Source organism: Bradyrhizobium sp. UFLA01-814 (assembly GCF_046718885.1).
In the GTDB taxonomy this organism is placed as follows: Bacteria; Pseudomonadota; Alphaproteobacteria; order Rhizobiales; family Xanthobacteraceae; genus Bradyrhizobium; species Bradyrhizobium elkanii.
In genome coordinates, this window is the sequence record NZ_JAQOSR010000041.1 from 1 (window position 1) to 55,390 (window position 55,390).

The 55,390-nt window shown below is 64.1% G+C and carries 58 protein-coding genes, 1 tRNA gene and 1 pseudogene; 51 read left to right on the forward strand and 9 right to left on the reverse strand.

What is annotated here, in order from left to right; translation table 11 throughout:
• Positions 1 to 399: pseudogene (locus PMN64_RS14800) on the forward strand (EamA/RhaT family transporter); the annotation flags it as partial.
• A gap of 113 nt (positions 400 to 512) precedes the next feature.
• Here the strand turns inward: PMN64_RS14800 and argE are convergent.
• Both argE and PMN64_RS14810 read right to left on the reverse strand, forming a co-directional pair.
• Positions 513 to 1,682 carry an acetylornithine deacetylase gene (argE, locus tag PMN64_RS14805; protein WP_411781187.1) on the reverse strand — a complete coding sequence of 390 codons (1,170 nt, stop codon included), beginning with the start codon at positions 1,680 to 1,682 and terminating at the stop codon, positions 513 to 515.
• A gap of 419 nt (positions 1,683 to 2,101) precedes the next feature.
• Complete coding sequence (locus PMN64_RS14810; protein ID WP_038380474.1) at positions 2,102 to 2,887, reverse strand: SDR family NAD(P)-dependent oxidoreductase; 786 nt, start codon at positions 2,885 to 2,887, stop codon at positions 2,102 to 2,104.
• Between the two features lie 139 nt (positions 2,888 to 3,026).
• Here PMN64_RS14810 and PMN64_RS14815 point away from each other — a divergent pair, with 139 nt between their 5' ends.
• Positions 3,027 to 3,734, forward strand: coding sequence for a histidine phosphatase family protein (locus PMN64_RS14815; protein WP_028339334.1), 708 nt, complete (start codon positions 3,027 to 3,029; stop codon positions 3,732 to 3,734).
• A 117-nt stretch (positions 3,735 to 3,851) separates the two neighbouring features.
• Positions 3,852 to 4,619 carry an SDR family NAD(P)-dependent oxidoreductase gene (locus PMN64_RS14820; RefSeq protein WP_026192903.1) on the forward strand — a complete coding sequence of 256 codons (768 nt, stop codon included), beginning with the start codon at positions 3,852 to 3,854 and terminating at the stop codon, positions 4,617 to 4,619.
• Positions 4,620 to 4,756: 137 nt separating this feature from the next.
• Here the strand turns inward: PMN64_RS14820 and PMN64_RS14825 are convergent, their stop codons facing one another.
• Complete coding sequence (locus PMN64_RS14825) at positions 4,757 to 5,980, reverse strand: serine hydrolase domain-containing protein (protein WP_411781188.1); 1,224 nt, start codon at positions 5,978 to 5,980, stop codon at positions 4,757 to 4,759.
• Between the two features lie 169 nt (positions 5,981 to 6,149).
• On the opposite strand from PMN64_RS14825, the gene PMN64_RS14830 reads away from it, so the two are divergent.
• Positions 6,150 to 6,225 (forward strand) — tRNA-Trp (locus tag PMN64_RS14830).
• A 64-nt stretch (positions 6,226 to 6,289) separates the two neighbouring features.
• Here the strand turns inward: PMN64_RS14830 and PMN64_RS14835 are convergent.
• Positions 6,290 to 7,495 (reverse strand): ABC transporter substrate-binding protein, encoded by a 1,206-nt coding sequence (locus PMN64_RS14835; RefSeq protein ID WP_411781189.1) that lies wholly within the window; start codon positions 7,493 to 7,495, stop codon positions 6,290 to 6,292.
• Between the two features lie 184 nt (positions 7,496 to 7,679).
• Here PMN64_RS14835 and PMN64_RS14840 point away from each other — a divergent pair, with 184 nt between their 5' ends.
• Positions 7,680 to 8,444, forward strand: a complete 765-nt coding sequence (locus PMN64_RS14840; RefSeq protein WP_411781190.1) for a FadR/GntR family transcriptional regulator — start codon at positions 7,680 to 7,682, stop codon at positions 8,442 to 8,444.
• A 59-nt stretch (positions 8,445 to 8,503) separates the two neighbouring features.
• Positions 8,504 to 10,117, forward strand: a complete 1,614-nt coding sequence (locus tag PMN64_RS14845; protein ID WP_411781191.1) for an acyl-CoA synthetase — start codon at positions 8,504 to 8,506, stop codon at positions 10,115 to 10,117.
• 5 nt (positions 10,118 to 10,122) lie between these two features.
• On the opposite strand, the gene PMN64_RS14850 is transcribed toward PMN64_RS14845, so the two are convergent.
• Positions 10,123 to 11,031, reverse strand: coding sequence for a DUF3313 domain-containing protein (locus PMN64_RS14850; protein ID WP_411781192.1), 909 nt, complete (start codon positions 11,029 to 11,031; stop codon positions 10,123 to 10,125).
• Between the two features lie 204 nt (positions 11,032 to 11,235).
• On the opposite strand from PMN64_RS14850, the gene PMN64_RS14855 reads away from it, so the two are divergent.
• From PMN64_RS14855 to PMN64_RS14885, 7 genes are all read left to right on the forward strand, one after another.
• A complete protein-coding gene (locus PMN64_RS14855; RefSeq protein ID WP_225160344.1) occupies positions 11,236 to 11,982 on the forward strand; it encodes a response regulator in 747 nt (248 codons plus the stop codon).
• A 20-nt stretch (positions 11,983 to 12,002) separates the two neighbouring features.
• Positions 12,003 to 13,316, forward strand: a complete 1,314-nt coding sequence (locus PMN64_RS14860; RefSeq protein WP_411781193.1) for an ATP-binding protein — start codon at positions 12,003 to 12,005, stop codon at positions 13,314 to 13,316.
• Between the two features lie 349 nt (positions 13,317 to 13,665).
• Positions 13,666 to 13,857 carry a preprotein translocase subunit SecE gene (gene secE / locus PMN64_RS14865; protein ID WP_016840554.1) on the forward strand — a complete coding sequence of 64 codons (192 nt, stop codon included), beginning with the start codon at positions 13,666 to 13,668 and terminating at the stop codon, positions 13,855 to 13,857.
• 20 nt (positions 13,858 to 13,877) lie between these two features.
• Positions 13,878 to 14,411, forward strand: coding sequence for a transcription termination/antitermination protein NusG (gene nusG, locus PMN64_RS14870; RefSeq protein ID WP_016840553.1), 534 nt, complete (start codon positions 13,878 to 13,880; stop codon positions 14,409 to 14,411).
• 131 nt (positions 14,412 to 14,542) lie between these two features.
• Positions 14,543 to 14,971: a 50S ribosomal protein L11 gene (gene rplK, locus PMN64_RS14875; protein ID WP_028339327.1), complete on the forward strand. Its 429-nt coding sequence runs from the start codon at positions 14,543 to 14,545 to the stop codon at positions 14,969 to 14,971.
• 6 nt (positions 14,972 to 14,977) lie between these two features.
• The gene (gene rplA, locus PMN64_RS14880; RefSeq protein ID WP_018272150.1) at positions 14,978 to 15,670 is read left to right on the forward strand and encodes a 50S ribosomal protein L1; all 693 of its coding nucleotides are present in this window, start codon (positions 14,978 to 14,980) and stop codon (positions 15,668 to 15,670) included.
• Between the two features lie 154 nt (positions 15,671 to 15,824).
• Positions 15,825 to 16,781 (forward strand): 2-hydroxyacid dehydrogenase, encoded by a 957-nt coding sequence (locus PMN64_RS14885; RefSeq protein WP_411781194.1) that lies wholly within the window; start codon positions 15,825 to 15,827, stop codon positions 16,779 to 16,781.
• 8 nt (positions 16,782 to 16,789) lie between these two features.
• On the opposite strand, the gene sigJ is transcribed toward PMN64_RS14885, so the two are convergent.
• Genes sigJ through PMN64_RS14900 form a run of 3 tightly spaced genes read right to left on the reverse strand, consistent with a single transcriptional unit; the run spans position 16,790 to position 18,567 of the window.
• Complete coding sequence (sigJ, locus tag PMN64_RS14890) at positions 16,790 to 17,674, reverse strand: RNA polymerase sigma factor SigJ (RefSeq protein ID WP_411781195.1); 885 nt, start codon at positions 17,672 to 17,674, stop codon at positions 16,790 to 16,792.
• Positions 17,652 to 18,173 carry a hypothetical protein gene (locus tag PMN64_RS14895; protein ID WP_411781197.1) on the reverse strand — a complete coding sequence of 174 codons (522 nt, stop codon included), beginning with the start codon at positions 18,171 to 18,173 and terminating at the stop codon, positions 17,652 to 17,654. The genes sigJ and PMN64_RS14895 overlap by 23 nt, the downstream gene beginning before the upstream one ends.
• Positions 18,174 to 18,189: 16 nt before the next feature.
• The gene (locus PMN64_RS14900) at positions 18,190 to 18,567 is read right to left on the reverse strand and encodes a hypothetical protein (protein ID WP_411781198.1); all 378 of its coding nucleotides are present in this window, start codon (positions 18,565 to 18,567) and stop codon (positions 18,190 to 18,192) included.
• 620 nt (positions 18,568 to 19,187) lie between these two features.
• On the opposite strand from PMN64_RS14900, the gene rplJ reads away from it, so the two are divergent.
• From rplJ to PMN64_RS14930, 6 genes are all read left to right on the forward strand, one after another.
• On the forward strand, positions 19,188 to 19,706 hold the full coding sequence (gene rplJ, locus PMN64_RS14905; protein ID WP_028339323.1) for a 50S ribosomal protein L10: 519 nt from the start codon (positions 19,188 to 19,190) through the stop codon (positions 19,704 to 19,706).
• Positions 19,707 to 19,759: 53 nt separating this feature from the next.
• Positions 19,760 to 20,137 carry a 50S ribosomal protein L7/L12 gene (gene rplL, locus PMN64_RS14910; RefSeq protein ID WP_028339322.1) on the forward strand — a complete coding sequence of 126 codons (378 nt, stop codon included), beginning with the start codon at positions 19,760 to 19,762 and terminating at the stop codon, positions 20,135 to 20,137.
• A 441-nt stretch (positions 20,138 to 20,578) separates the two neighbouring features.
• Positions 20,579 to 24,697 carry a DNA-directed RNA polymerase subunit beta gene (rpoB, locus tag PMN64_RS14915; protein WP_028339321.1) on the forward strand — a complete coding sequence of 1,373 codons (4,119 nt, stop codon included), beginning with the start codon at positions 20,579 to 20,581 and terminating at the stop codon, positions 24,695 to 24,697.
• A gap of 127 nt (positions 24,698 to 24,824) precedes the next feature.
• The gene (gene rpoC / locus PMN64_RS14920; RefSeq protein WP_028339320.1) at positions 24,825 to 29,027 is read left to right on the forward strand and encodes a DNA-directed RNA polymerase subunit beta'; all 4,203 of its coding nucleotides are present in this window, start codon (positions 24,825 to 24,827) and stop codon (positions 29,025 to 29,027) included.
• 180 nt (positions 29,028 to 29,207) lie between these two features.
• Positions 29,208 to 31,268, forward strand: coding sequence for an FAD-dependent oxidoreductase (locus PMN64_RS14925; RefSeq protein WP_411781199.1), 2,061 nt, complete (start codon positions 29,208 to 29,210; stop codon positions 31,266 to 31,268).
• Between the two features lie 225 nt (positions 31,269 to 31,493).
• On the forward strand, positions 31,494 to 33,527 hold the full coding sequence (locus tag PMN64_RS14930) for an ABC transporter ATP-binding protein (protein ID WP_411781200.1): 2,034 nt from the start codon (positions 31,494 to 31,496) through the stop codon (positions 33,525 to 33,527).
• A 45-nt stretch (positions 33,528 to 33,572) separates the two neighbouring features.
• On the opposite strand, the gene PMN64_RS14935 is transcribed toward PMN64_RS14930, so the two are convergent.
• The gene (locus tag PMN64_RS14935; protein WP_411781201.1) at positions 33,573 to 34,781 is read right to left on the reverse strand and encodes an FAD-dependent oxidoreductase; all 1,209 of its coding nucleotides are present in this window, start codon (positions 34,779 to 34,781) and stop codon (positions 33,573 to 33,575) included.
• 700 nt (positions 34,782 to 35,481) lie between these two features.
• Here PMN64_RS14935 and rpsL point away from each other — a divergent pair.
• From rpsL to PMN64_RS15095, 32 genes are all read left to right on the forward strand, one after another.
• Positions 35,482 to 35,853, forward strand: a complete 372-nt coding sequence (rpsL, locus tag PMN64_RS14940; RefSeq protein ID WP_006611834.1) for a 30S ribosomal protein S12 — start codon at positions 35,482 to 35,484, stop codon at positions 35,851 to 35,853.
• A 15-nt stretch (positions 35,854 to 35,868) separates the two neighbouring features.
• Positions 35,869 to 36,339 (forward strand): 30S ribosomal protein S7, encoded by a 471-nt coding sequence (gene rpsG / locus PMN64_RS14945; RefSeq protein ID WP_021081660.1) that lies wholly within the window; start codon positions 35,869 to 35,871, stop codon positions 36,337 to 36,339.
• A 29-nt stretch (positions 36,340 to 36,368) separates the two neighbouring features.
• Positions 36,369 to 38,441: an elongation factor G gene (fusA, locus tag PMN64_RS14950; RefSeq protein ID WP_028339317.1), complete on the forward strand. Its 2,073-nt coding sequence runs from the start codon at positions 36,369 to 36,371 to the stop codon at positions 38,439 to 38,441.
• A 40-nt stretch (positions 38,442 to 38,481) separates the two neighbouring features.
• Positions 38,482 to 39,672, forward strand: coding sequence for an elongation factor Tu (gene tuf / locus PMN64_RS14955; RefSeq protein ID WP_028339316.1), 1,191 nt, complete (start codon positions 38,482 to 38,484; stop codon positions 39,670 to 39,672).
• 86 nt (positions 39,673 to 39,758) lie between these two features.
• Positions 39,759 to 40,067 (forward strand): 30S ribosomal protein S10, encoded by a 309-nt coding sequence (gene rpsJ / locus PMN64_RS14960; RefSeq protein WP_002712302.1) that lies wholly within the window; start codon positions 39,759 to 39,761, stop codon positions 40,065 to 40,067.
• Positions 40,068 to 40,121: 54 nt separating this feature from the next.
• On the forward strand, positions 40,122 to 40,841 hold the full coding sequence (gene rplC, locus PMN64_RS14965; RefSeq protein WP_028339315.1) for a 50S ribosomal protein L3: 720 nt from the start codon (positions 40,122 to 40,124) through the stop codon (positions 40,839 to 40,841).
• Position 40,842: 1 nt separating this feature from the next.
• Entirely contained in the window at positions 40,843 to 41,463 is a 621-nt protein-coding gene (gene rplD / locus PMN64_RS14970) for a 50S ribosomal protein L4 (RefSeq protein ID WP_028339314.1), read from the forward strand.
• Positions 41,460 to 41,759 carry a 50S ribosomal protein L23 gene (locus tag PMN64_RS14975; RefSeq protein WP_028339313.1) on the forward strand — a complete coding sequence of 100 codons (300 nt, stop codon included), beginning with the start codon at positions 41,460 to 41,462 and terminating at the stop codon, positions 41,757 to 41,759. Before rplD ends, PMN64_RS14975 begins: the two co-directional genes overlap by 4 nt.
• A gap of 12 nt (positions 41,760 to 41,771) precedes the next feature.
• Positions 41,772 to 42,605, forward strand: coding sequence for a 50S ribosomal protein L2 (rplB, locus tag PMN64_RS14980; protein WP_018272138.1), 834 nt, complete (start codon positions 41,772 to 41,774; stop codon positions 42,603 to 42,605).
• A 12-nt stretch (positions 42,606 to 42,617) separates the two neighbouring features.
• Complete coding sequence (gene rpsS, locus PMN64_RS14985; protein ID WP_028335459.1) at positions 42,618 to 42,896, forward strand: 30S ribosomal protein S19; 279 nt, start codon at positions 42,618 to 42,620, stop codon at positions 42,894 to 42,896.
• Positions 42,897 to 42,906: 10 nt separating this feature from the next.
• A complete protein-coding gene (gene rplV, locus PMN64_RS14990; protein ID WP_016843750.1) occupies positions 42,907 to 43,293 on the forward strand; it encodes a 50S ribosomal protein L22 in 387 nt (128 codons plus the stop codon).
• Positions 43,294 to 43,313: 20 nt separating this feature from the next.
• Entirely contained in the window at positions 43,314 to 44,015 is a 702-nt protein-coding gene (rpsC, locus tag PMN64_RS14995) for a 30S ribosomal protein S3 (protein ID WP_016843751.1), read from the forward strand.
• 30 nt (positions 44,016 to 44,045) lie between these two features.
• Positions 44,046 to 44,459, forward strand: a complete 414-nt coding sequence (gene rplP, locus PMN64_RS15000; RefSeq protein ID WP_016843752.1) for a 50S ribosomal protein L16 — start codon at positions 44,046 to 44,048, stop codon at positions 44,457 to 44,459.
• 5 nt (positions 44,460 to 44,464) lie between these two features.
• Positions 44,465 to 44,671 (forward strand): 50S ribosomal protein L29, encoded by a 207-nt coding sequence (gene rpmC, locus PMN64_RS15005; protein ID WP_016843753.1) that lies wholly within the window; start codon positions 44,465 to 44,467, stop codon positions 44,669 to 44,671.
• A gap of 10 nt (positions 44,672 to 44,681) precedes the next feature.
• Complete coding sequence (gene rpsQ / locus PMN64_RS15010; RefSeq protein WP_016843754.1) at positions 44,682 to 44,930, forward strand: 30S ribosomal protein S17; 249 nt, start codon at positions 44,682 to 44,684, stop codon at positions 44,928 to 44,930.
• A gap of 75 nt (positions 44,931 to 45,005) precedes the next feature.
• Positions 45,006 to 45,374: a 50S ribosomal protein L14 gene (rplN, locus tag PMN64_RS15015; protein ID WP_011473865.1), complete on the forward strand. Its 369-nt coding sequence runs from the start codon at positions 45,006 to 45,008 to the stop codon at positions 45,372 to 45,374.
• A complete protein-coding gene (gene rplX / locus PMN64_RS15020) occupies positions 45,374 to 45,688 on the forward strand; it encodes a 50S ribosomal protein L24 (RefSeq protein ID WP_016843755.1) in 315 nt (104 codons plus the stop codon). Before rplN ends, rplX begins: the two co-directional genes overlap by 1 nt.
• Positions 45,681 to 46,238 carry a 50S ribosomal protein L5 gene (gene rplE, locus PMN64_RS15025; protein WP_016843756.1) on the forward strand — a complete coding sequence of 186 codons (558 nt, stop codon included), beginning with the start codon at positions 45,681 to 45,683 and terminating at the stop codon, positions 46,236 to 46,238. The genes rplX and rplE overlap by 8 nt, the downstream gene beginning before the upstream one ends.
• A gap of 45 nt (positions 46,239 to 46,283) precedes the next feature.
• Positions 46,284 to 46,589 (forward strand): 30S ribosomal protein S14, encoded by a 306-nt coding sequence (rpsN, locus tag PMN64_RS15030; RefSeq protein ID WP_016843757.1) that lies wholly within the window; start codon positions 46,284 to 46,286, stop codon positions 46,587 to 46,589.
• Between the two features lie 15 nt (positions 46,590 to 46,604).
• On the forward strand, positions 46,605 to 47,003 hold the full coding sequence (rpsH, locus tag PMN64_RS15035; RefSeq protein WP_018272133.1) for a 30S ribosomal protein S8: 399 nt from the start codon (positions 46,605 to 46,607) through the stop codon (positions 47,001 to 47,003).
• 14 nt (positions 47,004 to 47,017) lie between these two features.
• Positions 47,018 to 47,551: a 50S ribosomal protein L6 gene (rplF, locus tag PMN64_RS15040; protein ID WP_028339311.1), complete on the forward strand. Its 534-nt coding sequence runs from the start codon at positions 47,018 to 47,020 to the stop codon at positions 47,549 to 47,551.
• An 11-nt stretch (positions 47,552 to 47,562) separates the two neighbouring features.
• Positions 47,563 to 47,922 (forward strand): 50S ribosomal protein L18, encoded by a 360-nt coding sequence (gene rplR, locus PMN64_RS15045; RefSeq protein ID WP_016843760.1) that lies wholly within the window; start codon positions 47,563 to 47,565, stop codon positions 47,920 to 47,922.
• A gap of 58 nt (positions 47,923 to 47,980) precedes the next feature.
• Complete coding sequence (gene rpsE, locus PMN64_RS15050) at positions 47,981 to 48,556, forward strand: 30S ribosomal protein S5 (protein ID WP_016843761.1); 576 nt, start codon at positions 47,981 to 47,983, stop codon at positions 48,554 to 48,556.
• Positions 48,557 to 48,595: 39 nt separating this feature from the next.
• Positions 48,596 to 48,787, forward strand: coding sequence for a 50S ribosomal protein L30 (rpmD, locus tag PMN64_RS15055; RefSeq protein ID WP_028335461.1), 192 nt, complete (start codon positions 48,596 to 48,598; stop codon positions 48,785 to 48,787).
• Positions 48,788 to 48,808: 21 nt separating this feature from the next.
• On the forward strand, positions 48,809 to 49,294 hold the full coding sequence (gene rplO / locus PMN64_RS15060; RefSeq protein ID WP_028339310.1) for a 50S ribosomal protein L15: 486 nt from the start codon (positions 48,809 to 48,811) through the stop codon (positions 49,292 to 49,294).
• A gap of 156 nt (positions 49,295 to 49,450) precedes the next feature.
• Positions 49,451 to 50,785, forward strand: coding sequence for a preprotein translocase subunit SecY (gene secY, locus PMN64_RS15065; RefSeq protein WP_016843764.1), 1,335 nt, complete (start codon positions 49,451 to 49,453; stop codon positions 50,783 to 50,785).
• Between the two features lie 71 nt (positions 50,786 to 50,856).
• The gene (locus PMN64_RS15070; protein WP_411781202.1) at positions 50,857 to 51,741 is read left to right on the forward strand and encodes an adenylate kinase; all 885 of its coding nucleotides are present in this window, start codon (positions 50,857 to 50,859) and stop codon (positions 51,739 to 51,741) included.
• Between the two features lie 189 nt (positions 51,742 to 51,930).
• Entirely contained in the window at positions 51,931 to 52,299 is a 369-nt protein-coding gene (gene rpsM / locus PMN64_RS15075; protein WP_028339308.1) for a 30S ribosomal protein S13, read from the forward strand.
• 115 nt (positions 52,300 to 52,414) lie between these two features.
• Positions 52,415 to 52,804, forward strand: a complete 390-nt coding sequence (gene rpsK, locus PMN64_RS15080) for a 30S ribosomal protein S11 (protein WP_006021048.1) — start codon at positions 52,415 to 52,417, stop codon at positions 52,802 to 52,804.
• Between the two features lie 119 nt (positions 52,805 to 52,923).
• The gene (locus PMN64_RS15085) at positions 52,924 to 53,955 is read left to right on the forward strand and encodes a DNA-directed RNA polymerase subunit alpha (protein ID WP_035631062.1); all 1,032 of its coding nucleotides are present in this window, start codon (positions 52,924 to 52,926) and stop codon (positions 53,953 to 53,955) included.
• 186 nt (positions 53,956 to 54,141) lie between these two features.
• The gene (rplQ, locus tag PMN64_RS15090) at positions 54,142 to 54,558 is read left to right on the forward strand and encodes a 50S ribosomal protein L17 (RefSeq protein WP_028339307.1); all 417 of its coding nucleotides are present in this window, start codon (positions 54,142 to 54,144) and stop codon (positions 54,556 to 54,558) included.
• Between the two features lie 288 nt (positions 54,559 to 54,846).
• The coding region (locus PMN64_RS15095; RefSeq protein ID WP_411781203.1) for an SDR family NAD(P)-dependent oxidoreductase at positions 54,847 to 55,390 on the forward strand (544 nt) is incomplete at its 3' end.

A 55,390-nucleotide genomic window follows, 5' to 3' on the forward strand; every position in this document is an offset into this window, starting at 1 on the left:
AAGCACTTGCCGACCGTCTTCATCACGCTGCTCACCACCGTGACCGTGACGACGGCGGGTGCTGTCGTCCTTGTCCCGCTCGGCGGCTGGCGGCCGCCGTCGGGCAATGCGCTCGGCCTGCTCGCATTCGCCGCGGTGCTGATCCTGATCGGTTATCAGTGCATCATCGTGTCGCTGCGCACAGGCGACATCTCGGCGGTGGCGCCGTTCCGCTACACCGCGCTGCCGTGGGCGATGCTGACGGGCTATCTCGCCTTCGGCCACAAGCCCGACGGTCCAATGCTCGCCGGCGCCGCGATCATCGTCGCCTCGGGCCTCTATGCCTTCTACCGCGAGCGCAAGCGCGACAAGCTCCGCCCGGCCGCGACCGGACCGGGATTGCCGCCGGACGGGCTGTGATGCATCCGTGATCCGTAGGGATGGGTGGAGCGCAGCGATAGCCATCATGGCGCCGCGGATACGAGGTGATGGGTTTCGCTTCGCTCTACCCATCCTACGCAGTCATTTGCAAATCACTTCGCGCAATGTGCGATCAGCCGCGCGACGAATGCGCCGCAGGCCTCGAGCTGCGACATCTCGACGAACTCGTCCGGCGTATGCGCCTGTGCGATCGAGCCGGGGCCGACCACGACGGAGGGCACATCCGCCATGCTGACGAACAGGCTGGCCTCGGTGCCGAAGGCGACCTTGGCGTGGTCGTTGCGGCCGGCAAATTGCTTGGCGAGCGTGACGATCGCAGCGTCGGCGGCGGTGTCGAGCGCGGGGTAGTCGAGGATTTCCTCGAAGTCGATGCCGCATTCGGGGTGCCGCTTGCGCATGTCAGGCTCGATCTCGGCCTTCGCCCAGGCGATGATCGCATCGGTCACTTCTCTCGACTCGGTGATGCCGATGCCGCGGCATTCGAATTCCACCACGCAACTGTCGGGCACGATGTTCAGCGCGGCGCCGCCATGCACGATGCTGGTGAGCAGGGTCGAGTGCGGGACATCGTAGAGGCTGCCTTGTTCGGCATCCGCGGCCAGCAACGCGGCGCGGCGGCGGATTTCGGTGATGAGGTCGGCGGCATATTCGATGGCGTTGACGCCGTCGGGCGCGATCGAGGAGTGGCGGGCGAGCCCGCGGAACGTGGCGCGCACGCCGTGCTTGCCCTTGTGCCCGATGATCACCTGCATCTGGGTCGGCTCGCCGACGAAACAGCCGAGCGGCTTGATCGGCTTGCGCGCGACCTCGCGCAGCATCGGCCGCACGCCGACGCAGCCGATCTCCTCGTCATAGGAGATGGCAAGATTGATCGGCGTCTTCAGATCGGCCGCGAGCATCTCGGGAACCATCGCGAGGCAGACGGCGACAAATCCTTTCATGTCGGTGGTGCCGCGGCCGTACAGCCGGCCATTGCGCTCGACGAGCTCGAACGGGTTGTGGCTCCAATCCTGTCCCACAACCGGCACGACATCGGTATGCCCCGACAGCACCAGCCCGGCCTTGTCCTCGGGGCCGACCGTGACCCACAACGAGGACTTCTGTCCGGTTTCGTCGACGATGCGTTGCCCCGTGAGGCCAAGCGAGGCGAGGTAGCGCTCGATGTAGTCGATCAGAGGCAGATTGCTGCGGTCGCTGACGGTGTCGAAGGCGACGAGGTCGGCCAATAGCTTGCGGATGCGGTCGGGACGTTGATTTTGCATTGCCTGTTCGTTTGCGAGGAATGACGAGTGTGCGGGCGATCCTGCCAGCCAAGTATAACAGCTGGTTGGCCTGCCGAGGCCAAGCAATATTCGGACCGTTGCCGGCGGTTATTGCACGGCACTGGCATGAGGCAGCGCAAGGTTGGGTAGAGCGCAGCGAAACCGATCGACTTTGATCGGCGCGGAAGCATGGTGGGTTTCGCTGCGCTCTCCCATCCACATATTCGGTGTCGTCCCTGCGAAGGCAGGGACCCATAACCACAAATGCTGATTGTTGAACGATGCTGCGACGACGAGTCCCGTTCTCAACACGCGCCGCGGCGTATGGGTCCCTGCTTTCGCAGGGACGACAGTTGTGAATGTGGCGCCGTTGTCGCGTCACACGGACTGGCAGGCCCAGCGAACGGAGAGCGCCCTTGCTAAATCGGCTTGCCCGTATACGGCATCGACGCCGTCAGGCCGCCGTCGACCGGGATGGCCTGGCCGTTGACGTAGGACGCTTCATCGCTCGCCAAAAACAATCCCATCGCGGCGAGTTCGTGCGGCTGGCCGGCGCGCTTGAGCGGATTGAGCTGGCCGATCTTGTCCTGGGTGCCGCGCTCCTTGGCGCGATCGAACACGGGCTTGGTCATGCCGGTCTCGATCAGGCCTGGGCACACCGCATTGATGCGCACGCCGGTGCCGGAGAGCGAGTAGGCGGTGGTCTGCACCAGGCTGATGACGCCGGCCTTGCTCGCACCATAGGGATGTCCGCTGGCACCCGACTTCAGGCCCGCGACGGAGGCGGTGCAGACGATCGAACCGGAACCTTGCTTCGTCATATGCGGGATCGAATGCTTGATCGCGAGGAACGGGCCGATCAGATTGACGCGCAGCACTTCCTGCCAATGCTCGACGGTCTGGTCGGCGAGCGGGACGAGCCCGCCGCTGACGCCGGCATTGGCCCAGATCGCATCGAGCTTGCCGTACTTCGAAACCGCCTTCTCGATGAAGGCCTTCACGTCGCTCTCCGAGCCGGCATCGGCGGTGACGGCTTCAACGGTGCCGCCGGCGTCGCGCACCAGCTTGGCGGTCTCGTTCACGCCCTCGGTGCGATCGACCGCGATCAGCTTGGCGCCTTCCCTGGTGAACAGCAGCGAGGCGGCGCGGCCGATGCCGCTGCCAGCGCCGGTGATGATGACGGATTTGCCTTCGAGGCGGCCCATGATTTTCTCCCTGTTCACATGATCCCCGACGCGTCTGCCGCGCGACGGAATTCAAACAAAATTTCAAACGTCCGAAGCACTTGAGGCGATGTGCGGCGTGACGTACAGCGAGACGGGACACTATTGAAGGGCTCATCCGATGTCCAATCCAGACAAGCCTGACGTGAAGGTGACGCGGTGGTGGTGGGTTCGCCACGCGCCGGTGCGCAGCGACGGCGGCAACATTTACGGACAAGAGGATATCGACTGCGACACCGGCGACACCGAAGTGTTCGAGGCGGTCGCCAAGATGCTGCCGCGCGATGCGGTCTGGTATTCGAGCAATCTGAAACGCACGCACAAGACCGCCGACGCGATCTGGGCTGCCGGGTTTCCAAAGCCGGACAGCATGACGCAGGAACGCGACTTCGCCGAGCAGCATCTCGGCCAATGGCAGGGCATGAACCGCGCCGCGTTTCTCGCCAGCCGTCCGCCGGGCACGGCCTGGTTCGCCGATGTCAACGAGCCCGCGCCCGGCGGCGAGAGCTACATGGATCTCTATACCCGCGTCTGCCGCACCATTGTGCGGATCACCGCCGCGGAAGCGGGCAGGAATATCATCGCCGTCGGCCATGGCGGCGTGATCAAGGCCGCGGTCGGGCTGGCGCTCGGCGGCCAGCCGGACCGCGGATTGTCCTTCGACATCGACAACGTCTCGGTGACGCGGCTCGATCACATCGCGAGCGCCGGCCTGTCGACCTGGCGGCTGCCGATGGTGAACCAACAGCCGTGGATTGCCGATCCGCGCCACGCCGCGATGCATCAGCCGTCCGGACCTGAAGTCAGGCCGGCGAGCAAGCTTGCGTGATCGTCATTCCGGGATGGTCCGAAGGACCAGACCCGGAATCTCGAGATTCCGGGTTCGACGCTGGTGCGTCGCCCCGGAATGACGCTAAGACGAACACTTAACATCAGGGAGAGAAACATGACCTTGTTCGACATGAAGGGAAAAGTCGCCGTCATCACCGGCTCGACGCGCGGCATCGGGCGCGCGATCGCCGAGCGCATGGCCGAGCACGGCGCCAAGGTCGTGATCTCCTCGCGCAAGGCCGACGTCTGCGAGCAGGTGGCGAAGGAGATCAACGACAGCTACGGCAAGGGCACCGCGGTTGCGATCGCGGCGAACATCTCGTCGAAGGAAAACCTGCAGAACCTGGTCGACGAGAGCAACCGCGCCTTCGGCAAGATCGACGTGCTGGTCTGCAACGCGGCGTCCAATCCTTATTACGGTCCGCTCGCCGGCATCTCCGACGATCAGTTCCGCAAGATCCTCGACAACAACATCGTCGCCAACAACTGGCTGATCTCGATGGTGGTGCCGCAGATGATCGAGCGCAAGGACGGCTCGATCATCATCGTGTCCTCGATCGGCGGCCTGAAGGGCTCGACCATCCTCGGCGCCTACGCGATCTCCAAGGCTGCCGACATGCAGCTCGCGCGCAACCTCGCCTGCGAATACGGCAAGCACAATATCCGCGTGAACTGCATCGCGCCGGGCCTGATCAAGACCGACTTCGCGAAGGCGCTGTGGGACAATCCGGACAATCTGAAGGCCTCGACCGCACGCTCGCCGCTGCTGCGGATCGGCGTGCCGGACGAGATCGCGGGCGCCGCCGTGATGATGGGCTCGCGCGCCGGCGACTTCATGACCGGCCAGACCATCGTGATCGACGGCGGCGCGACGATCAGCTGACGTCGGCGTCGCCGAGGTCGCGCATTGTCGTCATGGCCGGGCTTGTCCCGGCCATCCACGTCTTCCTTCGCGACCCCAAAGACGTGGATGCCCGGGACAAGCCCGGGCATGACGGAGCAAGGGGAGGCGTGCTCGCCTCACTCCACCGCCGCGTACACCCCGTTGCGCACCAGCGAGCGGGTATATTCGCGCTGGCCCGGGCCCTGCATCATGAAGACCGCGATCAGGTCTTCGCTCGGATCGATCCAGAAGAACGTGCCGGCCATGCCGCTCCAGAAATACTGGCCGACCGAGCCGGAGAACGGCGCGATGCCCTGCTGCATGCGCACGGCGAAGCCGAGGCCAAAACTGTGGCCGGGCGACACCAGCGTGCCCTGGATCGTGACGCCGGCGCCGAGGTGATCGGAGGCCATGAATTCGAGCGTCTTGCGGCCGATGATCCTGGTGCCGTCGAGCGAGCCGCCACCCAGCAGCATCTGCGCGAAGCGGGCATAGTCCATCGTGGTCGAAACCAGTCCGCCGCCGCCGGATTCCATCGCCGGCTTCTCCAGCATGTTGAACAACTGCACCTTCTCGTTGGTCCAGGGATCGTTGGCAAACGCCTCGGCGAGGCGGCCGGCATTGGCTTCCCCGGTGTGGAAGGCGGTCTCGGTCATCTGCAGCGGCGAGAGGATGCGCTCAGTGAGGTACGCGCCGAGCGTCTTGCCGCTGACGACTTCGATGATGCGGCCGAGGATGTCGGTGGAGCGGCTGTAGTTCCATTCGGCGCCGGGCTGGCAGACCAGCGGCATGCCGGCGAGCATGGTGGCGTGCTCGGCATTGGTGATCTTGCGGCTGCGCAGCCGCGACTGCTGGTAGAGCTGCTGCACCGGGCCGTTGCCGGTGTGGTCATAAGTAAGCCCAGACGTGTGGCGGAGCAGGTCCTGGATCGTCATCTGCCGCTTCGCCGCGACCAGCTCGAGCTTGCCGTTGTTCTCGACGCCGACCTTGGTCTCGGCGAATTCGGGGATGAACTTCGCGACGGCGTCGTTGAGCAGGAAGTGGCCGTCCTCCAGCAGCTGCATGATGCCGACCGAGACGATCGGCTTGGTCATCGAGAAGATGCGGAAGATCGTGTCATGGGTCATCGGCGCCGAGGCGGTCGGGCTTTGCCGGCCGATCGCGTCGAACCAGCCGATCTGGCCGCGCCGCGCCACCAGCACCGTCACGCCGGGCACGGTTCCCTTGTCGACCTCGCGGCGGAAGGTGTCGGACATCGCCTGCAGCCGCGCGCTCGACAGCCCGATTGATTCGGGCTTGGCGAGGGGGAGGGACGGGGTGGTCGGGCTGGCGGCGTGCTTGGTGGCGGTTTGGGCGTTCATGGTCTCTCCCTGGTTCTTGATTCTTGCGGCGAGGTGCCGACGCGGGGTGATCGCTGAAGTCTGGCGCAGAAGTTTTGTAATGAACAGGAGCTTCACCGCTTCGCCCTTGCAAACCGGCCATGCCCTGTGCTTGAAACGGCGCGAACCGGCGGCGACGCGGGTTCCCTGCAGGAGTGTAGCTCAATTGGTAGAGCACCGGTCTCCAAAACCGGGGGTCGCAGGTTCGAGCCCTGCCACTCCTGCCAGCTTTTACCCAATCATTTGAAGGTGTTGGCCGAGGTCCCGGACCCCGGCCATGATCATGTTTGCCTACTTGATGAGCGGGCAGCCGCCGTCCTTGAGCGGCCGGAACGCCTGGTCGCCGGGGACTTCGGCGAGGACCTTGTAATAATCCCACGGCGCCTTCGATTCCTCGGGCATCTTGACCTCGAACAGGAACATCGAGTGCACCATGCGGCCGTCCTCGCGCACCACGCCGTTGTCGGTGAAGGCGTCGCGGACCGGGGTCGCGCGCATCTTGGCCAGCACCGGCTTGGTCTCCTTGGAGCCGGCGGCCTTCACCGCGTTGAGGTAGTGCAGGGTGGCGCTGTAGGTCGCGGCCTGGTTCATCGTCGGCATCCGCTTCATGCGCTCGAAGAAGCGCTTGCCGAAGGCGCGGGTGCGGTCGTTGAGATCCCAGTAGTAGGCCTCGGTGATGATCAGGCCCTGCGCGAGCTTCAGCCCGAGGCTGTGGATGTCAGAGATGAACATCACGATGCCGGCGAGGTTCTGCCCGCCCGCGACGATGCCGAATTCGGAGGCCTGCTTGATGGTGTTGATGGTGTCGGCGCCGCCATTGGCCATGCCGATGATCTTGGCCTTCGAGGCCTGGGCCTGCAGCAGGAAGGACGAGAAGTCCGGCGTGTTGAGCGGATGCCGCGCGCTGCCGAGCACCTTGCCGCCGGCGGCGCGGACCACGTCGCCGGTGTCGCGCTCGATCGAATGGCCGAACAGATAGTCGGCGGTGATGAAGAACCAGGTGTCGCCGCCGTTCTTCACGATCGCGCTGCCGACGGTGTGGGCGTTGGCATAGGTGTCGTAGGTCCAGTGCAGCGTGTAGGGCGAGCAGGACTTGCCGGTGATGTCGGAGCTCGCCGCATCCGTCACGATCATGATCTTCTCGAACTGCTTCGACATCTCCATGCCGGCGAGCGCGGTCGCCGAGGTCGGCATGTCGATGATCATGTCGACATTCTCGGCCTCGTACCATTTGCGGGTGATGGTGGCGGCGACGTCGGCCTTGTTGAGGGCGTCGGCGGTGACGAGCTCGATGGGCTTGCCGAACATCGACCCGCCGAACTCCTCGATCGCCATCTTGGTGGCCTCGACATTGCCGGCGCCGCCGATGTCCGAATAGACCGACTGGAAATCCGTGAGCACGCCGATCTTGAGCGGCGCCTGCTGCGCAAGCGCCGGCCCTGCCAGCACAGCCGCCATCAGGCCGGCGGCGGACAGACTCGTGACGATGGATTTCATGATGGTGTGCCTCCCCGAGGTGTTCTTATCAGTTTGTCCGACAAAGCTAGATTTGCCCGGTTCCGGTGTCAATTCCGACCGCCCGGGTGCGACAATCAGGCCGAATATTGCTCGTTTGACGCCCCAAGGGCCTTCGCCTATCCTTTGTCCGACAAACGACAATCGGGGTCCGGGGGAGCTGAAGATGCCCACCACGCCGCTGTTCCGGCGTATCGATATCGCGCCGGCCTATCAGAAGGTCGCCGACGCGATCGAACGTGAGATCATCAACGGTCGGATCAAGCCGGGCGAGCCGATCGGCACCGAGCAGCAGCTGGTTGCGCAGTTCGGCGTCAACCGCTCGACGGTACGCGAAGGCATTCGCGTGCTCGAGGAGGGCGGGCTGATCCGCCGCGATTCCAGCCGCCGGCTGCAGGCCTGCCTGCCGCGCTACAACAAGCTCGCGACGCGCCTGTCCCGCGCGCTGATCCTGCACGAGGTGACGTTCCGCGAACTGTTCGAGACCTCGATGACGCTGGAGGTCGCGAGCGTCGAGGGTGCGGTGGAGCGCGCGACCGAGGAGAACATCGCCGAGCTCGCCGGCAATCTCGAGCGCAGCGCGGCTGTCGTCGGCAATCCCGCTGCGCTTGCCGAGCTCGATGCGGAATTCCATGTGCTGATGGCCAAGGCCTCGCAGAACCGCGTGCTGCAGCTGGCGCGCGAGCCCGCCGCGCAACTGTTCTTTCCGACCACCGAGATGATCGTGGGCGGCGTGCCGGAGGGCGGCGCGCGGCTGGTCGAGGCGCACCATCATCTGCTCGACGCGATCAAGCGGCGCGACAAGGAGGCCGGCGTGCTGTGGACGCGGCGGCATTTGCAGGACTGGCGGCGCGGCTTCGAGAAGATCGCCTCGCTCGATCGCTCGGTCGAGCACACCTACATGGAACACGCTTACGCCGCGCGGCAATAGGGACGGCGCGGCCAAGACAAGACGAAAACAACGACAACAAGCACATTCGGGAGGGACAAATGAGCGGAGACATCGCAGCAACCATCCAGCGCGCCCGCGAGCACAGCATCGGCGATCTGTTGCGCCGGTCGGCGAAGCGCTACCCCGGCAAGACCGCGCTGATCTGCGGCGAGGTGAGCTGGAGCTTTGCGGAGATGGACACGATCTGCAATCGGCTCGGCCGCGGCTTGCTCGGGCTTGGCGTTGCGAAGGGCGATCGCGTCGCGGTGCTGTCGCGCAACTCGCACGGCTTCGCCGCGCTGCGCTTTGCGGTGGCGCGGATCGGCGCCATCCTGGTGCCGATCAACTTCATGCTCAATCCGGACGAGATCAATTTCATCCTCGCCAATTCCGGCGCCAAGCTGCTCGCGGTCGGCCCCGATTTCGTGGAGACGGCGCACGCTGCGGCCGCCAAGGGCTCGGCGGTCGAGACCTTGGTCTGGCTGCCGGGCGAGGATCCCGCCAACGCGCCCGACGGCATCACGACATTCGACAGCCTGTTGCACAGCGACGCGTCGGCGCCGGATGTCTCGGTGGACAGCCGCGATGCAGCGCAAATTATCTACACCAGCGGCACCGAGTCGCTGCCGAAGGGCGCGATCCTCACCCATGAAGCCGTCATGTGGCAGTATGTCAGCTGCATCATCGACGGCGGCATGGCGACCGACGACACGGTGCTGCACGCGCTGCCGCTCTATCACTGCGCGCAGCTCGACGTGTTCCTGGGGCCCGCGATCTATCTCGGCGCCACCAGCCTCATTACCGGCAAGCCGGTGCCCGACAATGTCCTGGCGCTGATCGCGGCCCACAAGATCAATGCGTTCTTCGCGCCGCCGACGATCTGGATCGCGATGCTGCGCTCGGGCGCGTTCGACCGCACCGACCTGTCGACCCTGCGCAAGGGCTATTACGGTGCCTCGATCATGCCGGTCGAGGTGCTGCTCGAGTTGCAGCGGCGGCTGCCCAACGTGAAGTTCTGGAATTTCTACGGCCAGACCGAGATCGCGCCGCTCGCGACCGTGCTGACGCCGCAGGACCAGCTGCCGAAGGCCGGCTCGGCCGGCAAGCCCGCGATCAATGTCGAGACGCGGGTGGTCAGGCCGGACATGACCGACGTCAAGGTCGGGGAGGTCGGCGAGATCGTGCACCGCTCGCCGCATCTGTTGTCCGGCTACTACAATGATCCGGTCAAGACCGCGGCGGCGTTCGCCGGCGGCTGGTTTCATTCCGGCGACCTCGCGGTCGTCGATGCCGACGGTTACATCAGCGTCGTCGATCGCGTGAAGGACATGATCAAGAGCGGCGGTGAGAATGTCGCGAGCCGCGAGGTCGAGGAGATGATCTACCGGTTACCTTCGGTTTCGGAGGTCGCGGTGGTCGGGCTGCCTGATCCGCGCTGGATCGAGGCGGTGACCGCGATCGTCGTGGTCAAGGCCGGTGAGAGCCTCGATGCCGACGCCGTCATCAAGCATTGCGCGGCGTCGATGGCCCATTTCAAGGTGCCGAAGCAGGTCATCTTCGTGGATGCCTTGCCGAAGAATCCGAGCGGCAAGCTGCTCAAGCGCGAGCTGCGCCAGCGCTATGTCGGCGGCGCCACGCTCGACCAGGCGGTGCAGAAGAGCTTCGCCGGCTAGGCTGTCTATTGGCCAGCTGCCGCCGGCGCCTTGTCCGACCATTCCGGCGGCAAGCCAAGCTTGCCGGCGGCCATTCCGACCAGGCCGGGACTGCGGCCGAACGCCTCGCAGGCCGCGTATTTTGGCTTGCCGCCGAGCGTTGCGCCAATCTTGTCGAACGATGGCAGCTCCGGCGCCTTTCCGAATGGCGTCGCACCGGTGACGACGAGCTTGCTGAAATCGTCACTGAAGGAAGGGGCGAGATCGTAGGCGTCACCGGCGCTCGAGACCATCGGCGAGTTGGTGAACGAATTCGCCCCGCGGGCCCAGATCATCGCCGCCTGCTGGCGGCTGGCCTGATCCCGCACCTCGGCTTCGACGGTCAAGCTGCCAAGCCCGACCGGCAACCGCGGCACCGGCACCGGCACTCCCGCGCCGAGCGCGCTCGGCAGGAAGCTGACCACCTTGGAGGTGCCCGCCGCGACCTCGTCGGTGGGGGCCGCCTGGGTGACAAGCGCGTGCACGGACAGATCCGCGGGCTGATCGGGGCCGACGACCTGAAGCCGCTCGCTCAGGCCGACGCACAGCGAACGATCGATCGCGTTGGCCACCAGGTGTCTCTGCTCCTGGGACAGAGTCGGCGATGCTGTCTGCGAGAAGGTCGTCGGTACGATCCGCACCGTCTTCGCAGCGAGGACCTCGTCCTTGTTGACGCGAACCAGCGATTTCGCCAGCACGCCGTCGGACGGCGCGAGATTGTCGTAGGATGCCAGTGACCCGCCCCGCGTCATCGGTGCGCTGGCACAGCCTGACAACAACACCACCGCAACCGCAGCGCCGGCAAGCAGGGATGACCGATTGGGCTGACCATTGCGCGACGCCCGGCCCGTGCTCCGCGCATCAGCCGCAGCGTCCGGCAGAAATTCGACTCTCATGTACCCCTCGAACGACCGCTCACCCCACGAACGATCGCACGTCACGATAGAGCAGGGCCGCCCGGGTCGGGATTAAGAGATATTAAGTCAGATGTAGCTCGCGAAACCGCGCGACCTATTTGAGCCACATTTGGCCGTGCAGGCTTAACAAAACGCTATATTTGCGCGCTGCGCATTTGGGGCCGAGGCCTCTAAAATGCCGTGATGCAAATCCTGGAATATGACCTCGTGGCTTTCCCCGTCACCAACGCACGCATCCTCTGCGTCGAGGACGATGCCGATATCGCGCGCATGCTGGCCGAGGTGCTTGAGGACAACGGCTTCAGGCCGGTGCTGGTCGGCTCGGCCGTGGAGATGGATGCGCTGCTCAAGCGCGAGAGTTTTGATCTCGTCGTGCTCGACGTGATGCTGCCGGGCGAGGATGGGCTGAGCATCTGCCGGCGCCTGCGCATGTCGTCTTCGATTCCGATCATCATGGTCACCGCGCGCGGCGAGGACATCGACCGCATCCTCGGCCTCGAGCTCGGTGCCGACGACTACGTCACCAAGCCGTTCAATTCGCGCGAACTGGTCGCCCGTATCCGGGCACTGCTGCGCCGCGTCGAGAGCGGCGCCTCGTCGCGCTCACGGCCGCGTCCCTTGACCTTCGCCGGATGGCGCATCAACCCCACCACACGTGAGTTGCATGACCCCGCGGGCGTCCGGATCACGCTGACCGGTGCCGAGTTCGATCTGCTGCTGGCGTTCTGCCGCAATCCGGGACAGGTACTGTCGCGCGAGCAGCTGATCGAGCAGGCCTTCGGCGGCCTGATTGCATCGGTCGAGCGCAGCGTCGACGTTCATATCAGCCGCATCAGGCAGAAGATCGAGCCGGATCCGAAGGACCGCTCGATGATCAAGACGGTGCGGCTCGGCGGCTACCTGTTCACGCCGGCGGTCGAGCAGATATGATGGGATGGGTGCAGCGGCTGATGCCGCGCAGCGTCGCTGCGCAACTCATGAGCCTCGTCGCGCTCTCGGAATTGATCGGCATCACGCTCGCCGCGGCGACCGTGATCTTTCTGTTTGATTCTCCCTCAGTCAACGACACGCAGAAGTTTCTTGCCGGGCGGGTCGCGGAGCTCACGCAGCTTCTGCGTTTCACGAAGACGCCAGCCGACGCGGATGAACTGCTGGGGGCAGCCAGGCGCGGCGGTCTCGACGTCAGACGCGTCGCGTTGAGCGAACTCGTGCCTCGCACGGTCGGAGAGACGCGGCCGTTTTCCATAAAAGCGTTTCGGCAACTGGCGGCCGAGTCTGGAATTGAGTTGCTGGAGGAGCTGCGCCATCCGGCAGGCTCGTCGTCGCAGGTGGTCGTGAAGCTCGACGACGGCCACGCGCTGATGGCCGACGTCGCGGTCAAGGGCGGCTTCTGGTCCGTTCTGCTCCGCCCGGCGGCCGGGGGCGCGATCATCGTGCTGATATCCATGCTGCTGCTGTCGGTCTATGCGGTGCGTTGGGTGATCGCGCCGCTGGCCGACGTCGCGCGTGCCGCGACCTCGTTCGGCCGCTTGCCGCGGGCTCCCGAGGTGTTGCGCCGGCGCGGTCCGCTCGAAATCGCCCAGGTCGCCGACGCGCTGAACGACATGCGCACGCGTATCGCAGCGCTGCTCGACGACCGCACCCGCATGCTTGCCGCCATCAGCCATGACCTGCGGACGCCGCTGACGCGGCTCAGGCTGCGTACCGAGCGCGTCGGCGACGACACCCTGCGCCCAGCGATGCTGGGCGATATCGCCAAGATGACGCGCATGATCAATGAGACCCTGGAGTATCTGCGCGAGGATGCCCGCTCGGAGGCGGCGTCGTTCATCGACCTGCCGAGCTTCCTGCAGACCATCTGCTCGGACTTCGCCGACATGGGCCACGCGGTATCCTATGCCGGGCCGGCGCGTCTGCCTTATGCCTGTCGGCCCCGCGCGCTGTCGCGCGCCGTCACCAATATCGTGGAGAACGCGGTCAAGCACGGCAGCAAGGTCGCGGTGATGCTTCGCCTCACGGAGGCCGGCCACATCGAGATCGAGGTGGCCGACGACGGTCCGGGCATCCCGCCGGCGCTGCACGACAAGGTGTTCGAGCCCTTCTTCAAGGCCGACAGCGCGCGGCAGGAGGGGGGCTTCGGGCTGGGGCTATCGATCGCGCAGGATATTGCCAAGCGTCATGGCGGCAGCATCGCGTTGAGGCTGCGGGAGCCGAGCGGACTGCTTGTATCGATGCTGCTGCCGCCGAGACCCGGCTTGGCCTAGACCTTGGCCTAGACGAGGCGAGACGAACGATCCTGATCTCGACAGAACGCCAGGGGGGCGCAGAGTGCCGGCTAAGCCCTTGATTTGGAGAGACCAATATCCGATCTGCCCGAACCAGGCGGGCGCCGGGCGCGACCCTGCCGACCTTGACGTTTGGCCGGTCTCGCAGTAGATACCCGGCACTCGCAGCCGGCCCGCTTAGATGGCGGATATCCGGCGCGGCCTAATTCCCCGAACATTCGAGCTCGTTTATCGGCTCAACCTTCCAAACGAGGGCTGGGTCCGCAAGGTCGGCTGTTCGGATTCCTTGAAACGTTGCAATCGTCCGGTAACGGACGCGGATCTCACGATGGCTTTCAGCCCGTTCAAATTCCTGCAGGAAGTGCGCTCGGAGACCGCCAAGGTCACCTGGCCGACGCGCCGCGAGACGACCATCACCACCATCATGGTGTTCGTGATGGTGGCGCTGGCCTCGATCTTCTTCTTCGCCGCGGATCAGATCATCCGCTATCTCATCACCCTGATACTGGGCATCCACTGATGAGCATGGGAACTCAATTGATGGACAAGCGCTGGTACATCGTTCACGCCTATTCGAATTTCGAGAAGAAGGTCGCGGAATCGATCCGTGAGCAGGCCAAGCAGCGCGGGCTGGAAGAGCTGTTCGAGCAGGTGCTGGTGCCGACCGAGAAGGTCACCGAGGTGCGCCGCGGCCGCAAGATCGACGCCGAGCGCAAGTTCTTCCCGGGCTATGTGCTGGTGAAGATGAAGCTGACCGACGAGGCGTTCCATCTGATCAAGAACACCCCGAAGGTGACCGGCTTCCTCGGCGCGGAAAACAAGCCGATGCCGATCTCGGAAGCGGAAGCGATGCGGATCCTGCACCAGGTGCAGGAGGGCGTGGAGCGTCCGAAGGCGTCGGTGTCGTTCGAAATCGGCGAGAACGTGCGCGTGGCCGACGGCCCGTTCGCCTCGTTCTCCGGCGTGGTGGAAGAAATCGACGAGGCGCGCTCGCGCGTGAAGGTCGCGGTGTCGATCTTCGGCCGCGCGACCCCCGTGGAACTGGAATTCGGTCAGGTCGAAAAGGTGGTCTGACCGGACGGCGCGGGGTATATGCCTCGCGTCAAGTAGAGAGGCCGTGGGAGGGAGGAGGCGGTCGCCAGCCCCTTCAACCGAACCACGGAACCTGAAACCGCCGGCCCTGTCCGGCACAACAGGAGTGATAAATGGCAAAGAAAGTGACCGGATACCTGAAGCTTCAGGTCCCGGCCGGTGCGGCGAATCCTTCGCCCCCGATCGGCCCCGCGCTTGGTCAGCGCGGCCTCAACATCATGGAGTTCTGCAAGGCATTCAACGCGCAGACCCAGAAGGAAGAGAAGAACACCCCGATCCCGGTGATCATCACGATCTATGCGGACCGGTCCTTCACCTTCGAGATGAAGACCCCTCCGATGTCCTACTTCCTCAAGCAGGCCGCCAAGATCCAGTCCGGATCGAAGGCGCCGGGCCGTGACAAGGCCGGCAAGGTGACCAAGGCGCAGGTGCGCGAGATCGCCGAGAAGAAGATGAAGGACTTGAATTGCGACAACATCGAATCGGCCATGAAGATGGTCGAGGGCTCTGCCCGTTCGATGGGTCTGGAAGTTGCGGGGTAACGGGCCATGTCAATCGGAAAGCGTTTGAAGAAGGCCCGCGAGGGCGTCGATCGCGAGAAGCTCTATCCGCTCGCGGATGCCATCAAGATGGTCAAGGAGCGCGCCAAGTCGAAGTTCGATGAGACGATCGAGATCGCGATCAATCTCGGCGTCGACCCGCGCCACGCCGACCAGATGGTCCGCGGCGTCGTCAACCTGCCGAACGGTACCGGCCGTACGCTGCGCGTCGGCGTGTTCGCGCGCGGCGCCAAGGCTGAGGAAGCCAAGGCCGCCGGTGCCGACGTCGTCGGTGCCGAAGACCTCGTCGAGAAGGTGCAGGGCGGCGCGATCGATTTCGATCGTTGTATCGCCACGCCCGACATGATGCCGCTGGTCGGCCGCCTCGGTAAGGTGCTCGGTCCGCGCGGCATGATGCCGAACCCGAAGATCGGCACCGTGACCATGGACGTCACCAACGCCGTGAAGGGCGCCAAGGGCGGCTCGGTCGAGTTCCGCGTCGAGAAGGCCGGCATCGTGCAGGCCGGCATCGGCAAGGCATCGTTCTCCGAGGACAAGCTGGTCGAGAACGTCAAGGCGCTCGCGGATGCGGTCTCCAAGGCGAAGCCGGCAGGCTCCAAGGGCACCTACATCCAGCGCGTGGCGGTTTCCTCCACCATGGGCCCGGGCGTGAAGGTCGAGCCGGGTACGATCCTCGGCTGAGATCCTTGGCCGTGACGAGATAAAAGGGGCGGGACCGGGCAACCGGTTCCGCCCTTTGTTTTGCAGGAGCGTTTTCCAGCGAAGTGGGTACCGGTTCGCGTGAAGAAGACGCGTCAGAACAACCAGCTGAAGCCTCTCGCAGGAAAGAAGAACAATGCCCGATAAGGTCCTGGTCTATTCGCGTTTTCCCAAGGCTCAGCTGATCCGCTTCGGCGAGCGCTATGAGCTGCTGAACACGGCAGGCAAGCGATTGGACGAAGCGTTCCCGGCGGCCGAGCTCGCCGAGATCCGCGCCATGATCACGGCAGGCGGCACCGCGCTCGGCACCGAGGCCATGGACATGCTGCCGAAGCTCGGCGCGATCGTCTGCTACGGCACCGGCTATGACGGCGTCGATCTCGCCGCCGCCGCGAAGCGCGGCATCGCGGTCGGTCACAGCCCCGGTGCCAATGCGGCGTCGGTCGCGGACACCGCAGTCACCTTGATGCTGGCGTCGGTGCGGCGGCTGCTGGTGGCTGACAATTATGTGCGGAGCGGTGATTGGGCCGGTGCAAAGCCGTCGCCGATGATGCGGCCGCAGGCCGGCATGCGCGGCCGCAAGGTCGGCGTCTACGGCATGGGCGAGATCGGCCGCAAGATCGCCGCCCGCGTCGCCGCCTTCGAGACCGAGGTCGGCTATTTCAGCCGCTCGAAGCACGACGTGCCCTATCAATACCTTCCGACGCTGGAGGCGCTCGCCGATTGGTGCAGTGTGTTGATGATCGCCGTGCGCGCCGGCGCCGAGACCGAGCATGCGGTCAACGCCGACATCCTGCGCCGGCTCGGCGGCGACGGCTTCGTCGTCAACATCTCGCGCGGCTCGGTGGTCGACCAGCAGGCCCTGGTCGCGGCGCTGACCGACGGCGTGATCGCCGGTGCCGGCCTCGACGTGTTCGCCAGGGAGCCGCATGCCCCCGACGCGCTGACCGCGTTGCCGAACGTGGTACTGTCGCCGCATCTCGGCGGCCACACGCTGGAATCGCACGTGGCGATGCAGGATTGCGTGCTCGCCAATCTCGACGCGTTCTTTGCCGGCAAGCCGCTCGCCTATCCGGTGGCGACGGCGTCCTGACCGGAGCTTCAGTTCCGGCGCGGCGCGTGGCACAGCTTGTCCGGGTTGCGGACGATGTAGATCGCCGCAATCCGGCCAGTCTCGCCGTCGATCGCCATGCTCAGCGTGTGGTCGACTTCGCCATCGAGGAAGATCAGCGCGCCCGCGCTGCCATTGACCATCATCGGTTCGACGCGAACCTCGCTGCCGGCGTTCTTGCCGGCGATGCCGATGATGAAGCGGACGATCTTCTCGGCCCCCTTGATCGGCTTCAGCGCCGCCAGCTTGCGGCCGCCGCCGTCGGTGATCGCAATGGCATCCTCGCGCAGCAGGTTGGCGAGGGCGGAGACGTCGCCGCTGGCCGCGGCCTTGCAGAATGCCGTCAGCAGCCGTGCGTGGCCTTCGGGCGGCTCGGCGGGAACAGGGCGGTTGTCGCGAACCGATCGGCGGGCGCGCGCGGCGAGCTGCCGGCAAGCCGCCTCGCTGCGCTCGAGCGTGCGGGCGACTTCCGCAAACGGCCGGTCGAACACGTCGTGCAGCAGGAACGCGGCACGCTCGAGCGGCGTTAGGGCGTCGAGCGCCAGCATCAGCGCGAAGGAGAGATCGTCGGCGAGTTCGGTTGCCGCCTCGGCCGACAGCGCCTCGTCGAACACCGGCTCGGGCAACCAGGCGCCGACATAGAGCTCGCGCTGGGCGCGGGCGCTCTTCAGCCGGTCGAGACAGAGCCGGGTCACCACCGTGACCAGGAACGCCTCGGGATTGCGAACGTCGTCCGCCGCGGCGAACCGCAGCCAGGCGTCCTGCACCACGTCGTCGGCATCGCCGCGGCTGCCGAGCATGCGATAGGCAAGCCCGGTCAGCCGCGTCCGATACGGACCCAGCGGGTCGCGCTCAGGCCGCCTGCTTGATGACATCGATCTGATGGCCGGCCACGGTCACGCGGCGACACTCCCTGGCATATCCCAGCGCCAGCTTCATCATGGGGAAGATGCGGCCGATTTGTAGGGCCAAAGCGAGGTCGATCACGCCTTTTTCGCCCCAGCGCGCGCGAACCGCGTCGCGGCAGGCATCGTCGTCGGTCGAGCGCTGCACGATCGCCTGCGCGAAGCGGAAACCGAGCGCGGTGTCCGCGGTCATGGCGGCAACGTCACGCCGGAGCACGGCGGTGACCTGCTGCTCCGCCATTCCGGCTCCGATTGCCATGTCGACGACCAGTTGCGCACAGGGACCGCAATCTTCGGCCAGGGCGCCGGTCAGCTTGGCGGCATAGAAGGCCTCAACCGGCGCGACGGCGCGGTAGGCGGCGGCCTTCATTGCGGCGGCGAATTTGAAGAACGCGGCGGGCGATTCCTTGAGCATGATCTCGAGATAGGTGGTGTCGTAGCCGTAGCGCCTGGAATAGGCGCGCAGCAAGCGGCGCGCGATGAAGCTACGCATGTCGGTCTCCTTGATTTGGCAGGGCGGAATAGAGGGCAAGTGCCGCGGGCAGGACGACCGCCACCAGATCGGATGCGGCATGGCGGTCGTGGCCGGCGGCGATCATCACGAGGTGCAGCGCGCCGTGGCCGGCCAGGAACGCGGCGCCCGCGACCGCTGCCGGCCACCAGGCCGGCCACAAGGCTCGCGCCGCCAGGCCGAGCCCGGCCGCGATGAAGGCGATGCCGACGTCCTGGACCAAATGAGGGTTGAACGGACCAGTATCGGCGGCGCCGGGCACCAGCGACCACCAGGTGGAACCGGCTGACAGCATCACCAGCCCATTGGCGAGGTTGAATAGGGCGAGAATTCCTGCAATCCATCGTTTCATGCGAACCTCCAGCGCCCAGACGAGCCAGGGCATCGGGGCGTGACGCCGTCCGGGAAGAAATTTTTTGCTGGGCCGGGCAGATCGCCGAACTGGTCTGAAATTTGCTCTTGGCAAGCAGGGCAGGACCGGCTACATAGCGCCTTCCGGGCGTGCTGGCACTTGCTGGCATGTCCGTGCTCGCATTCCGAAAACCTGAGATGATAGGAGATCATTCCTTTCCGCATGCCCGCAAGGATGCTCGAAAGGAAGGAGACCCGTCGCCTCCAGAGGAATGAGAGCAGGGGCCTTCAGCATGCTGAAGCGCCTCGATCCTGTCCAAGACTGCAGGCGCCCGCGAGAACTTCGTGTTTTCAACGGCTTAATCGTATGGCCTGCATAGACGGGTGAAGACCGGATTTTGCACTCCAGGTCGCGGATCGTTCGCGGCTTGAGAGGCTGGTTTGGTTCGAACCTCGACAGCCCATGGCCGCAAGGCTCTGGGAGGGCAGGCTTCTAGATGTCGTCTTGCCCGGCGTGTCCGAAGGGTCTTGCACCCTGCGGATCAGGTTTAGGGCGGGACGATGGGTGCAACCCGGCGGTCCTGCCTTCGCGGAAAGGCCGCCAACCGGAAAGAGCTTGCTGTGGAACGAGCGGCAAAAAAAGAGTCGGTCGAACAACTTAACGAGGTCTTCAAGACCACGTCGGTTGCGATCGTTGCTCACTATTCCGGCCTCACCGTGGCCCAGATGCAGAAGCTGCGCATGCAGATGAAGCAGGCGGGTGCATCGGTGAAGGTCTCGAAGAACCGTCTCGCCAAAATTGCTCTTGAAGGCACTGACGTCGTAGCCATCGGCTCCCTGCTGAAGGGGCCGACCGTGATCGCCACTTCGAACGATCCGGTTGCGGCGCCAAAGGTTGCCGTCGAATTCGCCAAGGCGAACGAGAAGTTCGTCATCCTCGGCGGCTCGATGGGTAAAACCGTCCTGAATGTCGACAGCGTGAAGGCGCTCGCCTCACTGCCGTCGCTCGACGAACTGCGCGGCAAGATCGTTGGCCTCCTCGTGGCGCCGGCGACCAAGCTTGCTCAGCTCTCGAATGCGCCCGCGGCCAAGCTCGCACGCGTCATTCAGGCTCATGCCTCAAAGAGCGAAGCGGCCTGACCCCTTCGCTAATCTCAAACCTGGTTCGAACCAAACGTTTAAGGAACTGAACAATGGCTGATCTGCAGAAAATCGTCGACGACCTCTCGAGCCTCACCGTGCTCGAAGCGGCCGAACTGGCCAAGCTCCTCGAAGAAAAGTGGGGCGTGTCCGCCGCTGCCGCCGTCGCGGTTGCTGGCCCGGCTGCCGGCGGCGCTGCCGCTGCTCCGGCTGAAGAGAAGACCGACTTCACCGTCGTGCTGGCTGCCGCCGGCGACAAGAAGATCGAGGTCATCAAGGAAGTCCGCGCCATCACTGGCCTGGGCCTGAAGGAAGCCAAGGACCTCGTCGAAGGCGCTCCGAAGCCCGTCAAGGAAGGCGTGAACAAGGAAGAAGCCGACAAGATCAAGGCCCAGCTCGAGAAGGCTGGCGCCAAGGTCGACCTCAAGTAATGCGCGATCCGGGAGCGCCTCCGGGCGCTCCCGGGCCATGCAAGCGACGTGCGACAGGTTGTCGCGTGGCGCGCCGGACACAAAAAAGTGTGGGGATCCGTGGACTTAACCCTCGAATCTCCTTTATTGCCATCCCATATCGGGTTGGCAGCGGAAAAACACGGTAGGCGGCGGGGACGGCAGGGTCCTCGGCGGAAGCCGTTGGGAGACAGTCAGATTTCGGGCTTTTTCAGTCCGTAAAGCGGAGCGTTTGGACGAGCGGGTGCAGTGATGCGCCCCGCGCGTTGTTTTGCGTTTTGGAGGTGGTCGGGGCCGGGACGGGGATTTAATTCCTGACTTTGCGCTTCGTTCCTTCGAGACGATTCGAAATTCAACCCGGGGCCGATGGCAGTCGCGCCCGGAAGGTTCGCCCCATAAAGGCGACGAAAATGAGAGGCCACGATGGCGCAGCAGACATTCACCGGTCGCAAACGCGTACGCAAGTTTTTCGGTCACATCAAGGAAGTCGCCGAGATGCCGAACCTCATCGAGGTTCAGAAGGCGTCCTATGACCAGTTCCTGATGGTTGACGAGCCGACCGGCGGTCGGCTCGACGAGGGCCTGCAGGCGGTGTTCCGTTCGGTGTTCCCGATTTCGGATTTCTCCGGCACCTCGATGCTCGAATTCGTCCGCTACGAGTTCGAACAGCCGAAATATGACGTCGACGAGTGCCGCCAGCGCGGCATGACCTTTGCTGCGCCGCTCAAGGTGACGCTGCGCCTCATCGTGTTCGATATCGACGAGGAAACCGGCGCCAAGTCGGTCAAGGACATCAAGGAGCAGGACGTCTACATGGGCGACATCCCGCTCATGACGATGAACGGCACCTTCGTCGTCAACGGCACCGAGCGCGTCATCGTCTCGCAGATGCACCGTTCGCCCGGCGTGTTCTTCGACCACGACAAGGGCAAGACCCATTCGTCCGGCAAGCTGCTGTTTGCCGCGCGCGTGATTCCGTATCGCGGTTCCTGGCTCGACATCGAGTTCGACGCCAAGGACATCGTGTTCGCGCGCATTGACCGCCGCCGCAAGCTGCCCGTGACCTCGCTGATGTACGCGCTCGGTCTCGACGGCGAGCAGATCCTGTCGACCTTCTACAAGAAGATCACCTACAAGCGGACCAAGGACGGATGGCGCGTGCCGTTCGATGCCAACCGCTTCCGCGGCTATTCGACCGTCAACGACCTGATCGACGCCGACACCGGCAAGGTGGTGCTCGAGGCCGGCAAGAAGCTGACCGTGCGCCAGGCGCGCCAGCTTCAGGAGAAGGGCCTGAAGGCGCTGCGCATGTCGGACGAGGAGCTCGTCGGCAACTATCTCGCCGAGGATCTCGTCAACCCGAAGACCGGTGAGATCTACGCCGAAGCCGGCGAGGAGATCACCGAGAAGTCGCTCAAGGTGCTGAACGAGCAGGGCTACAAGGACCTGCCGCTGCTCGACATCGACCACGTCAATGTCGGCGCCTACATCCGCAACACGCTGTCGGCCGACAAGAACATGACGCGCGAGGACGCGCTGTTCGACATCTACCGCGTGATGCGTCCGGGCGAGCCGCCGACGCTGGATTCGGCGCAGGCGATGTTCCAGTCGCTGTTCTTCGACGCCGAGCGCTACGACCTCTCTGCGGTCGGCCGCGTCAAGATGAACATGCGCCTCGAGCTCGATGCGCCCGATACCCATCGCACGCTGCGCAAGGAAGACATCCTGGCGGTCATCAAGACGCTGGTCGACCTGCGCGACGGCAAGGGCGAGATCGACGACATCGACCATCTCGGCAACCGCCGGGTGCGCTCGGTCGGCGAGCTCATGGAGAACCAGTACCGGATCGGCCTGCTCCGCATGGAGCGCGCGATCAAGGAGCGCATGTCGAGCGTCGATATCGACACCGTGATGCCGCAGGACCTGATCAACGCCAAGCCCGCGGCTGCCGCGGTGCGCGAGTTCTTCGGCTCCTCGCAGCTGTCGCAGTTCATGGACCAGACCAACCCGCTGTCGGAAATCACCCACAAGCGGCGCCTGTCGGCGCTTGGCCCGGGCGGTCTGACCCGCGAGCGTGCCGGCTTCGAAGTCCGCGACGTGCATCCGACGCATTACGGCCGTATCTGCCCGATTGAAACGCCGGAAGGTCCGAACATCGGCCTGATCAACTCGCTGGCGACGTTCGCGCGCGTCAACAAGTACGGCTTCGTCGAGACGCCCTATCGCAAGATCAAGGACGGCCGGGTCACCGACGAGGTGGTCTATCTGTCGGCGATGGAAGAGGGCCGCTACCGCGTCGCGCAGGCCAACGTGCCGCTCGATGCCAAGGGCCGCTTCACCGACGACCTCGTGGTCTGCCGTCATGCCGGCGAAGTGCTGCCGGTGACGCCGGACAAGGTCGACTACATGGACGTGTCGCCGAAGCAGCTGGTTTCGGTCGCCGCGGCGCTGATCCCGTTCCTCGAGAACGACGACGCCAACCGCGCGCTGATGGGCTCGAACATGCAGCGCCAGGCGGTGCCGCTGGTTCGCGCCGAGGCGCCGTTCGTCGGCACCGGCATGGAAGGCGTGGTCGCCCGTGACTCGGGCGCGGCGATTGCCGCGCGCCGCTCGGGCGTGATCGACCAGATCGACGCCACCCGCGTTGTGATCCGCGCCACCGAGGATCTCGATCCGACCAAGTCGGGCGTCGATATCTACCGGCTGATGAAGTACCAGCGCTCCAACCAGTCGACCTGCATCAACCAGCGTCCGCTGGTGAAGGTCGGCGACATCGTCAAGAAGGGCGACATCATCGCCGACGGTCCGTCGACCGATCTCGGCGAGCTCGCGCTCGGCCGCAACGTGCTGGTCGCGTTCATGCCGTGGAACGGCTACAACTTCGAAGACTCGATCCTGCTCTCCGAGCGGATCGTGAAGGACGACGTCTTCACCTCGATTCACATCGAGGAGTTCGAGGTGATGGCCCGCGACACCAAGCTCGGTCCTGAGGAAATCACCCGCGACATTCCGAACGTCTCGGAAGAAGCGCTGAAGAACCTCGACGAAGCCGGTATCGTCTACATCGGTGCGGAAGTCCGCGCCGGCGACATCCTGGTCGGCAAGATCACGCCGAAGGGCGAGAGCCCGATGACGCCGGAAGAGAAGCTGCTGCGCGCCATCTTCGGCGAGAAGGCCTCCGACGTCCGCGACACCTCGCTGCGCGTGCCTCCGGGCGTGCAGGGCACGATCGTGGAAGTCCGCGTGTTCAACCGCCACGGCGTCGACAAGGACGAGCGTGCGCTGGCGATCGAGCGCGAGGAGATCGAGCGTCTGGCCAAGGACCGCGACGACGAGCAGGCGATCCTGGACCGCAACGTCTACAGCCGCCTCGCCGAGCTTCTGGAGAACCGCCAGGGCATCGCCGGCCCGAAGGGCTTCAAGAAGGATACCAAGATCACCCGCGCGGTGCTCGACGAGTATCCGAAGTCGCAGTGGTGGCTGTTCGCCTCGCCGAACGACAAGCTGATGGCCGAGATCGAGGCCATGCGGAAGCAGTACGACGAGTCGAAGAAGGGCCTCGAGCAGCGCTTCCTCGACAAGGTCGAGAAGCTGCAGCGTGGCGACGAGCTGCCGCCCGGCGTGATGAAGATGGTCAAGGTCTTCGTCGCGGTGAAGCGCAAGATCCAGCCCGGCGACAAGATGGCCGGCCGTCACGGCAACAAGGGTGTGGTGTCGAAGATCGTGCCGATCGAGGACATGCCGTTCCTCGAGGACGGAACGCATGCCGACATCGTGCTCAATCCGCTCGGCGTGCCTTCGCGCATGAACGTCGGTCAGATCCTCGAGACCCATCTCGGTTGGGCCTGCGCCGGCCTCGGCAAGCGCATCGGGCAGACCATCGACGCCTATTATCACAAGCAGGATCTCAAGCCGCTGCGCGAGACCCTGAAGAAGATCTATGGCGAGGATGAAACCATCAAGTCGCTGAACGACAACGAGCTGGTCGAGCTCGGCCGCAATCTGAGCCACGGCGTGCCGATCGCAACGCCGGTGTTCGACGGCGCCAAGGAGGCCGACATCGAGGAGATGCTGAAGCTCGCGGGCTTCGACGCCTCCGGCCAGTCGACCGTTTATGACGGCCGTACCGGCGATCAGTTCGATCGTAAGGTGACGATGGGCTACATCTACATGCTCAAGCTGCACCACCTCGTGGACGACAAGATCCACGCGCGTTCGATCGGTCCGTACTCGCTCGTCACCCAGCAGCCGCTGGGCGGCAAGGCGCAGTTCGGCGGCCAGCGCTTCGGCGAAATGGAGGTCTGGGCGCTTGAAGCCTACGGCGCCGCCTACACGCTGCAGGAGATGCTGACCGTGAAGTCGGACGACGTCGCCGGCCGTACCAAGGTGTACGAGGCGATCGTGCGCGGCGACGACACCTTCGAGGCCGGTATTCCGGAATCGTTCAACGTGCTGGTCAAGGAAATGCGCTCGCTCGGCCTCAACGTCGACCTGCACAATTCCAAGGTGGGACCGGCGTCGACGTCGGAAGCGGCCGAGTAACGCTGTGATCATGCCCGGCGCGAAACGCGCCGGGCCTCCGCACTCCGCTCGGACGTTGGGCGGGGCGCGCGCTGAATAGAAGTTTCGAATTTGCTGCCGGTGACGATCGGCACGCGAGGAGAAGACCATGAATCAAGAGATTATGAATCTTTTCAATCCGACGACGCCGGCCCAGGTCTTCGACCAGATCCGGATTTCGATCGCGTCTCCGGAGAAGATTCTGTCCTGGTCGTACGGCGAGATCAAGAAGCCGGAGACCATCAACTACCGCACCTTCAAGCCGGAGCGTGACGGCCTGTTCTGCGCGCGCATCTTCGGGCCGATCAAGGACTACGAGTGCTTGTGCGGCAAGTACAAGCGGATGAAGTACAAGGGCATCATCTGCGAGAAGTGCTCGGTCGAGGTGACGCTGTCGCGCGTCCGGCGCGAGCGCATGGGCCATATCGAGCTGGCGGCGCCGGTCGCCCACATCTGGTTCCTGAAGTCGCTGCCCTCGCGCATCGGCCTGTTGCTCGACATGACGCTGAAGGATCTCGAGCGGATCCTCTACTTCGAATACTACGTCGTGCTCGAGCCGGGTCTCACTGCGCTGAAGGACCGTCAGCTGCTGTCTGAAGACGAGTATCTGAAGGCGCAGGACGAGTACGGCCAGGATTCCTTCACCGCCATGATCGGCGCCGAGGCGATCCGCGAGCTGCTCAAGGGGCTCGAGCTCGAAAAGCTCGAGGCGACGCTGCGTGCCGACATGGCGGAGACCGACTCCGACATCAAGCACAAGAAGCTCGCCAAGCGTCTGAAGATCGTCGAGGCCTTCCGTGTCTCCGGCAACAAGCCGGAATGGATGATCATGACGGTCGTGCCGGTGATTCCGCCGGACCTGCGTCCGCTGGTGCCGCTCGACGGCGGCCGGTTCGCGACCTCCGACCTCAACGACCTGTACCGCCGCGTCATCAACCGCAACAACCGCTTGAAGCGGCTGATGGAACTGCGTGCGCCGGACATCATCATCCGCAACGAAAAGCGCATGCTGCAGGAGGCCGTCGACGCGCTGTTCGACAACGGCCGCCGCGGCCGCGTCATCACCGGCGCCAACAAGCGTCCGCTGAAGTCGCTCGCCGACATGCTGAAGGGCAAGCAGGGCCGGTTCCGCCAGAACCTGCTCGGCAAGCGCGTCGACTATTCCGGCCGCTCGGTGATCGTGGTCGGTCCCGAGCTGCGCCTGCACCAGTGCGGCCTGCCGAAGAAGATGGCGCTCGAGCTGTTCAAGCCGTTCATCTACTCGCGGCTCGACGCCAAGGGTCTGTCCACCACGGTGAAGCAGGCCAAGAAGCTGGTCGAGAAGGAGCGCCCGGAGGTCTGGGATATCCTCGACGAGGTGATCCGCGAGCATCCGGTGCTGCTCAACCGCGCGCCGACGCTGCATCGCCTCGGCATCCAGGCGTTCGAGCCGGTGCTGATCGAGGGCAAGGCGATCCAGCTGCATCCGCTGGTCTGCGCCGCCTTCAACGCCGACTTCGACGGCGACCAGATGGCCGTGCACGTTCCGCTGTCGCTCGAAGCGCAGCTGGAAGCGCGCGTCCTGATGATGTCGACCAACAACATCCTGCATCCGGCGAACGGCCAGCCGATCATCGTGCCGTCGCAGGACATCGTGCTCGGCCTCTACTACGTCTCGATCATGCGCGAAGGCCTGCCCGGCGAGGGCAAGATCTTCGGCGACATGGCCGAGCTCGAGCACGCCCTGCATTCGAAGGTCATCCACCTCCACACCAAGATCAAGTACCGGTGGGAAGGCCTCGACGAGGAAGGCAAGCAGTCCAAGCGCTGGATCGAGACCACCGCCGGTCGCGTCATGCTCGGCAACCTGCTGCCGAAGAGCACCAAGATCTCGTACGACATCATCAACAAGCTGATGACCAAGCGCGAGATCTCCGGCGTGATCGACCAGGTCTACCGTCACTGCGGTCAGAAGGAGACCGTGATCTTCTGCGACCGCATCATGGCGCTCGGCTTCTACAACGCCTTCAAGGCGGGCATCTCGTTCGGCAAGGACGACATGGTCGTGCCGGCGTCGAAGTGGAAGATCGTGGACCAGACCCGTACGCTGGCGAAGGATTTCGAGCAGCAGTACAATGACGGCCTGATCACCCATGGCGAGAAGTACAACAAGGTCGTCGACGCCTGGTCGAAGGCCGGTGAAGAAGTCGCCAAGGCGATGATGAAGGAGATCTCGTCCACCAAGAAGACGGCGGCGGGCGCGGATGCCGACATCAACTCGATCTACATGATGGCGCACTCCGGTGCGCGTGGTTCGCCGGCGCAGATGCGCCAGCTCGCCGGCATGCGCGGCCTGATGGCCAAGCCGTCGGGCGAGATCATCGAGACGCCGATCATTTCCAACTTCAAGGAAGGTCTGTCGGTGCTCGAGTACTTCAACTCGACCCACGGCGCCCGCAAGGGTCTCGCGGACACCGCGTTGAAGACCGCGAACTCGGGCTACCTGACCCGCCGTCTGGTCGACGTCGCGCAGGACTGCATCATCACGCAGACCGATTGTGGCACCACGCTCGGCATCAAGATGCGCGCCATCGTCGACGCCGGCACCGTGGTCGCCTCGCTCGGTTCGCGCATCCTGGGCCGCGTGGCCTGCGATGACGTGCGCGATCCCGCCACCAACGAGGTCGTCATCAAGCGCGACACGTTGATGGAGGAGAGCCACGTCGACGCGATCCAGCAGGCCGGCATCCAGGAAGTGAAGATCCGCTCGGCGCTGACCTGCGAGCTGATCAACGGCATCTGCGCCAAGTGCTACGGCCGCGATCTGGCTCGCGGCACGCCGGTCAACCACGGTGAGGCCGTCGGCGTCATCGCGGCGCAGTCGATCGGTGAGCCCGGCACGCAGCTGACGATGCGCACGTTCCACATCGGCGGCGCCGCGCAGCTCAACGAGCAGTCGTTCGTCGAATCGAACTTCGACGGCAAGATCGTGATCAGGAACAAGGCGATCGCCCGCAACAGCGAAGGCAGCCTGGTCGCGATGGTGCGCAACATGGTCGTTGCGATCGTCGATGCCGACGGCACCGAGCGTGCAACCCACCGTATCCAGTACGGTTCGAAGATGCACGTTGACGAAGGCGACATGGTCAAGCGCGGCCAGCGCATCGCCGAGTGGGATCCCTACACCCGCCCGGTGCTGAGCGAAGTCGAGGGCACGATCGGTTTCGAGGATCTGGTCGAAGGCCAGTCGATCTCGGAAACGCTCGACGAATCGACCGGTATCGCCAAGCGCGTGGTCATCGACTGGCGCACGACGCGCGGCGGTTCGGACCTGCGTCCGGCCATCGTGGTCAAGGGCAAGGACGGCAAGGTGATGAAGCTCGCGCGTGGCGGCGATGCCCGCTACATGCTGTCGGTCGATGCCATTCTGTCGGTCGACACCGGCGGAAAGGTGATGCCTGGCGACATCCTGGCGCGTATCTCGACCGAGAGCGCCAAGACGCGTGACATCACCGGCGGTCTGCCGCGGGTGGCGGAACTGTTCGAGGCTCGCAAGCCGAAGGATGCGGCGATCATCGCGGAGACCGCGGGAACGATCCGCTTCGGCCGCGACTACAAGAACAAGCGCCGCATCTCGATCGAGCCGATGGACAAGACCGAGGAGCCGCGCGAGTACCTGATCCCGAAGGGCAAGCACATCCACCTTCAGGACGGCGACATCGTCGAAAAGGGCGATTTCATCGTCGAAGGCAATCCGGCGCCGCACGACATCCTGGCGATCAAGGGCATCGAGGAACTCGCTGCCTATCTGGTCAACGAAATCCAGGAGGTCTACCGGTTGCAGGGCGTGCTCATCAACGACAAGCACATCGAGGTGATTGTCCGTCAGATGCTGCAGAAGGTCGAGGTCACCGACCAGGGCGACACCGACATGATCTCGGGCGAGCAGGTCGACAAGATCGAGTTCGACGCGCTCAACACCAAGGCCAAGGAGGAGGGCAAGAAGCCCGCCACGGGTACGCCGGTTCTGCTCGGCATCACCAAGGCGAGCTTGCAGACCCGCTCCTTCTTCTCGGCGGCGTCGTTCCAGGAGACCACGCGCGTGCTCACCGAAGCTGCCGTCAACGGCAAGGTGGACCCGCTCGAGGGCCTCAAGGAGAACGTCATTGTCGGCCGCCTGATCCCGGCCGGCACCGGCGCCTCGATGGCGCGGATCCGCGAAGTCGCGGTCAAGCGCGACAAGCTGATCCTCGACGAGCGCGAGAAGCAGCAGGCGGCGATCGTGCCGACGGCTCCGGAAGCGGAGCCGCTGGCGCTGCCGCCCGCGGAATAGGCATCCGCAAGACTACGGGTATGGCGAGAAGGCCGGCGTTTAGCCGGCCTTTTTGCTGCTTTCTTTCCTTGCTGCGGTGCAGGGACGCAGTTTGTTCATCTTTCCTTCAGGCAAAAAAGTGCCTTTGCTAGGGTGACTTAGACCGGCTGTTTGGCTCGCGCCGGAGACGACGGAATCCATATGCTCGACTTGGCTATCGTAGGCGGCGGCCCCGGGGGGCTGATGAGCGCCTGGTATTTGAAGCGCAAACTCGGCGACCTCTGCCGCGTTACCATCTTCGAGGCGTCGAACCGCCTCGGCGGCAAAATCGTCACGCGCAAATTCGACACGGCGCCGGCGGTGTATGAGGCCGGCGTCGCCGAGATCTATGATTACTCGATGACGGGGCCGGACCCGCTGCGCGAGCTGATCCAGCATTTCGGCCTGCAGACGATCCCGATGGATGCCGAGCAGGTGCAGCTCGACGGCGAGCTGCTCGCCGACGTTCCCGGCATGCGCCGCAAATACGGGGCGAAGACCGCGTCGGCGATCGAGGCGTTCCGCAAGCGCTGCAGCGACCTGGTGTCGCCGATCGAATATTACGAGGGCGTCGGCGCCCACGACAACGAGCACCCGTGGGCCTACAAGACCGCCGAGCAGGTCCTCGACGAGGAGGTCGAGGACGCGACCGCCAAGCGCTTCTTCAAGGTGATGGCGCGTTCCGACATTGCGACCGAGAGCCACAACACCAACGGCCTCAACGCGCTGAAGAACTATGTGATGGACGTCGACGGCTATATCGGCCTGTATTCGATCCAGAACGGCAACGAGCAGCTGATCGATTGTCTGCGCTCGGAAGTCAGCGCCGACATCCAGCTCAACCATCGTGTGCTCAAGGTCGGCAAGACCGCCGATGGCCGCTACCAGCTCAACATGATGAACGGCAAGGGGCCGGAGACGCGCGACTTCGATCTCGTGCTGGTCTGCCTGCCGCACTCCTGGCTCGCGACCATGCGCTGGGACGGCGAGCAGCTGCGCAAGTCGATGGTCAAGCACGTCGCCTATTTCGACCGGCCCGCGCATTATCTGCGGGTCTCGATCCTGTTCGACGAGCCGTTCTGGGGCGAGAAGATCCCGGGCGCCTGGTTCATGTCGGAGGCGTTCGGCGGCTGCTGCGTCTACAACGAGGGCGCGCGCCACGATGTCGGCAAGCACGGCGTGCTGAACTGGCTGATCGCAGGCTCGGATGCGCTTGCCTTCGCCAATCTCAGCGACCAGGAACTGATCGACGCCGCGTTGAAGTCGCTGCCGGCCTCGCTCGGCGATGCGCGCGAGCATTTCCTGGAAGGCAAGATCCATCGCTGGCTGTCGTCGGTCAACGCGCTGCCGGGCGGCCTGCCGGTGCGCGACGTCATGACCAACCACCGGCCCGAGCCGAAGGAGCACCCCGGCATCGTGGTGGTCGGCGACTATCTGTTCGATTCGACGCTGAACGGACTGCTCGATTCCTCCGATGCCGCGACCGACATCATCCTCACCGAGATGATGCGGCTGCGCCGTACCCGCGCGCAGGACGAGAGCGCGCTGTCCGACAAGATCGACCGCAGCTATTTCGACAATTATCGCGGCGTCGGCCCCTACGGCGAGGTCTGGCGCAACTTCACCGACCCGGCCTATCTGACGGACCTGATCAGGACGGTGTGGGGCAGGGCGAAGGGCTACAAGCTGCTGATCGCCGGCTCCGCCAGCGGCGAACTGGTCGGCGCGCTGCGCGAACGGGGCATCGATGCCTGGGGCATCGAGAACAACCGCTACATCCACGGCAAGACGCCGAAGGCGCTCAAGAAGTACAACAAGCTCGGCTCGATCGCCGACATGCCGTTCAAGGCCAACGAGTTCGACTTCGTGTTCGAGACCTCGCTGTGCCATCTCGGCGAGAAGCAGGTCGTGCGCGGGGTGCGCGAGCTCAACCGCGTGGTCAAGACCGGCGTCGTGTTCGCGTCGGTGACCTCCGACATGGCGCCGGCGGTGATCGACCGCTACGACCTGCTGCGCGGGGTGAAGAAGCTCGGCACCTGGTGGGAGTGGTCGGAATTGTTCTTCGGCAACGGCTTCGACCTGTCGATGCACCGCCGCGACTGCACCGATGCGCTGTGGACATTGACGCTGGCCGCCAACAAGGGGCCGGGGCAGTGGTACGCCGACTCCGACAGCCTGCGCTATTCCTTCTTCGACAAGGTCGAAGCCGACCTCGACGACTAGCGGCACCGACCGGAAGTTTTGCCGCCAGGCGACCGGCCTTGTGTCAACCAGCTGTCAAACGGCGGCAATGCTGCGCTCCGCGAATCCGCGCGAGCGTGCGTCGGCGCGTCGGCCGTTCCAAACGCTTTGCCGAATTCGTCGTGATCGCATAGGATTACGGCCGCAGTGTTATCGGCTGCGGTTTCGATTTGCGGTCATGCCGGCCGTGGAGCATCGGTTGGTTTCATGGCGCCAAGACCTCCTGCATCAGACGATCCGACGAGAGCGGCGGCCGACGATCCCGAGCTGAAGAAGAAGCCCGCGTCCGGTCCGCCCGTGGCGGCCGCCTCCACGAAGCCCGCCGCGGCGCCGGCTGACGACGAAGAGGATGAGGACGCGGACGACGAGTTCGAGCTCGATGACGACGATGATGACGAGGACCTCGTCGTCTTCACCGCCAAGGAAGCCGCCGGCGCGCTCTCCACGATCTTTGGCTTCGTCAGGCCGATCCTGACGAACTACAAGAAGCCGTTCGCCTGCGTCGCCTTCGGCGTGCTGGTCGAGACGTTGTTCAACGTCATCATGCCGCTCAGCCTGAAATTCCTGATCGACGACGCGCTCGGCGAGGAGGACTTCGGAGCCCTCTACAAGATCCTCGGCGTGCTGGCGGTGGCCGGCATCGTCACCTCGATCATCGCCGTCTGGTACGAGCGCTGGGATGCGCGGCTTGCCGCCGGCATCATCGCCGACGTGCGGACGCGGCTGTTCGACCATGTCCAGAACCTGCCGTCGGCCTATTTCGCGCGCACCAAACGCGGCGAGATCCTGTCGCGCTTCTCGATCGATCTGTCGGCGTTCGAGGGTTCGGTCAAGACCTTTGCCAACAGCGCGGCGCTGCCGGGCCTCGAGCTGGTCGCGGGCATCATCCTGATGCTGTTCCTGAACTGGCAGCTTGCCGTGGTCGCCTTGCTGGTGTTTCCGATCACCCTGATCGGGCCGCGCATCCTGACGCCGAAGGCGGTGCAGGCCAATTACGAGCAGAAGCAGAACGAAGCCGCGCTGCTCGGAACGGTGCAGGAGAACGTTGCCGCCCAGGCGGTGGTGAAGGCGTTCAACCTGCAGCGCCGGGCGCTCGGCTGGTTCACGATGCGCAACCGCGACGTCCGGGCCAAGGCCGCGTCAGCCATGTTCCTGTCGACCATGGTGGAGCGCACCGTCACCATCGCGGTGCTGCTGCTCCACCTCGTGGTGCTGGCGATCGGCGCCTATCTCGCCACCAAGGGGCAGATCACCGTCGGCACCTTCGTGACCTTCGAGAGTGCGTTCTGGGAGGTGTCGTACAACATCGCCCATCTGATGCATTTCATCCCGGTGTCGATCCAGTCGGCGGCGGCGGTGCGGCACATCCAGGAACTCCTCGACGAGCCGACCCGCGGGGCCGACCGTCCCGGCGCGCCGGATCTGCCGCGCATCACCAACGACATCTCCTTCGACCGCGTCACCTTCCAGTATGAGGGGGCGCAGACGCCGGTGCTCGACAATCTCAGCCTCAAGCTCAATGCCGGCAAGAGCATTGCGATCGTCGGTCCCAGCGGCTCGGGCAAGAGCACGCTGATCAACCTGATCCTGCGGCTCTACGTGCCGGACGAGGGCCGGGTCGCCATCGACGGCGTCGATATCCGCCGGGTGACGCGCGAGTCGCTGCGGGCGAGTATGGCGGTCGTGTTCCAGGAGAACATGCTGTTCAACATGTCGATCCGCGAGAACATCCGGCTCGGCAAGGAAGGCGCGACCGACGCGGAAGTCGAGGACGCCGCCCGGAAGGCCGAGATCCATCGCTACATCATGAGCCTGCCGCAGCGCTACGACACGCCGGTCGGCGAGCGCGGCGATACCCTGTCGGGCGGCCAGCGCCAGCGCATCGCGATCGCGCGCGCGATCATCCGCAACCCGTCCGTTCTGCTGCTCGACGAGGCGACTTCGGCGCTCGACCAGACCACGGAGGCTGCGATCAACCGCACGCTGCTCAAGGTCGCCGAGGGCCGCACCATGATCTGGTCGACGCACCGCCTGACTTCGGTGGTCGAGATGGACGAGATCATCGTGATCTCCGGCGGCAGGGCGATCGAGCGCGGCTCGCACGAGGAGCTGCTGGCCCGCAATGGCGTCTATCGCAAGCTGTGGGACGACCAGGGACATCTGAATCACGACGAGGACGCCGACGACGCGGATGATGACGATGATGAAGATGAGGACGAAGACGAGGATGAGGAGGCGTGAGGCCCGCGCCGCGACGCGGGCGATAGCCGAGCGCTAGATTTTACTTTACGCCCGGTCCGCGGCTTGCGGACGTTGCCGGAAGTGATTGGCCGGCCGCGTCGTTGACGCCGCCGCGGGGGTGTGCAGCCGGCGCAGCCAGCCGCGGCCGAGATAGCCGAAAAAGCGTGCCCAGCGCTGGGCCTGCCAGCTGGGCCCGCTGCCGACCGACACCTCGCGGAAGCTGAATGCCTTGGCGTTCGACCAGGCGTCGCAGGCGGTCTTGACCGGATCGTCGTAGAACGCGGCGATCTTGTCCTCGCCCATGCCGTCGGTCGATAGCCAGGCCGGGATGTGGACGTTGCAGAGCTGGGCGACGTCGGTGAACACCTTGTCGGTGCCGGTGCCGGTGACGGGGCAGGTGCTGGCGAAGGCATCACCGACCAGCACGATGCCGGCCTGCCGATAGCCGGTGCTGACATAGATATCGGCGGGCCTGATCTTGATGTCGCCCGCGATGTCGAACTCGCCGGCGAGCCGGCGCAGCCGCGGCAGCGCGGCGTTCAGCGTCTCGACCGGATTACGCCGCATCGCCCGCAGCCAGGGATCGTCGGCCTTGCGATAGGTGAAGAGGTTGGCGCGCATCCGGTCTCCGACCGGAAACAGCGTGATGTAGGGGATGCGGTCGCTCGGCCGCTCCGAGAAATAGGTCATGGCCGCGAACGGGAAGGCGGGGCGGCCGACGGGGACGAAATCGAACCCGAGCGAGATCGAGTGGCACAAGCTCGTGACCAGCCGCTCGATGCCGAGCATCCGGCGCAGCCCGACGTTCAGGCCGTTGGCGAGCACCACGAGGCGCGCCGAGATCTCCTCGCCATTGGCAAGCACGAGCCGCTGCCGCTCGGAGCTGGTCGCGACGTCGACCACCTTGTCGCAGACGAATTCCGCCGGTCCCGCGATTTCGTTCCGAATCGCGGCGATCAGCGCGTCGTACATGATGCCGTATTGCCGGCTCGGCTGCCGGTCGAGCAACCGGCCGAATCGCGCGATCCAGTTCTCGCCGTCCAGCGTCGCCGAGCGGAGCACCGACTCGGCAAGGCCGGTCCTGGCGAATCGCTCGAGCTGAAGGTCGCCGCCGATCTTTTCGACGCGGAAATCGAACGGATAGACCTGATGGGGATCGACCAGGACCGTCGGTATCCCGGCACGGCCGAGCATGGCGGTTGCGGTCGAGCCCGCAAGACCGCCGCCGATGATCGCGATGTCGGTATACCGCATGAGAGTTTCCGTGGCCGTGACCCCGATTTTTGCGCTGCGAATGGCAAATAAAGGCTTAGTTTCGAAGTTTGCCTTCAAGACCAACTTGGGGAGAGTTGTTTCTATCTATATTTTACCCGGGTATAATATGATTCCGCGTGCGCCCCGAAGATTCGGATGAGGGTGCGGGGAGGTCGGTCGGCCGTCACATTTCGCCTTGCGCCGGACCTCGGCGAAATGCGAAATCTGCAAGTGCCAGAGGCGTTTCTTTGCTTGTCGTTTTGCTTGACTTCACTATCTCTCGATTATACAAGGCGCCCACTTAACGACAGGCGGTGAGCTACGCCAGCGTCGGAACGGAACACCCGATGGCCCTTTTTGAGGAGCCGGACGGGCACCAACCTCGACGAATGCCGCTCAAACGCTGTCGATGATAGCTAGGCAATGCCAGGACGATATTAGTTCTCTTGAGCACGTCCTCTTGAGAGTGAATTCGGATGCATGACCTCGGTGGCGGACCGAACAGCGAACGCTGATCGGTTCGGGATCGCGGTCCTCTGTGGCGTCGATGCGCTTTCCGCTCAGCGATGAGTGGTTGGCGCGATTTCGCTTTGCGCGGTTGTTTGTTCCGTGCCGAGCGGGCCGTGCGGGACGGCTAGTCCCGAGAAGAAATTTGCGGAGCCATTCAAGGTTTTCGCGCGAACTAAAGGGTGAAGGCTGCATGCCGACGATCAACCAGCTGATCGCAAATCCGCGTGAAGTGCAGAAGTCGCGTAAGAAGGTGCCGGCGCTGCAGCAGTCGCCGCAGAAGCGCGGCGTGTGCACGCGCGTCTACACCACGACCCCGAAGAAGCCGAACTCGGCGCTTCGTAAGGTCGCCAAGGTGCGCCTGACCAACGGCTTCGAGGTGATCGGCTACATCCCGGGTGAGGGCCATAACCTGCAGGAGCACTCGGTGGTCATGATCCGCGGCGGTCGCGTCAAGGACTTGCCCGGTGTCCGCTACCACATCCTCCGCGGCGTGCTGGATACCCAGGGCGTCAAGAACCGTAAGCAGCGTCGTTCGAAGTACGGCGCGAAGCGTCCGAAGTAAGCGGGAACCGATCAGATGTCGCGTCGCCATTCTGCCGAGAAGCGTGAAGTTCTTCCGGATCCGAAGTTCGGGAACATCATCATTACGAAATTCATGAACTCGGTGATGTACGCCGGGAAGAAGTCGGTTGCCGAAAACATCGTCTACGGTGCGCTTGGCATGATCGAGGCCAAGACCAAGCAGCCCCCGCTCGGCGTGTTCGAGCAGGCGCTTGAGAACGTGATGCCGACCATCGAAGTTCGTTCCCGCCGCGTCGGCGGCGCGACCTACCAGGTCCCGGTGGAAGTCCGTTCGGTGCGCCGTCAGGCGCTCGGCATCCGCTGGCTGATCTCGGCCGCCCGCGAGCGCAACGAGAAGACCATGACGGAGCGCCTCTCGGCTGAGCTGCTCGATGCTTCGAACAATCGCGGCAACGCCGTCAAGAAGCGTGAAGACGTGCACCGGATGGCGGAAGCCAACCGCGCCTTCTCGCACTATCGCTGGTAAGGCGAACAACGGAATTTAAGGAACAGCCTATGCCCCGCGTTCATGCCATAGAGAACTACCGCAACTTCGGTATCATGGCGCATATCGATGCCGGTAAGACCACGACCACCGAGCGCATCCTCTATTACACCGGCAAGAGCCACAAGATCGGCGAAGTGCACGAAGGTGCCGCGACGATGGACTGGATGGAGCAGGAGCAGGAGCGTGGCATCACGATTACCTCGGCTGCGACCACCGCGTTCTGGAACGGCAAGCGTCTGAACATCATCGACACCCCCGGCCACGTCGACTTCACGATTGAGGTCGAGCGTTCGCTGCGCGTGCTCGACGGCGCCGTTTGCGTTCTCGATTCCAACCAGGGCGTCGAGCCGCAGACCGAGACCGTCTGGCGCCAGGGCGACAAGTACAAGGTGCCGCGCATCGTCTTCGCCAACAAGATGGACAAGACCGGCGCCGATTTCTTCAAGTGCCTGTCCGACATCGTCGACCGCCTCGGTGCCAAGCCGATCGCGATCCAGCTTCCGATCGGCGCCGAGAACAACTTCAAGGGCCTCGTCGACCTGGTCGTCATGAAGGGCATCGTCTGGAACGATGAATCCCTCGGTGCCAAGTTCGACTATGTCGACATCCCGGAAGACATGATCGAGCAGGCCAAGGAATATCGCGAGAAGATGGTGGAAGCCGCCGTCGAGCTCGACGACGACGCTTTGGCTGCGTTCCTCGACGGCAAGGAGCCGGACGAGGCGACCCTGAAGCGCTTGATCCGCAAGGCTGTGCTCACCGGCGCGTTCTATCCGGTGCTGTGCGGCTCCGCGTTCAAGAACAAGGGCGTGCAGCCGCTGCTCGACGCGGTCGTCGACTACCTGCCGTCGCCGATCGACGTGCCCGCGATCAAGGGCATCGATGATGACGGCAACGAGGTCGTGCGCAAGGCGGACGACAAGGAGCCGCTGGCGCTGCTCGCGTTCAAGATCATGGACGACCCGTTCGTCGGCACCATTACCTTCTGCCGCATCTATTCCGGCGTCCTGCAGTCGGGCACCGGCGTGGTGAACTCGACCCGCGAGAAGAAGGAACGTATCGGCCGCATGCTGCTGATGCATGCGAACAACCGCGAGGACATCAAGGAAGCCTATGCCGGCGACATCGTCGCGCTGGCTGGCCTGAAGGAAGCGCGCACCGGTGACACGCTGTGCGATCCCGACAAGCCGGTCATCCTTGAGAAGATGGAATTCCCGGAGCCGGTGATCGAAATCGCGATCGAGCCGAAGTCGAAGGCCGACCAGGAAAAGCTCGGCGTGGCGCTTGCCAAGCTCGCCGCGGAAGATCCGTCGTTCCGCGTGTCGACCGACCAGGAGTCCGGCCAGACCATTCTCAAGGGCATGGGCGAACTGCATCTCGACATCAAGGTCGACATTCTCAAGCGCACCTACAAGGTCGACGCCAACATCGGCGCGCCGCAGGTGGCGTTCCGCGAGCGCGTGACCAAGAAGGCCGAAGTCAAGTACACGCACAAGAAGCAGACCGGCGGTACCGGTCAGTTCGCCGAAGTGTCGATCGTCGTCGAGCCGAACGAGCCCGGCAAGGGCTACGAGTTCGAATCGAAGATCGTCGGCGGTGCGGTGCCGAAGGAATACATCCCCGGCGTCGAAAAGGGCCTCAACAGCGTGATGGGCTCCGGTGTCGTTGCCGGCTTCCCGGTGGTGGACGTCAAGGTGCAGCTGGTCGACGGCAAGTATCACGACGTCGACTCGTCGGCACTGGCGTTCGAAATCGCATCGCGGGCCGCGTTCCGCGAAGCGTTGACGAAGGGCAAGTCCGTTCTGCTCGAGCCGATCATGAAGGTCGAGGTGGTGACCCCGGAAGACTACACCGGCTCGGTCATCGGCGATCTGAATTCCCGGCGCGGCCAGATCCAGGGCCAAGACATGCGCGGCAACGCCAACGTCATCAACGCGATGGTGCCGCTCATGAACATGTTCGGTTACGTGAATAACCTGCGCTCGATGAGCCAGGGTCGCGCAACCTTCACGATGCAGTTCGATCACTACGCCGAAGCTCCGGCGAACGTGTCGGCTGAAGTCCAGAAAAAGTTTGCTTGATTGTCGTTGGTTAGCAACTGACGACTGAACGGAGAGTCAAATGGCCAAAGCAAAATTCGAGCGTAACAAGCCCCACTGCAACATCGGCACCATCGGTCACGTCGACCATGGCAAGACCTCGCTGACCGCAGCGATCACCAAGGTGCTTGCAGAAACCGGCGGCGCGACGTTCACCGCCTACGACCAGATCGACAAGGCGCCGGAAGAGAAGGCGCGCGGCATCACGATCTCGACCGCTCACGTCGAGTACGAGACGCAGAACCGTCACTATGCTCACGTCGACTGCCCCGGCCACGCCGACTACGTGAAGAACATGATCACCGGTGCTGCCCAGATGGACGGCGCGATCCTGGTCGTGTCGGCTGCTGACGGCCCGATGCCGCAGACCCGCGAGCACATCCTGCTCGCCCGCCAGGTCGGCGTGCCCGCGCTCGTCGTGTTCCTCAACAAGTGCGACATGGTCGACGATCCGGAGCTGCTCGAGCTCGTCGAGCTCGAAGTCCGCGAGCTGCTCTCGAAGTACGAATTCCCGGGCGACAAGATCCCGATCATCAAGGGCTCGGCTCTCGCCGCCCTCGAGGACAAGGACAAGAAGCTCGGCCACGACGCCATCCTCGAGCTGATGCGCAATGTCGACGAGTACATCCCGCAGCCGGAGCGTCCGATCGACCAGCCGTTCCTGATGCCGGTTGAAGACGTGTTCTCGATCTCGGGCCGCGGCACCGTCGTCACCGGCCGTGTCGAGCGCGGCGTGATCAAGGTCGGCGAGGAAATCGAGATCGTCGGTATCCGCGACACCCAGAAGACCATCGTCACCGGCGTCGAAATGTTCCGCAAGCTGCTCGATCAGGGCCAGGCCGGCGACAACATCGGTGCGCTGCTCCGCGGCACCAAGCGCGAGGAAGTCGAGCGTGGCCAGGTGCTGTGCAAGCCCGGTTCGGTCAAGCCGCACACCAAGTTCAAGGCTGAGGCTTACATCCTCACCAAGGAAGAGGGCGGTCGCCACACCCCGTTCTTCACCAACTACCGTCCGCAGTTCTACTTCCGCACCACCGACGTGACCGGTGTCGTGCACCTGCCGGAAGGCACCGAGATGGTGATGCCAGGCGACAACATCGCGATGGAAGTGCACCTGATCGTGCCGATCGCGATGGAAGAGAAGCTGCGCTTCGCGATCCGCGAAGGCGGCCGCACCGTCGGCGCCGGCGTCGTCGCCGCGATCATCGAGTAACTACGCGAATAGGGAATGGCGAGTAGCGAGTGGGTCACTCCATTCGCTATTCGCTACTCGCCACTCACTAAAGAAAGAATACGGCAATGAACGGCCAAAATATTCGCATCCGTCTCAAGGCGTTCGACCATCGAATCCTCGATACGTCGACCCGTGAGATCGTGAACACGGCGAAGCGCACCGGTGCGCAGGTTCGCGGACCGATTCCGCTGCCGACCCGCATCGAGAAGTTCACCGTCAACCGTTCGCCGCACGTTGACAAGAAGAGCCGCGAGCAATTCGAGATGCGCACCCACAAGCGCCTCCTCGACATTGTCGACCCGACCCCGCAGACCGTCGATGCGCTGATGAAGCTCGACCTGGCCGCCGGTGTCGACGTCGAGATCAAGCTCTAAGGTTTTGGATTTTTACGTCCGCCGCTTGCGGACAGAAAGACAGGAAGCACGCCGATGCGCTCCGGAGTGATCGCACAAAAGGTCGGGATGACGCGGGTCTTTACGGAGACCGGCGAGCATATCCCTGTGACCGTGCTGAAGTTGGGCAACTGCCAGGTGCTTGGCCACCGCACGACCGAGAAGAACGGCTATGTCGCTCTTCAGCTCGGCTCGGGCGCCCGCAAGACCGTGTACATGCCCAAGGCCGAACGCGGCCAGTTCGCGGTCGCCAAGGTCGAACCGAAGCGCAAGGTCGCCGAGTTCCGCGTGTCCGAGGACGCGCTGATCCCGGTCGGCGCGGAAATCCAGGCGGACCATTTCGTGGTCGGCCAGTTTGTGGACGTCACCGGCACCTCGATCGGTAAGGGCTTCGCCGGCGGCATGAAGCGCTGGAATTTCGGCGGTCTGCGCGCCACCCACGGTGTGTCGGTCTCGCACCGTTCGATCGGTTCGACCGGTGGTCGTCAGGATCCCGGCAAGACCTTCAAGAACAAGAAGATGCCCGGTCACATGGGCGTCGATCGCATCACCACGCTCAATCTGCGCGTGGTTTCGACCGACGTCGAGCGCGGCCTGATCCTCGTCGAAGGCGCCGTTCCCGGCTCCAAGGGCGGCTGGATCTCGGTGCGCGACGCGGTCAAGAAGCCGCTGCCGAAGGAAGCCCCGAAGCCCGGCAAGTTCAAGGTTGCCGGCGGCGACGCTGCCGAAGCTGTGGCCGAGAAGGAGGGTGTGTGAGATGGAACTGAAAGTCACCACCCTTGAAGGCAAAGACGCTGGCTCGGTCCAGCTCTCGGACGAGATCTTCGGTCTCGAGCCGCGCAAGGATATCATCCAGCGCTGCGTGCAGTGGCAGCTGAACAAGCGTCAGGCCGGTACCCACAAGGCCAAGGGCCGCGCCGAGATCTGGCGCACCGGCAAGAAGATGTACAAGCAGAAGGGCACCGGCGGCGCCCGTCACGGCTCGGCCCGCGTGCCGCAGTTCCGCGGCGGCGGCCGTGCGTTCGGTCCGGTTGTTCGCTCGCACGCGACCGACCTGCCGAAGAAGGTGCGCGCGCTCGCGCTGAAGCATGCGCTGTCGGCCAAGGCCAAGGACGGCGGGCTGATCGTGATCGACAATGCGCAGCTCGAGGCCGCCAAGACCAAGGCGCTGCTCGGTCACTTCTCCGGCCTCGGCCTGACCAATGCGCTGATCATCGACGGCGCCGAGCTGAACGCCGGTTTCGCGACCGCGGCCCGCAACATTCCGAACATCGACGTGCTGCCGATCCAGGGCATCAACGTCTACGACATTCTCCGCCGCCAGAAGCTGGTGCTGACCAAGGCTGCGGTTGATGCGCTGGAGGCGCGCTTCAAATGAAGAACATCGATCCGCGCCACTACGACGTCATCATCTCTCCCGTTGTGACGGAAAAGGCGACGCTCGCCTCCGAGCACAACAAGGTGATGTTCAAGGTCGCCGGCAAGGCGACCAAGCCGCAGATCAAGGAAGCGGTCGAGAAGCTGTTCGACGTCAAGGTGAAGAGCGTCAACACTCTCGTTCGCAAGGGCAAGACCAAGGTGTTCCGCGGCAATCTCGGCTCGCAGTCGGACACCAAGCGCGCGATTGTGACCCTGGAAGAGGGCCACCGCATCGACGTGACTACCGGACTATAAGGCGCAACGACGATGGCATTGAAAACCTTTAATCCCACGACGCCGGGCCAGCGCCAGCTGGTCATGGTCGATCGTTCGGCGCTCTACAAGGGCAAGCCGGTGAAGACCCTGACCGAGGGCAAGCTCGGCAATGGCGGTCGCAACAACACCGGTCGCATCACCGTGCGTTTCCGCGGCGGCGGCCACAAGAAGGCCTACCGCACCGTCGACTTCCGCCGCGACAAGGTGGACGTGCCGGCGGTCGTGGAGCGGCTCGAGTACGATCCGAACCGCACCGCGTTCATCGCGCTGATCAAGTATCAGGACGGTGAGCTCGCCTACATCCTGGCGCCGCAGCGCCTGGCGGCGGGCGACACCGTCGTCGCCGGCAACTATGTCGACGTCAAGCCGGGCAATGTCATGCCGCTCGGCAACATGCCGGTCGGCACGATCGTGCACAACATCGAGCTGAAGATCGGCAAGGGCGGCCAGCTAGCGCGCTCCGCCGGCACCTACGCCCAGATCGTCGGCCGCGACCAGGACTACGTGATCATCCGCCTGAACTCGGGCGAACAGCGTCTGGTGCACGGCCGTTGCCGCGGCACGATCGGCGCGGTCTCGAACCCGGATCACATGAACATCTCGATCGGCAAGGCCGGTCGTACCCGCTGGCTCGGCTGGCGTCCGCACAACCGCGGCGTCGTCATGAACCCGATCGATCACCCGCACGGCGGTGGTGAAGGTCGTACCTCGGGCGGTCGCCACCCGGTTACTCCGTGGGGCAAGCCGACCAAGGGCAAGAAGACCCGCACCAACAAGTCGACCAACAAATTCATTCTCCTCAGCCGCCACAAGCGGAAGAAGTAAGGAACGCCGGACATGGTTCGTTCAGTCTGGAAAGGCCCGTTCGTCGAGGGTTCTCTGCTCAAGAAGGCAGATGCCGCGCGCTCGTCCGGCCGTCACGACGTCATCAAGATCTGGAGCCGCCGCTCGACCATCCTGCCGCAGTTCGTCGGCCTGACGTTCGGCGTCTATAACGGCCACAAGCACGTGCCGGTGGCAATCAACGAGGAAATGGTGGGTCACAAGTTCGGCGAGTTCTCGCCGACCCGGACCTTCCACGGCCATTCGGGCGACAAGAAAGCCAAGAAGGCTTGAGGATTAACCGATGAGCAAACCAAAGCGCGAACGTAGCCTCGCGGACAATGAGGCCAAGGCCGTCGCCCGCATGCTGCGCGTCAGCCCGCAGAAGCTCAACCTGGTGGCGCAGCTGATCCGCGGCCGCAAGGCGTCCGCTGCGCTCGCCGATCTGCAGTTCTCGCGCAAGCGGATCGCGGTCGACGTCAAGAAGTGCCTGGAATCGGCGATCGCGAACGCCGAGAACAACCATGACCTCGAGGTTGACGATCTGGTCGTCGCCGAGGCGCATGTCGGCAATGGCATCGTGATGAAGCGTTTTGCTCCGCGCGGCCGTGGCCGTTCGGGCCGTGTGTTCAAACCGTTCTCGCACCTGACCATCGTGGTTCGTCAGGTCGAGGCCGAGGCAAGCGCCTAAGAAGGGCGCAGGAGAAGACGATGGGTCAAAAGATCAATCCAATCGGGCTGCGTCTCGGCATCAACCGGACCTGGGACTCCCGTTGGTTCGCCGGCAAGCAGGAATACGGCAAGCTGCTGCACGAGGACGTCAAGATCCGCGAGATCCTGCACAAGGAGCTCAAGCAGGCGGCCGTGGCCCGCATCGTGATCGAGCGTCCGCACAAGAAGTGCCGCGTGACGATCCACTCGGCCCGTCCGGGCGTCGTGATCGGCAAGAAGGGCGCCGACATCGACAAGCTGCGCAAGAAGGTTGCCGACATCACCTCGTCGGACGTCGTGATCAACATCGTCGAAATCCGCAAGCCGGAGCTCGACGCGACCTTGGTTGCTGAATCGATCGCCCAGCAGCTCGAGCGCCGCGTCGCGTTCCGCCGCGCCATGAAGCGCGCCGTGCAGTCGGCGATGCGTCTCGGTGCCGGTGGCATCCGCATCAACTGCTCGGGCCGTCTCGGCGGCGCCGAAATCGCGCGCATGGAGTGGTACCGCGAAGGTCGCGTGCCGCTGCACACGCTGCGCGCCGACGTCGACTACGGCGTTGCCACCGCGTTCACGACCTTCGGCACCTGCGGCGTCAAGGTCTGGATCTTCAAGGGCGAGATCCTCGAGCACGATCCGATGGCCCAGGACAAGAAGATGGCGGAAGGCGACAGCACGCCGCGTTCGCGCCGCGACGCCGCTTGAGGCAAAGCAGGAATTTGAGGGCTTAAAGCCATGATGCAACCTAAGAAAACGAAGTTCCGGAAGGCGCATAAGGGCCGTATCCACGGCGTTGCGACCTCTGGCGCGACGTTGGCGTTCGGCCAGTTCGGCCTGAAGGCGATGGAGCCTGAGCGCGTCACCGCCCGTCAGATCGAAGCCGCCCGCCGCGCGCTGACCCGTCACATGAAGCGCGCCGGCCGCGTCTGGATCCGCGTGTTCCCCGACGTGCCGGTGTCGAAGAAGCCCGCCGAAGTCCGCATGGGCTCCGGCAAGGGTGCCCCGGAATTGTGGGTGGTCCGGATCAAGCCGGGCCGCGTGATGTTCGAGATCGACGGCGTGCCGGTGCAGACCGCGAAGGAAGCGCTGTCGCTCGCCGCCGCCAAGCTGCCGATCAAGACGCGCTTCGTTGCGCGCATTGCGGAGTAATCGCCATGGCCGAGATGAAAGTTGAAGACATTCGCGCGATGAGCGACGACCAGCGGGAAGACGCGATCCTGAACCTGAAGAAGGAGCGCTTCAACCTGCGTTTCCAGCGCGCCACCGGGCAGCTGGAGAACACCTCGCGGATGCGGGAAGCCCGCCGCGATATCGCTCGTATCAAGACCATCGCTGCCCAGCAGCGCGCGAAGAAGAAGTAAGGGGCCAGCTATGCCGAAACGTACTCTGCAGGGCGTGGTCGTCAGCGACAAGCAAGCCAAGACCATCGTGGTGCGCGTCGATCGCCGCTTCACCCACCCGATCTACAAGAAGACGATCCGCCGTTCCAAGAACTACCACGCGCACGACGAGAACAACCAGTTCAAGCCGGGCGACATGGTCTGGATCGAGGAATCGAAGCCGATCTCGAAGCTGAAGCGCTGGACCGTGGTCCGGGGCGAACACAAGAAAACGGCCTGATTACTTCGGCCTGGCCGAAGGAATTCAGGGAAATTTTGAGCGCGCTAAAGCGCAGAAAGAGGACGAGGTGCATCAATGATTCAGATGCAGACCAACCTCGACGTGGCCGATAATTCAGGCGCACGCCGTGTCATGTGCATCAAGGTTCTTGGAGGTTCCAAGCGCCGCTATGCCACCGTGGGCGACGTTATCGTTGTGTCGATCAAGGAAGCCATTCCGCGTGGCAAGGTGAAGAAGGGCGACGTGATGAAGGCCGTCGTGGTCCGGGTCCGCAAGGACATCCGCCGCGCCGACGGTTCGGTCATCCGCTTCGACCGCAACGCCGCCGTGCTGATCAACAATCAGTCCGAGCCGGTCGGCACCCGTATCTTCGGGCCGGTGCCGCGCGAGCTGCGCGCCAAGAACCACATGAAGATCATTTCGCTCGCGCCGGAGGTGCTGTGATGGCTGCCAAGATCCGCAAGGGCGACAAGGTGATGGTGCTCACCGGCCGCGACAAGGGTCGGACCGGCGAGGTGTTCGAGGTGCGTCCGGACGAGAACAAGGCTCTCGTTCGCGGCATCAACATGGTGAAGCGTCACCAGAAGCAGACCCAGACCCAGGAAGGCGGCATCATCTCCAAGGAGATGCCGATCGACCTTTCGAACATTGCGTATGTCGGCAAGGACGGAAAGCCGACCCGCATCGGGTTCAAGATTCAGGCCGATGGCAAGAAGGTTCGTGTTGCCAAGAGCTCGGGAGCAGAGATCGATGGCTGATACAGCTTACACGCCGCGTCTGCGCGCGGAGTATGACAAGAAGATCCGCGGCATGATGACCGAGAAGTTCGGTTATGCCAACGTGATGCAGGTGCCGCGCCTCGACAAGGTCGTGCTCAACATGGGCGTGGGCGACTCCGTCAACGACCGCAAGAAGGCCGAGACCGCCGCTGCCGAGCTGACCCAGATCGCCGGCCAGAAGGCGATCGTGACCTATTCGCGGATCGCGATCGCGACCTTCAAGCTGCGTGAGAACCAGCCGATCGGCTGCAAGGTCACGCTGCGCAAGACCCATATGTACGAGTTCATCGACCGCCTGGTGAACGTGGCGCTGCCCCGCGTCCGCGACTTCCGCGGCCTGAACCCGAAGAGCTTCGACGGCCGCGGCAACTATTCGCTCGGCATCAAGGAGCACATCATTTTCCCCGAGATCGACTTCGACAAGGTCTCGGAAGCGCGTGGCATGGACATCACGGTCTGCACCACCGCCAAGACCGACGACGAGGCCCGTGCCTTGTTGACCGCTTTCAATTTCCCGTTCCGGCAGTGAGTAGCTGAGCCAAAGCACTCAAACGCGGATACCCAGGAGCCAAGCATGGCAAAGAAGAGTTCAGTCGAGAAGAACAACCGGCGCAAGCGGATGGCGAAGAACGCCGGCCCGCGCCGTGAGAAGCTGAAGGCGATCATCGCCGACAAGACCAAGCCGATGGAAGAGCGCTTCGCGGCGACGCTGAAGCTCGCCGAGATGCCGCGCAACTCGTCGCCGACGCGCATCCGCAACCGTTGCGAGCTGACCGGGCGTCCGCGCTCGAACTATCGCAAGAACAAGCTCTCGCGCATCGCGCTGCGTGAACTCGGCTCCAAGGGCCTGGTTCCCGGCCTCGTGAAGTCGAGCTGGTAAGGGAGGGTCGGAACAATGTCTACGCACGATCCGATCAGCGATCTCATCACCCGCATCCGCAACGCGCAGATGCGCTCCAAGTCCAAGGTCTCGAGCCCTGGCTCGAAGATGCGCGCAAACGTGCTCGAGGTGCTGAAGTCCGAGGGGTACATCCGCGGCTACGCCAGCGTCGAGCATGCCTCGGGCCGCAGCGAGCTCGAGATCGAGCTGAAGTATTTCGACGGCGAGCCCGTCATCCGCGAGATCGAGCGGGTGTCGAAGCCGGGCCGCCGCGTTTACGCCTCGGTGAAGAACCTGCCGCGCGTGAACAACGGTCTCGGCATTTCGGTGTTGTCGACGCCGAAGGGAATCATGGCTGACCACCAGGCGCGCGACGCCAACGTGGGCGGCGAAGTTCTCTTCACGGTGTTCTGAGGAAGGATTTTACGATGTCACGTATCGGCAAAAGGCCGGTGGCGATCCCGTCCGGTGTGACGGCGACCGTCGAAGGTCAAACCGTCAAGGTGAAGGGGCCGAAGGGCCAGCTTCAGTTCGTCGTGCATGACGACGTCGAGGTGAAGTTCGAGAACGGCCAGGTCAAGGTCGCTCCGCGGATCAAGACCAACCGCGCGCAGGCGATGTACGGCACCGCGCGCGCGCAGGTCGCCAACCTCGTCGAGGGCGTCACCAAGGGCTTCGAGAAGAAGCTCGAGATCACCGGCGTCGGCTACCGCGCCGCGATGCAGGGCAAGAACCTGCAGCTCGCGCTCGGCTACAGCCACGACGTGGTGTACGCGATCCCGGAAGGCATCACCATCGCGGTGCCGAAGCCGACCGAGATCACGATCACCGGCAACGATCCGCAGCGCGTCGGCCAGGTCGCCGCCGAGATCCGCGCCTACCGTCCGCCGGAGCCCTACAAGGGCAAGGGCGTGAAGTACGCCAACGAATTCATCTTCCGCAAGGAAGGCAAGAAGAAGTAACGGAGCCGGTCATGTCACTCAAGGTTACGAATGCCCGGCGCAAGCAGCGCGTGCGCCTTGCGCTTCGCCGCTCGGCAGGCGGCCGTCCGCGGCTGTCGGTGTTCCGCTCGTCCAAGCACATCTACGCCCAGGTCATCGACGACCAGAAGGGCGAGACGCTCGCCTCCGCCTCGTCGCTGGAGAAGACCATGCGCGACGCCGGCAAGACCGGCGCCGACATCGATGCGGCGAAGGCGGTCGGCAAGCTGCTCGCCGAGCGCGCGGCGCAGAAGGGTGTCAAGGAAGTCGTGTTCGATCGCGGCGCCTACATCTATCACGGGCGCGTCAAGGCGCTCGCGGATGCGGCGCGCGAAGGCGGATTGAGCTTCTAAACTTTACGAACGATGACGAGGAAAGAGGCGCAAGGCCTCCTAGAGATTGGAAAACACCATGGCAGGTGAACGCGAACGCGGCGGACGCGAACGGAGCAGGGAGCGCGAGGAGCGCGACAGCGAGTTCGTCGACAAGCTCGTCCACATCAATCGCGTGGCGAAGGTCGTCAAGGGCGGCAAGCGCTTCGGCTTTGCGGCGCTGGTCGTGATCGGCGACCAGAAGGGCCGGGTCGGTTTCGGCCACGGCAAGGCACGCGAAGTTCCGGAAGCGATCCGCAAGGCGACCGAATCGGCGAAGCGCAACCTGACGCGCGTCGCGCTTCGCGAAGGCCGCACGCTGCATCACGACATCGCCGGCCGTCACGGCGCCGGCCGCGTCTACCTGCGTGCCGCTCCGGCCGGTACCGGCATCATCGCCGGCGGCCCGATGCGCGCGGTGTTCGAGACGCTCGGCATCCAGGACGTGGTGGCGAAGTCGATCGGCTCGTCGAATCCCTACAACATGGTTCGCGCGACGTTCGACGCGCTGAAGCATCAGGATTCGCCACGTTCGGTGGCGGCGCGCCGCAACATCAAGGTCTCCACCCTGCAGTCGCGCCGCGTCGGCGGCGACGCCGAAGTGGTGGCGGAATAACAACGCGCGCTTCTCGAAGCGCTATTCGGAGTTACTGTCATGGCCAAGGCCAGCAAGACCATCAAGGTCGAGCAGATCGGCAGCGCAATCCGCCGCCATCACTCGCAGCGTTCGACGCTGATCGGCCTCAAGCTCAACAAGATCGGCCGGGTTGCCGAGCTGCAGGATACCCCTGAAGTTCGCGGCATGATCAGCAAGGTTCAGCATCTCGTCCGCGTCGTCGGCGAGTAAGCAGAGATAAGGAGAAGGGCGATGAAGCTCAGCGATATCGCCGACAACGCCGGCTCGCGCAAGAAGCGCATGCGTGTCGGCCGTGGCATCGGTTCCGGCAAGGGCAAGACCTCGGGCCGCGGCGGCAAGGGCCAGACCGCGCGTTCGGGCGTCCGCATCAAGGGTTTCGAAGGCGGCCAGATGCCGATGCATCGCCGTCTGCCGAAGCGCGGCTTCAACAATATCTTCCGGCTCGACTTCGCCGAGATCAATCTCGACCGTCTGCAGGAAGCGATCGACAACAAGCTGGTCGATGCGAGCGCGACGGTGAACGTCGAATCGCTGGTGAAGGCCGGCGTGCTGCGCCGCGCCAAGGACGGCCTGCGGCTGCTCGGCCGCGGCGAGATCAAGACCAAGCTGACCATTGAGGTGCACGGCGCTTCCAAGTCGGCCATTGCCGCGGTCGAGAAGGCCGGCGGCTCGGTCAAGATCCTGGCCCCCGCCAAGGAAGAAGGCGAGGCGGCGTAACATCTGCGTCATTGCCCGCGACGCGCGGGCAATCCGCAGATCGAATGATGGACTTATCGAGGCCGAGCACCAGATAATGTCCGGTGTCTGCCGGCGCCCAGGGAATCGATCTCTTTGGGGGCGCCGGCGAAGAGGGCTCCGGGAGAAAGCCGAAACATGGTCTCAGCAGCCGAACAACTTGCCGCCAACCTCAATTTCGGACAGCTGGCGAAAGCCGACGAGCTGAAGAAGCGCATCTGGTTCACCCTGGGTGCGCTGCTTGTTTATCGGCTCGGCACCTACATCCCGCTGCCCGGCATCGATCCCAACATCTGGGAGCAGGTGTTCCGCAGCCAGTCCGGCGGCATCCTCGGCATGTTCAACATGTTCGCCGGCGGCGGCATCCACCGCATGGCGATCTTCGCGCTGAACATCATGCCGTACATCTCGGCATCGATCATCGTGCAGCTTCTGACCACCGTGTCGCCGCAGCTCGAGGCGCTCAAGAAGGAAGGCGAGGCGGGCCGCAAGACGCTGAACCAGTACACCCGCTATCTGACGGTGATCCTGGCGCTGTTCCAGTCCTACGGCATCGCGATCGGCCTCGAAGGCGCCGGCAACGTCGTCAGCGACCCCGGCATGTTCTTCCGGATCTCGACGGCGATCACGCTGACCGGCGGCACCATGTTCCTGATGTGGCTCGGCGAGCAGATCACCTCGCGCGGCATCGGCAACGGTATTTCGTTGATCATCCTGGCCGGCATCGTCGCCGAATTGCCGTCGGCGCTCGCCAACATGCTGGAGCTCGGCCGCCAGGGCGCGATGTCGACCGGCCTGATCCTGATCGTCATCGTGATGGCGGTCGCCGTGATCGCCTTCATCGTGTTCATGGAGCGCGCGCAGCGCCGGCTTTTGATCCAGTATCCGAAGCGCCAGGTCGGCAACAAGATGTTCGAGGGCCAGTCCTCGCATCTGCCGCTCAAGCTCAACACCTCGGGCGTGATTCCGCCGATCTTCGCCTCGTCGCTGCTGTTGCTGCCGACCACGGTCGCGAACTTCAACGCCGGCAAGGGGCCGGAATGGTTCCAGTGGATCACGACCCAGCTCAGCCATGGCCGGCCGCTGTTCCTGTTCATGTATCTCGCACTGATCGTGTTCTTCGCATTCTTCTACACCGCGATCGTGTTCAACCCGACCGAGACTGCGGACAATCTGAAGAAGCATGGCGGCTTCATCCCCGGCATCCGGCCGGGCGAGCGCACCGCCGAGTACATCGACTATGTGCTGTCGCGCATCACGGTGCTCGGCGCGGTCTATCTCGCGATCGTCTGCCTGATTCCTGAAATTCTGATTTCCTACGCATCGGTCCCGTTCTACTTTGGCGGCACCTCGCTGTTGATCGTCGTCAGCGTGACGATGGATACGGTGTCGCAGGTGCAGGGCTATCTGCTCGCTCATCAGTATGAAGGGCTGATCAGGAAGTCGAAGCTCAGGGGAGGCCGCCGCCGCTGATCGCGGTTCGGCTTCGAACTCAAAACACAGGTGTGCGGACGTCGCCCACCTAGCCGGGGGGCGAAACAGACATGAGATTGATCCTTTTGGGGCCGCCGGGCTCGGGCAAGGGAACCCAGGCGCAGCGGCTGGTGCACAAGCACGGCATCGTCCAGCTCTCGACCGGTGAGATGCTGCGCGCTGCGGTTGCCGCGGGTACGCCGATCGGCTTGCAGGCCAAGGAGATCATGGCCAATGGCGGCCTGGTTCCCGACGAGGTCGTGGTGGGAATCATCGCCGACCGAATCGAGGAGCCCGATGCCAAGAAGGGCTTCATTCTCGACGGCTTCCCGCGCACCGTGCCGCAGGCCGCGGCGCTCGACGATCTGCTCCGGAAAAAGCACCTCAAGCTCGACGCGGTGGTTGAGCTCCGCGTCAACGAGAGCGCGCTGCTCGCCCGCGTTGAGAAGCGTGCCGAGGAAACCCGCGCGCGCGGTGAGGAAGTCCGCCTCGACGACACGCCGGAGGTCCTGACCAAGCGCCTGGCGCAGTACCGTTCGCTGACGGAGCCGCTGATTCACTACTATTCGGAGCGGCGGAAGCTCCTGACGGTCGATGGCATGATGACCATCGAGCACGTCACCCGCGAGATCAATCGGATCCTGACCGCGCTCGGCGCGCTGGAACCGAAGGATCACGAGGATCACGCCCCGAAGGTGGCTAAAAAGGTCGCCAAGGCGGCCATGAATGCCAGCAAGAAGCCGGCCAGGAAGGCAGCTAAACCAGCCAAAAAGGCCGCCAAATCGGCCCGGAAGGCTGCCAAGGCGCCCTCCAAGGCCAAAGCGGCCAAGAAAACCGTGAAGAAAGCCGCGAAGCAGGCGGTAAAGAAGGCCGCCGGCGCCGCGAAAGCCCGCAAGGGAGCAAAGACCGCCAAAAAGGCGGCAAAAAAGCTCACGAAAAAGCGAGCTAAACGCTAGGAGCGGTTGACGAAACCGACATGAATCCTTTAATAAGCCCCGCATCCAAGTTGGATAGTTTTATGACGATGCCGGGCCCCGAAGGACATGAGGGGAGGGCGTCGTGTTCGCGTTTGTGGACACAAGCCCGAGAGAGCAAGAACTCGAGAAGCCCGTATCCGTGATGGATCGGCGACAGGAGAGAAGTCCGTGGCCCGTATTGCCGGCGTCAACATTCCTACCAACAAGCGCGTCCTGATCGCGCTTCAGTACATCCATGGCATCGGCCAGAAGCACGCGGCCGACATCGTGGAGAAGGTCAAGATCCCGCTGGACCGTCGCGTCAACCAGTTGACCGACCAGGAGGTCCTGCAGATCCGCGAAGTCATCGACCGCGACTATCTGGTCGAGGGCGATCTTCGTCGTGAGGTCGGCATCAACATCAAGCGGCTGATGGACCTCGGCTGCTATCGCGGCCTGCGTCATCGCCGTGGTCTGCCGGTGCGCGGCCAGCGCACCCACACCAATGCGCGCACGCGCAAGGGGCCGGCCAAGGCGATCGCCGGCAAGAAGAAGTAAGTTTTGCGAATTGCAGGTGGGGAGTAGCGAATCGAAAATTCGCTACTCGCCATTTGCGTTTTGAGGTGTAGCCGCTGGCACTACGGCGGCGTTGAGATCACAGGAAAGGTTTGAAATGGGCAAGGAAGCCACCCGCGTACGCCGCCGCGAACGCAAGAACATCGCCTCCGGCATCGCGCACGTGAATTCGTCGTTCAACAACACGACCATCACCATCACCGACGCGCAGGGCAACACCATCGCTTGGTCGTCGGCCGGCACCATGGGCTTCAAGGGCTCGCGCAAGTCGACCCCCTATGCGGCGCAGGTCGCGGCTGAGGATGTCTCCAAGAAGGCGCAGGAACACGGCATGCGCACGCTGGAGGTTGAAGTGGCCGGTCCGGGTTCGGGCCGTGAGTCGGCGCTCCGCGCGCTGCAGGCTGCGGGCTTCACCGTCACCTCGATCCGCGACGTGACCACCATCCCGCACAATGGCTGCCGTCCGCGCAAGCGTCGGCGCGTTTGATCTGTAAGTCGCGGGCGGCCCCTGGCCGCCCTGCGATGGTTTTTGGAATTGACCGCGCGGACTGATCCGCGATCTCCAACGCCGGGTTCGGCCATTCGATTTGGCCCTGTGACCGGCAAATGGGTGAAACAGTGACGATCCAGAAAAATTGGCAAGAACTCATTCGACCGAACAAGCTGCAGGTGACGCCGGGCTCGGACGCGAGCCGGTTCGCCACCGTGGTCGCCGAACCGCTCGAGCGCGGCTTCGGCCAGACGCTCGGCAACGCGCTGCGCCGCATCCTGTTGTCCTCGCTGCAGGGCGCGGCGGTGCAGTCGGTGCATATCGACGGCGTGCTGCACGAGTTCTCCTCGATCGCCGGTGTCCGTGAAGACGTCACCGACATCGTCCTCAACATCAAGGACATCTCGATCAAGATGCAGGGCGAAGGCCCGAAGCGCATGGTCGTGAAGAAGCAGGGCCCGGGCGCCGTCACCGCCGGCGACATCCAGACCGTCGGCGATGTCACCGTGCTCAACCCCGACCTGCAGCTCTGCACGCTGGACGACGGCGCCGAGATCCGCATGGAGTTCACGGTCACGACCGGCAAGGGCTATGTCGCCGCCGAGCGCAACCGTCCCGAGGATGCTCCGATCGGCCTGATCCCGGTCGACAGCCTGTTCTCGCCGGTCCGCAAGGTGTCCTACAAGGTCGAGAACACCCGTGAGGGCCAGATCCTCGACTACGACAAGCTGACCATGACGATCGAGACCAACGGCGCGATCACGCCGGAGGACGCGGTGGCCTACGCCGCGCGCATCCTGCAGGATCAGCTCAACGTGTTCGTCAACTTCGAAGAGCCGCGCAAGGAAGTCACGCAGGAGATCATCCCCGATCTCGCGTTCAACCCGGCGTTCCTCAAGAAGGTCGACGAGCTCGAGCTGTCGGTGCGTTCGGCAAACTGCCTGAAGAACGACAACATCGTCTACATCGGCGACCTCGTGCAGAAGTCGGAAGCGGAAATGCTCCGCACCCCGAACTTCGGCCGCAAGTCGCTGAACGAGATCAAGGAAGTGCTGGCCCAGATGGGTCTGCACCTCGGCATGGAAGTGCCGGGCTGGCCGCCGGAGAATATCGACGAGCTCGCCAAGCGCTTCGAGGATCACTACTGAGAATTCGTCGTTCCGGGGCGATGCGCGAGCATCGAACCACAGATGCGCAATTGCGCATCGGGGAACCTCGAGATTCCGGGTTCGGCTCTGCGAGCCGCCCCGGAATGACGACCGGGCGAACGCAGGATGCCCACCTGCAAAACTTGTCGCTGAACCACCGCGGCAGAATTGAAGAAGGAAGAATCAATGCGTCACGGCAAGGTTCATCGGAAGCTCAACCGCACCGCCGAGCACCGGCGTGCGATGTTCGCCAACATGGCGGCCGCGCTGATCAAGCACGAGCAGATCGTCACCACGCTGCCGAAGGCCAAGGAGCTGCGGCCGATCGTCGAGAAGCTCGTCACCCTCGGCAAGAAGGGCGGCCTCGCCCTGCGCCGCCAGGCGATTTCGGAGCTGCGCGACGTCGACCAGGTCAAGAAGCTGTTCGATACGCTGGCGACCCGCTACAAGGACCGCCAGGGCGGCTACACCCGCATCATCAAGGCCGGCTTCCGCTACGGCGACAACGCGGCGATGGCCGTGATCGAGTTCGTCGACCGCGACGTCGACGCCAAGGGCCAGGACTCCGGTCCGACCCAGGACAAGGAAGCCGAGGCGGCGTAAGCCCCGCTTAGAGCCAGGTTTTGAAAGCGGCGCCTTCGGCGCCGTTTTTATTTGGCGGCGTCGCTCCATCCCCGTCGTCCTGGCGAAAGCCAGGACCCATTACCCCAAATCTAAATTGTTGCGCGACGCTGGGGCTCAAATCCTTCTCATAATCACCTGCGGTGGTAATGGGTCCTGGCTTTCGCCAGGACGACGAGGTGTGTTCTATTTCCTCACGCATCGGTGAGATGCAATTGCGGTGCATCGTGCCGCGCCCGATATGCCCATCGACATCAATGGAGATGACAGATGAAAATCGACCTTTCCGGAAAGACTGCGCTGGTAACCGGCTCCACGGCGGGCATCGGCAACGCCATCGCCAAGGGTCTGGCCGAAACAGGCGCCGAGGTCGTGGTCAACGGCCGCGGCCAGGGCAAGGTCGATGCCGCGATTGCCGCGATCACCAAAGCAGTGCCCGGCGCAAAGGTCCGCGGCATTGCCGCCGACGTCTCGACCGCGGCGGGCTGCAAGGCGCTGCTCGCGGCGTTGCCTGACGTCGACATCCTCGTCAACAATGCCGGCATCTTCGAGCCGAAGACGTTCTTCGAAATCCCCGACGAGGACTGGAGCCGCTTCTACGAGGTCAACGTGATGTCGGGCGTGCGGCTGTCGCGCGGCTACATGCAGGGCATGCTGAAGCGCAACTGGGGCCGCATCGTCTTCATCTCCTCGGAATCCGGCCTCAACATCCCGACCGAGATGATCCACTACGGCATGACCAAGACCGCGCAGCTTGCGATCGCGCGCGGGCTCGCGGAGCTGACCAAGGGGACTGCCGTCACCGTCAACTCGG

Coding starts and splice junctions, on each gene's coding strand:
- sigJ (WP_411781195.1), bottom strand. CDS start 17,674: ATGTCATCAAGCAGGCGGCCTGAGCGCGACCCGCTGGGTCCGTATCGG.
- PMN64_RS14900 (WP_411781198.1), bottom strand. CDS start 18,567: ATGAAACGATGGATTGCAGGAATTCTCGCCCTATTCAACCTCGCCAAT.
- rpmD (WP_028335461.1), top strand. CDS start 48,596: ATGGCCAAGGCCAGCAAGACCATCAAGGTCGAGCAGATCGGCAGCGCA.
- PMN64_RS14850 (WP_411781192.1), bottom strand. CDS start 11,031: ATGAGAGTCGAATTTCTGCCGGACGCTGCGGCTGATGCGCGGAGCACG.
- rplO (WP_028339310.1), top strand. CDS start 48,809: ATGAAGCTCAGCGATATCGCCGACAACGCCGGCTCGCGCAAGAAGCGC.
- PMN64_RS15085 (WP_035631062.1), top strand. CDS start 52,924: ATGGGTGAAACAGTGACGATCCAGAAAAATTGGCAAGAACTCATTCGA.
- rplL (WP_028339322.1), top strand. CDS start 19,760: ATGGCTGATCTGCAGAAAATCGTCGACGACCTCTCGAGCCTCACCGTG.
- PMN64_RS14845 (WP_411781191.1), top strand. CDS start 8,504: ATGAGCGGAGACATCGCAGCAACCATCCAGCGCGCCCGCGAGCACAGC.
- rpsJ (WP_002712302.1), top strand. CDS start 39,759: ATGAACGGCCAAAATATTCGCATCCGTCTCAAGGCGTTCGACCATCGA.
- rpsN (WP_016843757.1), top strand. CDS start 46,284: ATGGCAAAGAAGAGTTCAGTCGAGAAGAACAACCGGCGCAAGCGGATG.
- secE (WP_016840554.1), top strand. CDS start 13,666: ATGGCTTTCAGCCCGTTCAAATTCCTGCAGGAAGTGCGCTCGGAGACC.
- rplQ (WP_028339307.1), top strand. CDS start 54,142: ATGCGTCACGGCAAGGTTCATCGGAAGCTCAACCGCACCGCCGAGCAC.
- rpoB (WP_028339321.1), top strand. CDS start 20,579: ATGGCGCAGCAGACATTCACCGGTCGCAAACGCGTACGCAAGTTTTTC.
- PMN64_RS14835 (WP_411781189.1), bottom strand. CDS start 7,495: ATGAAATCCATCGTCACGAGTCTGTCCGCCGCCGGCCTGATGGCGGCT.
- rplD (WP_028339314.1), top strand. CDS start 40,843: ATGGAACTGAAAGTCACCACCCTTGAAGGCAAAGACGCTGGCTCGGTC.
- rpsE (WP_016843761.1), top strand. CDS start 47,981: ATGGCAGGTGAACGCGAACGCGGCGGACGCGAACGGAGCAGGGAGCGC.
- rplX (WP_016843755.1), top strand. CDS start 45,374: ATGGCTGCCAAGATCCGCAAGGGCGACAAGGTGATGGTGCTCACCGGC.
- PMN64_RS14930 (WP_411781200.1), top strand. CDS start 31,494: ATGGCGCCAAGACCTCCTGCATCAGACGATCCGACGAGAGCGGCGGCC.
- rplP (WP_016843752.1), top strand. CDS start 44,046: ATGATGCAACCTAAGAAAACGAAGTTCCGGAAGGCGCATAAGGGCCGT.
- rplV (WP_016843750.1), top strand. CDS start 42,907: ATGAGCAAACCAAAGCGCGAACGTAGCCTCGCGGACAATGAGGCCAAG.
- PMN64_RS14855 (WP_225160344.1), top strand. CDS start 11,236: ATGCAAATCCTGGAATATGACCTCGTGGCTTTCCCCGTCACCAACGCA.
- secY (WP_016843764.1), top strand. CDS start 49,451: ATGGTCTCAGCAGCCGAACAACTTGCCGCCAACCTCAATTTCGGACAG.
- PMN64_RS14975 (WP_028339313.1), top strand. CDS start 41,460: ATGAAGAACATCGATCCGCGCCACTACGACGTCATCATCTCTCCCGTT.
- rpsH (WP_018272133.1), top strand. CDS start 46,605: ATGTCTACGCACGATCCGATCAGCGATCTCATCACCCGCATCCGCAAC.
- PMN64_RS14885 (WP_411781194.1), top strand. CDS start 15,825: ATGCCCGATAAGGTCCTGGTCTATTCGCGTTTTCCCAAGGCTCAGCTG.
- rpsQ (WP_016843754.1), top strand. CDS start 44,682: ATGCCGAAACGTACTCTGCAGGGCGTGGTCGTCAGCGACAAGCAAGCC.
- rplB (WP_018272138.1), top strand. CDS start 41,772: ATGGCATTGAAAACCTTTAATCCCACGACGCCGGGCCAGCGCCAGCTG.
- argE (WP_411781187.1), bottom strand. CDS start 1,682: ATGCAAAATCAACGTCCCGACCGCATCCGCAAGCTATTGGCCGACCTC.
- rplF (WP_028339311.1), top strand. CDS start 47,018: ATGTCACGTATCGGCAAAAGGCCGGTGGCGATCCCGTCCGGTGTGACG.
- PMN64_RS14820 (WP_026192903.1), top strand. CDS start 3,852: ATGACCTTGTTCGACATGAAGGGAAAAGTCGCCGTCATCACCGGCTCG.
- rpsG (WP_021081660.1), top strand. CDS start 35,869: ATGTCGCGTCGCCATTCTGCCGAGAAGCGTGAAGTTCTTCCGGATCCG.
- PMN64_RS14810 (WP_038380474.1), bottom strand. CDS start 2,887: ATGGGCCGCCTCGAAGGCAAATCCGTCATCATCACCGGCGCTGGCAGC.
- rplK (WP_028339327.1), top strand. CDS start 14,543: ATGGCAAAGAAAGTGACCGGATACCTGAAGCTTCAGGTCCCGGCCGGT.
- PMN64_RS14925 (WP_411781199.1), top strand. CDS start 29,208: ATGCTCGACTTGGCTATCGTAGGCGGCGGCCCCGGGGGGCTGATGAGC.
- PMN64_RS14860 (WP_411781193.1), top strand. CDS start 12,003: ATGCCGCGCAGCGTCGCTGCGCAACTCATGAGCCTCGTCGCGCTCTCG.
- rplA (WP_018272150.1), top strand. CDS start 14,978: ATGTCAATCGGAAAGCGTTTGAAGAAGGCCCGCGAGGGCGTCGATCGC.
- rpoC (WP_028339320.1), top strand. CDS start 24,825: ATGAATCAAGAGATTATGAATCTTTTCAATCCGACGACGCCGGCCCAG.
- PMN64_RS14935 (WP_411781201.1), bottom strand. CDS start 34,781: ATGCGGTATACCGACATCGCGATCATCGGCGGCGGTCTTGCGGGCTCG.
- rpsC (WP_016843751.1), top strand. CDS start 43,314: ATGGGTCAAAAGATCAATCCAATCGGGCTGCGTCTCGGCATCAACCGG.
- tuf (WP_028339316.1), top strand. CDS start 38,482: ATGGCCAAAGCAAAATTCGAGCGTAACAAGCCCCACTGCAACATCGGC.
- PMN64_RS15070 (WP_411781202.1), top strand. CDS start 50,857: ATGAGATTGATCCTTTTGGGGCCGCCGGGCTCGGGCAAGGGAACCCAG.
- rpsL (WP_006611834.1), top strand. CDS start 35,482: ATGCCGACGATCAACCAGCTGATCGCAAATCCGCGTGAAGTGCAGAAG.
- rpmC (WP_016843753.1), top strand. CDS start 44,465: ATGGCCGAGATGAAAGTTGAAGACATTCGCGCGATGAGCGACGACCAG.
- rplC (WP_028339315.1), top strand. CDS start 40,122: ATGCGCTCCGGAGTGATCGCACAAAAGGTCGGGATGACGCGGGTCTTT.
- rpsK (WP_006021048.1), top strand. CDS start 52,415: ATGGGCAAGGAAGCCACCCGCGTACGCCGCCGCGAACGCAAGAACATC.
- fusA (WP_028339317.1), top strand. CDS start 36,369: ATGCCCCGCGTTCATGCCATAGAGAACTACCGCAACTTCGGTATCATG.
- rpsS (WP_028335459.1), top strand. CDS start 42,618: ATGGTTCGTTCAGTCTGGAAAGGCCCGTTCGTCGAGGGTTCTCTGCTC.
- nusG (WP_016840553.1), top strand. CDS start 13,878: ATGGACAAGCGCTGGTACATCGTTCACGCCTATTCGAATTTCGAGAAG.
- rplN (WP_011473865.1), top strand. CDS start 45,006: ATGATTCAGATGCAGACCAACCTCGACGTGGCCGATAATTCAGGCGCA.
- PMN64_RS14825 (WP_411781188.1), bottom strand. CDS start 5,980: ATGAACGCCCAAACCGCCACCAAGCACGCCGCCAGCCCGACCACCCCG.
- PMN64_RS14840 (WP_411781190.1), top strand. CDS start 7,680: ATGCCCACCACGCCGCTGTTCCGGCGTATCGATATCGCGCCGGCCTAT.
- PMN64_RS14815 (WP_028339334.1), top strand. CDS start 3,027: ATGTCCAATCCAGACAAGCCTGACGTGAAGGTGACGCGGTGGTGGTGG.
- rplE (WP_016843756.1), top strand. CDS start 45,681: ATGGCTGATACAGCTTACACGCCGCGTCTGCGCGCGGAGTATGACAAG.
- rplR (WP_016843760.1), top strand. CDS start 47,563: ATGTCACTCAAGGTTACGAATGCCCGGCGCAAGCAGCGCGTGCGCCTT.